A 54,839-nucleotide genomic window follows, 5' to 3' on the forward strand; every position below is an offset into this window, starting at 1 on the left:
CGCAAACACCGGGCGGTGTCGCCGCCGATCGACAACCGGTGTCAGGACTCACCGATAAAGCCATACACGGGCATCCCGGAATCCTGCGAGGTCATCGTCCGAGCGGGCCTCCTGCACGTGGGAGCCGTCTACCGGCGGGGGGAATCCGAGCCCCGGTTCTCGGCCGACGCCTCCGAACTCGCCCGCACTCCCCTCGCGCTGCGCCAGGCAGTGGAGAGGGAGCGCAACCGGCCCCTGACGCGGGAGGAGTCCGAGGACTTCCTCGCCGTCCAGGCGAAGCTGCGCACCGTCCTGCCCGCAGACTTCAGTCCCCAGCTCGACCGCGCACTAGCCGCCCCGCTCCTAACGGCGTCGCGACCCGGCGGGCCACGCGTCTCGTCCGCGGCCGCCCGCTCACTCAGCACCGGCACCGTCAAGCGACCGGCCCAGCCGGAACGCGGCACCACGCCGCCCACCGATACACAGAACGCAGCACGCCAGCACCGTCCAGACAACGGGCCAGATCAGCGGCGCGGACGCGGCAAGTAGCAGACGCCGGCGCGAGGGGGCCCGCCGAACGGCGGGCCCCCTCGCGCCGGCGCGGTCAGTCCTGCGGTCTGCACACCCCGCATGGCCACAGGGGGCGCCCGATGGAGATGGGGCGCGCGGCGTAGATGGTGCCGGTCAGCTCGCCGGGCTCGAAGATCCGCAGCTCCAGACGCACGCCACGCTCTGCGGTCTCTTGACCCGGCAGGGGGTCAGGGTCGACAAAATAAAGGTCACTGACGACTACACCGAGCTGCTCGAACCCGAACGCGTACAACATCTCGACCTCCTGATGGAGTGGAAGATGCGTCTCGTCGCAGGCAGAGCCTATGGCGGTCCCTCCGCGCTTGGCGCCTACCTGAATCGGCCAGCGCGTTGCGACTCCAAGGCCGGGCAAGCAGGCTCGTCCTTGGTCGGTGCCGAGTGGGTGGGCGCAGCGTCTCGTCCGCCTTCTGGCGCCAGGCGTGTCTCAGAAATGCGGTGAGGGCCGTGCAGGCGCAAGCTCGGTGGTGAAGTCGCGGACAGCGCGGTGGGACGGGTTCGGGACCCAAGGCGTTGGTCGGAATCATTCTCGCGAACCGCGCTGTGGACTGGGTGTGCTGGTGTGGGCTTTGTTCGGTGGACTAGATTGCGGGGATGACTACCGGGACGGCATTGCGCCACACACGGATCGGTGACCCGGTGCCCTTCTGAGCGCCGTGCGGGCCAGTGCGCGCCCGCTGTTCGATCGAGGAATCTACGCTGCTGCGCGGGCGCCACCTCCGTCGTGTTGATCACAGGACACATCAACCACGACAGGAGAGTTCATGCCCACCAAGATGCTGCAGATTCCCACTGCGGACGGCCAGGCCGATGCGTTCGCCGCTTTCCCCGACGATGGCGTGCGGCACCCCGGGGTGCTGATGTACGCGGACGGTTTCGGTATCCGGCCCGTGGTGCGGGAGATGGCCCGCGAACTGGCCGGGCACGGTTACTACGTGCTCGTCCCCAACTTCTTCTACCGGCACGGCCCGGCACCTGTGGTCGAACTTCCCAAGCACATCGGAGAAGAGGCCCGGACCGCGGTCATGGCTCGGCTGATGCCTCTGATTGAGGCGCACACCATCGAACGGACCCTGCGCGACGCCGACGCCTACCTCAGGTTCCTCACCGCTCAGCCCGGGGTCGACGCCGGTCCGGTCGCGGTGACCGGCTACTGCATAGGCGGCCTCCTGGCGGTGCGCACCGCCGTGGCCCACCCCGGCCAGGTGGCCGCCCTCGCCGGATTCCATGCCCCCGTGGGCGCCGTCGGGCCCGACAACATCTCGCAGCTCACCGCTCAGGTCCACTTCGGCCACGCCGAAACCGACCTGACGCCCGAGGCCCTCGCCGAACTCAACGAGGCCCTGGACGCCGCAGGTGTCGACTACACCTCTGAGATCTACCCCGACACCGTCCACGGCTTCACCATGGCCGACACCGACGCCTTCAACCCCGCCGCACTGCAGCTGCACTGGGACCACCTGCTCCGCCTCCTCGGCCGCGCCCTGGGCAGCTGTTGAGGCCCCGGCCCGGAATCCGAACCTGAAGTGCACAGCTCCGCAGCCCTTGAGGCGTGTTGCGAGAGTGCTGGTCACAGCCACTCATTGACGGCCGCGACCAGCACTGTCGCTTCGTAGCGGACGGCAAGCTTGTCGTATCCCGTGGCGATTGCGCGCCCGGGCGGGACGTCGGTCAGGGCCGCCAGTGCGTCACGGCGGGGATCGGCGTGAGCAGGCGCCGGGCGGAGTTGAGCACACCGAGAGTAGGCCGGGGACGAGCGGGCGGGGTCTGTGTGTCCCGGCCCTTGGCTGGGGCGGGGGTGGTCAGGCTCGGGCTGAAGGCGGCCAGGAGGTCGCTCAGGCGTCGGCCGGGGTGGTCCTGGCCGGGCGTCCGCACGGCCGGGGGGCTGAGCCGGCGGGGCTGAGCACGAGCCGTCGGGATCGTCGCCGTGGCGTGTGGCAGCGGTTTTCCAGAGGGGCTGGAAGAAGCTCGGTTCGCCGTCCAGGAGCTGGACGAGGTGGCGAATGCTGTCCCAGTCGGGGACAAGGGTGCCCTCAAGGATCTGCGCGATGTGGTCCTCGCTCAGCGTGCAGCTGTCCTTGAGAGGCTCCAACACGTGACCTATCAGGGCCGTCTCCGGGCCCTTGCCGAGCGAGCGATCAGCTCGATTGACAGCGGCCACGCGGAAATCGCTCTGACCGTAGCTTCGTGAAAGGCCGGATCAGGACGCTGCCCTGGCGCTTCGGCGTTGTCATTCGCGCTCGCCGGCTCTCGCGAGCGTGGAGACCATGATCTGGGCTTCGGTGGGCCGATCCGCGAGCCGCCCTGCTTCGAGGATCGCCTCGTCCGTCATCCGCGCGCCGACCTGGTGGGCTCGGTGAACGGCGTCGACGTTCAATTGTGCGGTCAGTACGAGGAGCCAGCGCATGGCCTGCACGGGGTCGGCTTCCGTACCGACGCCGTCCCGGTACCAGTCGGCCGCGACATCCGCCGCGCCAGCGTGGCCGTTCTCAGCTGCCCGCACGTACCAGCTCAAGGCTTCCTCGTTGCGTCTGTCGGCTGCCAACTGGTCTCCCAGCACCGCGGCAGCCTGCGTGATGCCCCCGTCGGCGGCCTGGGTCAGCAGTCGGAGGTACTCGTCTCGGTCAGCGCGACATTTGCCTTCCCCCTGGGTGACCGCAGCGTTGAAGGCCCCGTAGGCGTCCCCTTTCGCGGCTGCCGCACGAAACAGCTCCAGAGCCTCGTCACGGTCCTCCTCCACTCCTTTGCCACGCACCAACATGAAACCGAAGGTGCGAAGGCCGGCGGCGTGACCAGCGGCGGCCGCGGCCCTGGCATAGCCGACCGCCATCGGAAGGGCGTCTTCGGTGAAGTAGTCCATCAAGACTCCCGCCATCAGAGCTTGCGCGGCGGGTTCTCCCGCATCAGCGAGCGGTCTGATGTGAGGGGCTGCGAATGTGCTGGCGGCGTTCGCGCCGTCCAGACTGCCCAGCTTGGCAGCCTCGATCCAGGCAAGCCCGGCATCTACCCAGCGTCCATCCTCAGCCGCCTCCTGCCCAGCGACGAGGAGCTCTTGTATCTGCGCCGACTCAGGTTGGGGCTGGACGGACGTCACGGAGGCTCCTGGAAAGAGTGCGGGTGGCGACCGGCCGATTGAAGCAGAAGCGCCTCTTCCGTACGGCATCGGCCCCGGCAGGACTGATGCAGCTTGATCTCCCAGGCCCTCAAGATCCTTCACGGAACTCAGGTCAGACCTGTTTTCAGGGAGCCCCATCAGTGCACGGCCACAGTGGAGCGGGCCCGCACCGTGATGGACGCTGCGTCCGTGATGGTGCGGGCCCCCGTGCAGGGCAGCGCTCAGTCGGACAGGTCGAGGGAGAGTCGGATTGACCGGGAGACGGCCTCCATCTCCTCGGGCGGCACGATCCCCAGGTAGGTCCCGGACGACAGGAATGAGGCAGTGACCGTGTGGAGCTGGGTGCCGATGACGGTGGCGGGCACCGGCTGCTCGATCGGGGCGGAGAGCAGGGTGTCGGGGGCGGTGCCGGAGGTGTCGCACACGGCGGTGACCACGGTGTGCGGGTAGGTCGACATCGCCGCATCCGCCTCGATCACCACGAAGGTGTGCTTGAGGCCGCGGGGCGTGGTCGCCCTCCACACCTGGCCGCGACGGACCGGCGGATTCGAGGTCACCGCCCGCCGCCGGCCGCCGCGTCGAGGGAGTCGAGCGCGAGCTCCTGGAGGTCGTCGGACTCGGCGGCACGCGAGCGCTGCCAGGCAGAGAGGCGGTCGGCGGCGTCGCGTACGGCCTGGGTCTGGAGGGCCTTTGCGGTGTAGGCGGAGACGTTCCCGTCTGCCTCGGTGCGGATCGCGGCCAGTATGTCGGCGGGCAGGGTCACGGTGATTCGCTCAGTAGCGGCCATACTCACCAGCATACCGAGCCGCACACTGAGTAGCACACCCGCCAGCACTGCGCTTATGGGGTAGAGCGGGGTGGTCGGGCGAGCCGGTGCAGGGTGCGGCACGAGATGTCTTCCTCCACGCTGATGCCCAGGGCGACGAAGAGCCCCGTGTCCTTCTTCTGCACCGCGACGGCGGCCCTCGCGGCGTCTTCCTTGTCCGGGTAGATCCAGAGACTGACCCGTCCGGTGTCCGCGAAGACGGCCATGTCCAGGAAGCCCTGTCGCTGGCGGGCGGTCTTCAGCTCGAAGCGGACTGTCAGCTCGAACCTCTGGGGCGCCTGCCCATACAGACGGAGGAGAACATGCTGGTGGTCGGGCGTGACGTTCCACCGGGCGTCGATGGTCGTGCCCGTGCTCTGGATACCAGTGCAGTCGAGGGAGGCCTCCGTGTACGCCTCGTCGAGGCCGTCCACAGCGTCTCGGGCCACCGGCACCATCACCATCAGGTGGGGCCCGCCCACGACGTGCAGGGGAAACGCCTCGGCGTCAATCGTCGCTATCGGAACGCTCATCGTGCGAGTTTATGCAGCTCACGCCCTGGCACGGAGACAACTTCGGTGAGGGGCTGGCGCCAGGGTGGTGAGCCAGGGCTGGTTCACCACCCCCACATGTTCCTCGGCCTGGCCATCACACGGACCAGCAGCCCCGGCGCCTTCCAGGCGCGGCGCGAGCTGCGCGGTCCGCCCGTCCTCGGGCGGGACCGATACCCGAAGCAAGCGTCTTACAGCCCCTAACGAAATGGGATGGCGGATGCGCCCCTGTCAAGGCGAGGATCGCTCGGTACTCGCCGATGAAGGGGCAGCTGTGAACGACATTGTTCCGAGAGAGCTGATCTCTCTTGCGGATGACGAGGGGAACTGTGTCGCCGTCAACATTCTGGGCTGGCTTCGTTGATCTCAAGGAACAGCGATTGTCGACCGGTTTCGGAGGCAGGTGGCGATTGCTGGGCTGATGGCTGTCGATGAGAAATGACGGCATGGTCGCGTCTGGGACGTGTCACGGCCTGCACTCATCACCGGGATGGGGTTGGTCGTGAGGGCGGACATGTCCGCGCTGTGGCCGGGAGGGGGGCGAATCTCTATGGCGTCATGTCACGTAGGTCAGGGCGGTTTCTGGGCAGTCCGAAGCCCGCCATCTGCTTCTCCTCGTAGGACAGGAAGCCCAGGCTCCGGTAGAACGCGTGGTTGCGCTTGCCTTCCGGTGACGACTCGTGGTCTGTGGAGAGAAGGAAGAAGCGGCAGTGCGAGTAGCGTCGCATCAGGTGGTCGACCAGGGCCCGGCCGACGCCCTGCCGGTGATGCGCTGGGTTGACCACGACGTCCTGGACGTAGCAGATGTGTTCATCGTCGGAGACGGTCCGGGCCAGTCCCAGGAGCATTCCTGAACCGTCTCGTGCGGTGATGACCAGGTGAGAGTTCCGCAGGCCGCGGCAGAGCTTGTCGACGTCGGCGGTGTAACCCTCCCAGCCGACCGAGTCGTAGAGGCTCAGCATCTCATCAGGATCGAAAACGCTCTCTTCCGTGATGAACACGCCAAACCCCCTGCGGCTGTGCGGCTTCTCGATGCCGACTTCTCACTGCATCTGACTTCACGCTCGTCGGCCACGTCAAGATCGGCAGTCGGCCTCAGCCAGCCTGGGCGGGTTGTTCGGTTCGGGCTCGGGTGCTGGCGAGGCGGTAGGAGTCGGTGCCGGTCTCGATGATGGTGCCGTTGAAGGTGAGGCGGTCGACGATGGCCACGCAGAGGCGGGGGTCGGTGAAGGTCTTGGTCCAGCCGCCGAAGGATTCGTTGGAGGCGATGGCGACGCTGTTCTTCTCCTCGCGTTCGGTCAGGACCTGGAAGAGGAGTTCGGCGCCGTGGCGGTCGAGTTCCATGTAGCCGAGTTCGTCGATGCAGAGAAGATCGACGCGGCCGTAGCGGGCGATCGTCTTGTTCAGCTGGATCTTCATGGCCTGGGTCCACCAGGCGTCGTGGACCGGGGTGAACTTGCCGGCCGAACGGGCCTGTTCGAGAGCGGTCGAGCCGGGGAAGGCGCCGGGCTTGCGGACCAGCACCTCCAGGTAGTGGTCCAGCTCCAGGCGGACGGCTCCCTTGGCAATCAACCGCTCATGGCGGGCCACTTCCACGTTCTGGTCGTAAACCACCAGGTGAGAGGCGTGAAGGATGACCCGCACCCGCTTGCCGATCAGCCGGATGGGGACCGAGTAGCGGTTCGTGCGGACCGGGATCTGGCCGTAGCGGTCGACCCGCGGGGTGAACAGCCGCCCGGTCTCGAACGGCTCCTGGGGCAGCGGCATCAGCAACGGCCGTTCGACCGCGAAGTCCTCGGAGATGGTCCGGGACCTGGAGCCGATCCGGCGGGCGTCGTCCTGCCGGTCCCACTGCTCGACCATCTCGTTCAGCTCGGCGAGCGACGACACCTCGGGGACCGGGACGAAGTGGTTGCGGCGGAAGTAGCCGATCTGCCCCTCAACGCCGCCCTTCTCGTGGGCGCCTTCGATGCCGGGGCGGCAGTAGAAGCTCTCGATGCCGTAGTGCGACTTGAACGCGAGCCACCGGTCAGCTTCCACCCTTGCCCGGCTCAGCCCGAGCACGCGGGCGACGGCAGCCTTGAGGTTGTCATAGCGGACCTTGCTCCGCGGGACCCCGCCCAGCGTCCGCAGTGCGTGGACGTGGCCTTCGAAGAACGCCTCCTGGCCGCAGGACGCGAACACGCGGTGGACGGCCTTGCCCGAATACGACAGGCGAAAGGAGAACAGGTAGCAGGTCACCAGCTCGCCGGCGAGGCGGATCGTCACGTCACCGAAGTCGACCTCCGCCTCGTGACCGGGCTGATGGGTCTGCGGGACGAACGCCTCCAGCGGAGCCTTGCCCGACTCGACCAGGATCTCGGGCTTCCGGGCCGCGACGTAATAGCGGACCATCCCGTAAGAGACGTCGGCGCCGTGTTCCTCGACCAGCCGGTGGAAGATCCGCGTGACCGTGTGCCGCTGCTTGCGCGGCGCGTCCAGGTCCGCCCGCAGGATGTCGTCGATCAGCGGCTTGTAGCGGTCCAGTCCGGTAGCCCGCGGCGGCAGCTTCTTGCGCAGCTCCGGCCAGGAGGAGTCCAATGCCTTCCGAACCGTCCGCCATGTCACGCCGTGTTTGCGCTCAAGCTCTCGCATCGACATGCCGCCACGGTGGTCACGCCGGATCGCCGCGTACAGCTCGACCTTCGACATCCGCGGCATGACCAGCACCTTTCACCAGGAGCATCCCGATGCTGCCCTGGCAAGAATCCCAGTGCCTCCCAAACTCGTCGACATCACCCATCCGTGGAACAGGGCGCCTCCCAAACTCATCGACAAGCGACGTCACTACTGCTCGATAAAGCCACACCCCCCAACCGTGGGAGACCGGGCAGCTCCTGGGTTACTGCGCAGGACCTGTCAGCCAGGACATCGAACGGCCCCAGGACGGCCAGTGGGGGATGCGCTGTGATCTGAAGGCCGGCTCCAGCGGCGGACCCCACCTGCTCGACTTCGACCACAACACCAAAACGGGAACCGTGGTCGGCGTCAACTCCAGCACCCGCACCACGGACGCAGGACCCGTCGAAGACGCGGCACCCCTGGACAGCACCGCCATGCTCCTCTACGCGCGTGCCCAGGTGGGCTGACCAGCTGGAGAAGGGCAGAGACGACAGGTTCCTCCGTATCCGAGGTTGACGCGGCCAGTGGGACGGTTGGACCGTCCACGCGCCGGGCCCAGCTCCGTGTTGGGATGGCCGCAGCGCCGCCGGAACGGCTCGCGGGGAATGCGAACGCGTGGTGCCGAAATTCGGTGCATGGCGAGGGCGTGCCAGAGAGGCAGCCGGTTCCCTGCGGTGAGCGGAACTGCTGGCAAGGGCATCTGCGTGTGGCCGTGTTCCCGGACGGGCTGGTGCGGACAATCGCTGCGTCCGCGTGCTCGATGTCGAGGTCACAGTGCGCTGGGGTCGGTAGCTGGTGCCACCTTGTGCACAAATGCACAAGGTGGCATGCCGGGTTCCTTTCACGCCCTCAGCGCGCCTTACGCCTACAGCCCCGTCGGGTGTCCACTGAGAGGAGATGGTCTCCAGGGGGCTCCTCGCCCGGACATGCCACACCGGAAGTCCGTGGGGCGCAGCCCCATGGTCCGCAGGTAGCCGGGGCGGGTCCCGCACGCCAGCGGCTTCTGGCAGGGGCCTCGGGCAGAGGAGATCGAGCACCCGATGTCCCGGTGTCTGGCGTCCGGTTGGGAGGACCAGGATCGTCGCCCGAGGTCGTTCCGCATCAGGTGGGGTAAGCGGGCTGCCGGCCATCTGCCCACCTCTTCGCCTACGACTGAGGACGGTTCTGGCATGAAGACTGCCCGTAACTTGCCTACTCCGCCATTGGATCTTGCTCTGTTGCGCCAGCAGGTCGAGACGGCGCTGGACGCTTTCCTGACTGCCAGGGCATCTCAGGGAAGCACCTCCATGCTGGCCGAGCTGGCAACTCCCTCGCTGCAAAGCCTTCTCCGTACTGGAGGCAAACGCATTCGTCCCACGCTGTGCGTGGTGGGCTGGCATGCGGCCGGGGGCTGCCTTCCCGCCCCGCAGCAGGTCATCCAGGTCGCAGCGTCCTTGGAGCTCTTCCACATCTATGCCTTCATCCATGACGACGTCATGGATGAGTCGGACACCCGGCGCGGCAGTCCCACGCTGCATTGCACGCTCATCGCCCAGCAACGTCAGCAGGGGCGCTCACAGGCCGAGGCTGAACGCATTGGTCAGGCGCTGGCCATCATGCTCGGCGATCTCTGTCTGGTCTGGGCCGACGAAATGATCCACACGGCAGGTCTCACGCACCAGCAGCTCCGCGCGACTCTGACACTGCTCGACGCCTCGCGCACCCAGACGATCGAGGGACAGCTCCTCGATCTGTCCTCAACCGGTCGGCCGACCGCAGACATTGACAAGGCTCTGGCGGTCTGCCGCCTCAAGACAGCCGTCTACACCATCCAGCATCCCCTGCAGACAGGGGCGACACTCGCCGGCGCCGGGCCGGCTTTGCGCGACTACCTCACACAGATCGCGTTCCCTCTGGGGGAGGCATTCCAGCTCCGCGACGACCTTCTCGGAGTGTTCGGCGATCCGGATGTCACCGGCAAGTCACGTCTGGATGATCTGCGGGAGGGCAAGCACACCGCTCTGTTCGCCCTGGCTCTGCGCAACGGCACAGCCGGCCAGACACGGGAACTCGAAAGCTGCGTTGGCCGGGCCGACCTGACAGAGGACCAGGGCGCACGGCTTCGGGAAGTCCTGACGGACTGTGGAGCGCGCAAGCAGGTCGAGCAGATGATCGAGCAGCGGTACCAGCGGGTGATGAGCCTCCTCGAAGCGCCCTCCGCGATCAATCCCGAAGCGCTGCCCCATCTGCTGAGTCTCACTTCCTCGCTCACGAGGCGATGGGCCTGACACGACACCGAGGCGCGACGAGAGAACGGAGAGTCCGTTGATGCACGAGCAGGCCCCGAGCGGCAGCGCACTGGCAGGCGGCCCTTCCACTCCAGCGGACGTCCTCGATGCGACAGCAGGGGCGAGGGGTGAGATACCGGGCCTCCTGCAGCGGGCGGTGCAGGAACTGCATCCGGGTCTGCGTCGCGTGAGTGCCTACCACTTCGGCTGGGCCGACGCCCAGGGACAGCCGATCACCGCCGCCAGCCCGGGAAAGCTGCTGCGCGCGAGGCTCACCCTTTTGTGCGCGGCGGCGGCCGGAGCTCCTTCCCGCATGGCGCTTGCGGGAGCGGTTGCCATGGAACTCGTGCACAACTACACCCTCTTGCACGACGACATCGTTGACGCCGACGAGTTGCGACGCGACCGTCCCGCCGCCTGGATCACCTTCGGCACCCCGATGGCCATCGTGACCGGAGATGCCATCATCGCGCTCGCACTGCGTCAGCTCCCGATGGCCGAGCCTGGCGGCCGACAGGCTCTGGTTGTGCTTCTGGACTCGCTGGCGGGCCTGGGCGATGGTGAATCTGCCGAGCTGGCCCTGGAAACCATCGCCAGCTCTGACGTCACCTACGACCACTACGCCGAAGTGGCTCAGAAGACCACGGCGCTCCTGAGTGCCTGCGCCGGAGTCGGGGCGTGCCTGGGCGGAGCCGACCAGATGCTCACGGCAGCCCTGCAGAGCGCGGCGGTGAACGTCGGCCTTGCCTGGCAGGCCGCCAACGATGTGGAAGACATCTGGGGAGACTCACGCGTCACGGGCAAGATGTCGTGCAACGACCTGCGCAGCGGCAAGAAGACGCTGCCCGTGATTGCTGCCCTGCGCAGTGGAACCGAAGCCGGCAACCGCCTGGCCATGCTGCTGGACCAGGGCGAGCGCCTGGGGGAGGTCCAGGTGGAGGAAGCCGTCCGGCTGGTTGAGGCGGCGGGTGGCCGGCGGTATGCCGAGCGGTTGTCCGCCCGGTACTTGCAGACGGCCCTCGACACCCTCCGCGGCCACGCAATGGTCCCTGCGGTGAAAGAGGAGCTGGCGCAACTGTTCAATGTCATCGTCCTGCGCTCGGAGTGAGACCCAACGCTGTTTTTGCCCAGGCTCCCGCCAGGAGATGACAGCATTTCGCAGCCTCGTGGCGGCCCGCATGCGTATGCATCTGCGCGAGCAGACGTATCAGCTGAATGGTCACGGTGATCAGTTCGTGGCGCAGTGTTTCTGTCGGTGCCTGGTGGAGGAGCGGGAGAACGTCCTGTTGAAGGAACCGCGACAGGACCTCCGCCAGATCGGAACTGTTCCTGTCGCCGGTGAGGCGCTGAAACACACCGGCCAGTGCGTGAAGGCACCCCACGTCCCTGTGCTGAACTTCCGCGGCGCCCACCCGTTGCCGCGCGGCTCCGCCCTGTGGGTGCCGGTCCGCATCCTCCCCGGTAACCGATGGCAGAGGGCCACATCCTCGTTGCGCTTCTGACCGTGAGCAGACGCGACGGGCGGCCACGTGCTGCCCGCTGACCAGGGGGTACAGGAGGCTCTCCATGACAGCCGTGGCCTCCATCGCGGATTCGGGTGTCTGGGTGCTCAGGCCGGCCGACAGCGACGACAGCCCGGCTTCGTGCACCACCACCGGGCGGCCCAGTTGGTGTGAGAAGTACTCCAGGAGCAACTGCGGGGATGGAGGCCGGGGACGGGTGCCCATGAGCCACCGCCGGACGGCGCCTGCCGAGCAGGAGTAGGCATACCCCTTCTCGGTAGCCAGCGCCTCCAAGGCGGCTGCTACGCCAGCCGGGCTGTCCCCAGTCTGCGTCAGCAGATGCTGAAGACGGACGTTGCATCCGCGGGTCATGCGCGCCTCCTCGCAACCTCGTGTTCAGGGTGGCTTCGTGGCCGAAGAGCCGTGCCCGGGGCTCGGAGCCCCGGGCCACGCCCCATGCCTGGAGCTCGGCTCAGACGCACAGCGAACCCGCCGACCAGAGCAGCCCTGCCGGTGTACGCGGCAGGGCTGGAGGGCTCAGGCAGCGCGGTTGGTGATGATGGCCCGTCACTGTGTAGTTGCACGGGGGCTTGTGCGGCAAGTCCTGTCAGCGGTCAACGACCGCTGCCGGTGCGGTGATTGCGAGGTTGCGCTGGGTGTTCCGTACAGCCACGAGGTAGACGCCGCTGGCGACGACCGATGCGAAGACCGTGTAGAGGACGAAGTCCATGTGGGCCAGACCCACGCGGAGTCCGACGACGAGCTGCCAGGCACCGGTCGTGAGGGACTGGATGAACCACACGGTGGCGATGGCGACGGACTGCCCGGTCAGGTTGCCTCGCGTGTAGAGCATGGCCGGATAGAGGAATGAGATGGAGAGTTCCGTCAGCGCCGCCGTGTAGAGGCCGTAGGTGTCGTGCAACGGACCCACGAGCAGGGGCAGGACAGGCGCGAGGACTGCCAGGGCGATGATCAGGAGCAGGTAGAACGTACGGGGCTTGACACGCCTGAAGTGAGCGGGGCCGTACAGCACGATCTGCAGCAGGGGGGCAAGGTCGAGCAGAGCGAAGAAGCCCAGTGTCTGCAGCGGGACTCCGGGTAGCCACGATGTGAAGCCTCCCGAGATGACAGTGAGATCGTAGGAGAAGTAGAAGAGGACGGAGACCGGCGGTACGGCCAGCACGCGCTCGCGGAAGCCGCGGTGGATGACCATGACGTACCAGAGCACGTTCAGGACCAGGGCCACGGCTGTGACCGCGTAGAGCACCGGGGCACTGGGGTGCCAGTCGGTGGCAAGAATGGCCATGTATACCTCCCTGGGACACAGCAAGTGGGGAATTCGGGGGCCTTTGGGCAACCAGCTGGACTGGGCGGGCCGCGGGACCGGCCGCAGAGGGTATAGACGTTGCCGACTGCTGCGTATCTGTCCTGGCAGCCGGATTCGGCGCGGGCCGGCCGGATCTGTCGGTTGCAGTGCCGCAAGCCAGGGGACGAAGACAGCAGCTCAAGAGGGCACCTTTTGCGTCCGCTTGGAGTCAAAGGGGGCTTGTACCGTCCTGCGACCACCACCAGGCGATGGACGCAGGTGCGGCGATGCCGTTGACCGTCGGTCCGGGTGCCCAGCGGACCGGTTGGGGGGCGCCGGTGCCGACATAGCGTGGGGCCGTTGCGGACCAATCGATGTTGGCCCGGATCGCGTGCCCCAGGTCGTCGAGGAACCGGGCAAGAGCGGGCTCGGCATGGTCCAGCAGGCTGCGGCGCAGACGGAGAAAGAGCTCCATCGCTTGGTCCCGCAGGGCTACGACGTGATCGACGGCGCGCGGGATGTCGCAGCGGTAATGGCGGGCCATCACGGTGACGGCATCCTGAGCGGCCTCATGCGCGACGTGATGTTCTTTCGCGTAGGAGTACAGGTCATTGTCGAGGGACGTCACCAGGGTGACCGCCTCGACCGCGGTCCGGACGCGGGGTGAGTCGACTACATGGCCATCGAGCTCCATGCCGTTGACGATTTCGGTCAGGGCGAAGACCGGCGCGCCCCCGCTGGTGCTCAGACGTTGAACCAGGAACTCATCCAGCGTCGGAATGATCTTCCGCTCGCGGTTGGCTGTTTCCCAGAGCACTCCCAACAGCCAGCGTCGCAGGCCGTTCTCGAACCGGTGGACCTGTGTGACCGGGCATGCCTGCGCGATCCGCCGAACGATGTCTTCCAGGGCATAGGCGTGTGGGTTATCACCCAGCAGCCGCGAACCGGGGGCCTCCAGACAGCCCATCAGGCGTGCGGCGAGATCGATCAGATCGACGCTGCGCAGCGTCCCTTCGTGCTGCTCGTCGATGGAAAATCCCCAGTAGTGCCAGAGCACCGAGATCAGCAGAAGATCTTCGTTCTCGGCGTGGGGCGAGATGCGGCAGACCGCTTCAGCGGCGTTGGAGCCGAGCATACGGTCGCGCTCCTCGGGGCCGGCGCACAGCCCCATCGAGTCGATCCATGTCAGGGCTTGCGCTTCCAGCGCAGCGGCGCGCGGATGGATGGCAGGCTCGACGGGGCAGTAGAACGCCGGCAGCTCGAACGCTGCCTCGTTACCAGCGGGCTCCTTGAGTGAGCTCTCGTGCATGACAGGTCCGTTCTCTCGCGGGCGGCGGGTATGCGCTGGTGGACCGAAACGTCCCGGCCACGGGCCGTTGAACCGTCCTGCCGGGAAGGCCACTTGAGCCCGCGTCACTTCAGCTTTCGAGGAAGCGGGAGACTGGGGCTTGTGGCTTGCCGGGGACGGTGGTGTGCACCGGTTTGAAAGCCGTGGCGGAGCTCGCAGCGGGGTGAAAGCCTGCCGGGCTCATTCCGTGAGGGCTGGGGCACGACCTCAGTGCGGTGGACCCCCCGTGGGCGGAGCCGGAGATGGCTGCCGGGTGACGATGTGGCTGAAGAGCCGGACGAGCTCGTCGCGGACCGGGCAGGGCCTGATGGCGGTGGTCAGGGTTTCGGTGGCAGAGCACAAGTACTGGCCGGAGAGCTGTTCTGCATAGGTGCGTCCGCCGGCCGCGGCCACGAGGTCGGCGGCGGCCTGAAGGTTGTGGTCGTCCAGGGGGCTGTGCTGGTCCAGGAGGACGGCGAGTTGACGTCCTTCCGGTGTCCTGCTGCGCAGCGCGGCGATGATCGGCAGTGTCTTCTTGGCTGCCCGCAGATCATTGCGCGTCTTCTTGCCCGTCACGGCGGGGTCGCCCCAGATGTCCTCCACGTCGTTGGCGATCTGCCACGCCATACCAAGGTCAGCGGCAGCACGGTGCAACGTCGTGACCAGCTGTTGATCGGCCCCGCCGAGCAGGGCACCGATGGCCGCACAAGCCCCGAGCAGAGCTGTGGTCTTCTGTGAGGCGTCGGCGTAGTGGGTGAACGCGACATGGGCCGCAGAGAGGCGTTCCAGCGCCAAGTCCGCGGCCTGTCCGTTGGCCACCCCCGCCAGGGCACCGAGGAGCATGGGCAGCGGCCCAGACCTCGTCTGATCCGTGCGGGCCAGCTGCTGGACGGCGAGCGCGGTCAGCGCGTCGCCCGCGAGCAGGGCCGCAGGGGCGCCGAAGACGACCCAGGCGGTGGGGCGGTCGCGGCGCTGCTCGTCGGTGTCGATGATGTCGTCATGCAGGAGCGAGTAGTTGTGCACCAGCTCGACTGCCACCGCCCCCGCAAGAGCCTGTTCGGGCGCACCGCCGGCGGCGAGTGCGCACAGGAGGGTCAGGCGGGAGCGCAGCAGCTTGCCCTCCCCTCCTGTACCGGTCGGCTTGCCGGCGGAGTCCGTCCAGCCGAAGTGGTAGTGCGCGACCCGCCGCAGGTCGGGATGCAGGTCCTCCAGAGCGGTCCTGAGCAGGCCGGGTATGCGGCTCTTGACGAGAGCTGTCGCGGCGCCGGCAGCGGCCCACGCGGCGGTGCTGCCGGGGGTGAGGAGATCAGTCCTGGGCTCAGGCATCACGGCTCTTCTCCGCCGCGATGACGAGGTAGTTGAGGTGGTTCTTGCGGTAGGCGTCCAGGAAGGGCACCTCGACTCCGGTCTTGAGACGGGAGTGGGAGCGCAGCTCCCAGTAGGGGATGGCTTCTTCGGTGAGGTCGGTGACCTGGGACGGCACCATGCCGGCGTGGAGGAGTTCGCGCAGGTAGGCGCTGCGGGCGTGGATGTGGCATACGTAGTGTTCGTCGATGGCTGAGACGGCCTGCGAGAACTGGGTTTCGGCATCGTTGCGGCACCAGGTCACCAGCACGAACCGCCCGCCGGGCCGCAGAACCCGCGCGAACTCCGTGAACGCCTCGCGCAGGTTGATGTACATGGTGGTCTCGTTGGTGTAGACGGCGTCGAACGTCTCGTCCGCAAAGGGTGTCTCGACCATGTTGCCGTCGTGGAAGAACACCTTGTCGGCGCACTGGCGACGCACCGCGAGGTCGCGAGCGAAGTGGTTGTGGTGGGCGCAGAAGTTCATTCCGTCGACGCGGCAGCCGAGCTGCTCGTGGACGAGGAAGGCCGTGCCGCCGCGCCCCGAGCCGCCGTCCATGACCCGGGCGTTGGGGGAGAGGCCGGCGAGCGCGCCGGTCACGAGGGAGACCTGTTCGGTTTCCATCCGGTGCATCTCGCGCAGGATGAGCCGTTCCCGGTCGTCCCCGGCCGCGTCCAGGATGTGGTGGTTGTAGTCGCCGACGGCGTAGTGGTGGTGGTAGAGGCCGTCGGTGGCGCCGAGGAGGAGGTTGATGTCGTCGCTCTGTTTGTCCTCCCAGTGCTGATGGAGCTTTTCCTCGTAACCGTTTCGAACGGCCGCTACCGGCTGGGGGACGCTGTCGATGCTCATGCTGAATCACCTTTCGTGCGGGCAGAGTTGGCCGACGGGACACAGTGCTGTGCGCGGCGTGCTGGGGGAGAGAATCAGGGGCTTAGACAGACCAGCCGGATGCGGTTGCCACCGGAGCGCAGGCACCGCTGCACCGCCGGCACCCGGGATTCCGCGAGAGCCGGGGTGGCTTCGCGCGCCGCTTGGTCCAGTAGAAAGCCGTCGAGGACACGCTCGATCTGGTTGCGCAGCGGCTCGATGTCAGGGGACGGAGCTGGTGATGGTGGCGTGATCGGCATGTCGGTTCCGCCAATCTGAGGCTGCTGGTCGAGAAAGCCCCCGGTCAGGACTCAGCGGGACTTCGCTCGGAAGCGTTGTCCATCGTGTAGCCGCCGTGGCACCGACCACACGGGAGCATTGACCTCTTGGCAAGCACGCCCCTCGGCGCGAAACGTTTCAGCATTCCTCTGGCGCACGCCTCCTGAGGTCGCCAGTGCCTCACGCCCCCGGGTACCGGTCACCCGTCAGTACTGCACGGGGCACTCGCGCCACGCTGAGGATCATCCGCCGCGGAACTCTGTCTCTCCGCCGTGGAGACGATGATCTGCGTCCGTTTCTGCACTCCGGCACGCAGACATGCCATTTCGGAGGGGGGCACACGGATGGATGACACCAACTCCAGCCATCCCGTTGGATTCGGCCACCTGGGCGGGATGGATGCGCCCCCGTAGGCCGCGTGCAGACGCTGCGGTGTGTTCATCCGGCGAGGTTTGAGCACGAAGCCGACGAAGAGTGCGGGGGGCTACAGGCACTGCCTCGGGAGCGGAGGAGCCGCGCAGGGACAACAGGATCCCGGTGCCACGATCGACGGCCCTGTCGCGTTGGGCGTCGCGTCGCAGGCAGGGGGACGTAGGCCGTCGGCGTTCCTCGGCGGGCACGGTGTGGTGTCGACAGGAGAGGGCGGGGGAGGCGACGCCGGCGAGCCGATCGCGGTTGGGGCCACCTGGGGAGGGACCGACGGACTGCTGGCGGGGGGCGACATGGTCATAGCGCCGGGAAGGGACATGGCTGGGGACGGAGCGGAGGCTGACGGGCAGGGAGCCGGTACAGCCGGGGTGGGAATCATGCTCGGAGCGGGACGCGGAGCAGGCGAGGCACCGCCGGCTTCCGGCGCTGCCGTCGTACCGACGGCAGCTGTCGGGAGAGCTTTTGGCTGTCGCGGCACCGCCGCTTTCCCCACTGGAACCTCAGGTTGCGGCGCAGATGTCTGCCCCTGGCCGGGGAAAGGCCACGGCCACGGTGGTGCGGCCGGTGGCGGGGCGTTCAACGCGGGCGGCGTGCCTCCCACGGTGATGTCGGGGAACTTGCCGCTGCATCCCACCACCCCCAGCGCGCTCAAAGCACACAGGGCCAGCATTGCCATCACCGCACGCATCAGTACGTCCTATCGGTTGGCGGCAGAAGGTCCGCGACCGGAGGCTGTATCCAGCCCCGGAGGGTCAGGGTCACGTGGTGCCGAGGGCGCTGAGGAAGTCGCCCAGGCCGCTGAAGAAGGCATTCACGTCGTGAAAGACAGTGGTGATGACGTGGGCGAACTCGACTGGCTTGATGGCCACGGTGAACAGAACGATGACCAGACAGAGCCAGAAGAACAGCCCACGCGGCCTTGCCCACATGTTGTGCCTCTCGCTGGATGGCAACCGGCGCGCATCGCGCCGGCGACGTACCGGTTGCCGACACGATCACTGGTGCCGGTAACCAGACCGATCACGTCCGGCGCTTCTTGCGGGTGAGGAACCACCCCAGCGCCGCGGCACCGGCCACGCTCTGCGTCAGAGTGCCGGCCGTGGGCAGGCGGTGACGCTTGCCGGAGCTGACGGGGTCGCCGAGGTTCGTGCGGGCCCGCACCACGAGATGCCCGTCGACCGCGTCGGCCAGCAGGCCCTGCAGCTGTCCGGGGACTGTTGCAATGGCGTGCACCGCCTCCAGGAACGTCTGGGCGACCTGCTCCTTGGAAAGGACCTCACCGAGCAGATGCGTGACCACATCCTTCAGGGACCGCTGGGTCGCCTCGGCGAACTTGAACGCCGGATAGATGCAGCGCACCGTTCCTTCGATGTTGGCAACGGATTTACCGATCACGCTGATGACCGGGCTGATCTGGATGCCACGCCGGGTGGCGCAGCGGCCGAGCTCCATCAGCGCGACACCGAAGTAGAGCTCCTCCAGTGAGGCATCCGACCAGCGCGGCACCAGCCGTGCCACATCCGCGGTGAAGCCGGCGGTGTTGCTCCACGGCGTGGGCGTGCCGAGCCGGATCCAGCTACGGGCCAGGGCGGCGCCGTCGTTGCGGGCCATGCCGAGCAGCGCCCCGATCATGCCGGCACTGGTGCCGCGGTCGATGCGGCCGGTCATTCCCCAGTCGATGACGTGCGCGGTCCCGTCGGCGCTGACCAGAATGTTTCCCGGGTGGGGGTCGGCGTGGAAGTGCCGGTCGATGAAGTAGCCGTGGAACATGAAATCCATCAGCTGATAGGCGATGTCCTTGCGCTGGTCGTCGGTGAGCTGGTCGTCCTTGAGCTCGTTGGCCGGGACACCGCCGGCGAACGTCTGCACCAGGACCCGCCGGGTGGCGAGCAGCACCCCGGGCACCTGCACCCGGGGATAGGCGCGGGCGAGCTTGCGCGCCTTCTCCATGGTGCGGGCCTCGCGGGTGAAGTCCAGCTCGTCCTTCATCACCGCGAACAGCATCGACGCCATCGCGTCGATGTCGACGACTTCGCTGAAGTGCGGGGCGCACCGGGCGATCAGACCGGTGACCCGCCGCAGCACGGCGATGTCGCCATTCACCGCGTCCTGGCTGCCCGGCCGTTGTACTTTCACCACGCAGTCGCGGCCAGAGATCGTCACGGCCCGGTAGACCTGGGCCAAGGATGCCGACCCCAGCGGAACGGCGGTGTGGATCTCCCGGAACAGGTCCCGCCACTTCTCCCCGAGCTCGGCGACCAGCACCTGATCGAACTCGGCGAACGGACGTGCCGACACCTGACCGTTGAGCAGCGTGAGTTCCGCGCGTATGTGATCGGGAAGCATGTCGGGGCGAGTCGCCAGGATCTGGCCGACCTTCACATAGAGCGGCCCCAGCTCCTCCAGCAGCATCCGCAGCGCGCGTCCCCGGAAGTCGCCCGCAAGGGGACCCGTAGTCGGTGAATCGTTCCTGTTCCAGCGTCTTCTGAAGGTGCGAGCTGCCTCGGCAGCCGCAGCCCGGGTGACAAGCTGCACGGTACGGCGACCACGACCACCAGACATACGAGTTCGGCCCCTCCAAACGGACACAGCCGCCCAAGCTCGTCAGCCACCGACAGGCACGAAGTGGCACGACGTCGTTGATCAGAGTGACAGCGCCCCAAGGCAGCGTGCAGAGCGCGAGTTGGGGCGTGAGAGGTGCGGCCAACCCCCACACATGCTCCTGGACAGCGCCCTACTGGCCGCACGATGTTTGTGGTAGCAGCTGTCGTGTGTGGCCCGTGGCGAATCAGAGACTCCTCTGGAGACGGAAGAGGTTGTGTCCACGATCCGCCGGTATTGGCGGTGTGGACGAGCGGCAGGTACAGGCGTGCGCCGTTGTGGAAAATGACGCCGAGACCCGAGTGCTGGGCGGTCTGGCCGGGGCGGGTGTTGTAGGCGTATACCTCGTCGATCTCGGTGCTGTCGGTGCGGGTGAGCGCGGCGGTGAGGTAGGCATCGGCTCGCAGCGAGCTGACCGTGCCCGTTTCGTCGAACAGGTCCGGCAGCGGCTCGGGTTCGAGGGTCGGGTCGCCTGCGGGTGTGCCGGTCTGGCTGCACGGGCTTCCGGGTGCCAGGCCTCCGGTGATCTGAAGCCAGAGCCGGCTGCCGGACCTTCCGCCACCACCCAGATCCGCCCCGCGCGGCGGATCACGCCCGTCCACCCCCGAACGCGATCCGCTGGACCAGCGCCTGGAGGCCGAAGGCCACGCCGAGCAGGCCAAGGGCGACGCCCGCGAAGCCAAGGAGAAGGTGAAGGACGTCCTCAAGGACTGACCCGCACCGCTCCGATTCACCCGGTGGCCGGGGTCGTACCAGACGGTACGACCCCGGCCACCGGCATGCGGTACCTATTCGCCGAGTTCTGCCCAGTCTGCCTTCGAGCGCCCGCAGTACTGAGCGAGGCAGCCCGGTTCCGTGCTCTTGGCGGAACTCCGGATGCCGGGTGGCCCGGGATCGCTGAGGCTGTCAGCGACGGCGCACGCGTCCGCTGCGCCGTGGGGCGGCCAAGGAGCACGTCATAATGAAGAAGATGCAGGGCAAGGCGCAGGAAGCGGTCGGCAGAGTCAGGGAGACCGCCGGCAATGCGTCGGGTAGGGACGGCCTCCGGGCGAAGGGCAAGGCCGAGCGGGGCGAGGCCAGGGCGAAGCTGGCGGCCCAGTACACGAAGGATGCGCCCGCGCAGAGACTCAAGGGAAAGCAGACCGGCCGCCCCTTCATCGCCGCATCCAGGAGCGAAGCGTGAGTATCGAAGACGAATACCGTGTCCTGGTCCGCGAGTTGCAGGTCAGGGCACGGGAGTTGCGGGAGGCGGCCGAGCGGGCCACCGACCCGGAGCAGCGCCGACGCTTGAGGGCCAAAGCCCGCAGGGCGGAGGAGCAGAGCCAGCGGGCAGGCCACATGAACTTTCAGGACGGCAGCCCCAGCCCGCAGTAGCCAGGAGAACTCGTCCCACGGTGCGGTCGGCATCTCAGGCGCCTCCCCATCTGGGGCGCGGCGCAGCAGGCTGCGCCGCGCCCCAGGGGGCATTGCGTCAGTAGGTGAGGGCCTGTTCGAGGGTGGCGCTGGTGCCGATGACGGAGTCGATGCCGACGATGTGGAGGGCGCGCGTCACAGCTTCGGTGGGGGCTGCCAGACGCAGCCATCCGCCTGCTTCGGTGAGGGCGTTGTGAGCCGTGACGAGAATGTTGATCCCGCTGGAGTCCATGAAGGAGACCTGGCGCAGATCAACGGCAATGCGCGCGGTGGGCGCGCTTGCCGGATCCAGTGCCGCGCTCAGGATGCTGCCGGTCTGGTGGTCGATCTCTCCGGCCAGAGCGACGACGCGGATGCCGTCCGTCTCCGAGACCACAGCCGACAGGGGCTCGGTGTGTTCCATCCTCGTTGCACCTTGCGATTCAGCCATGCGGACGATCCTGGCACACTCAGTGTCCGGTCGGTACCGCCGCTGACAGGGGGAAGCATCAGCGGTGAGGCGGGTGTGTTCTGTGCGCGCGGCGGTAGCCGCTTGGAGTTGCGAGGGGGTGTTAGGGGTCCTAACAGAAGCTGTTGATCATGTGACTTTCGGTTCGGGTGTTCGTTGGTCTGGTCGTGGGGAAACGTCAGTCGCGGCCGTGGATCGTGTCGGATTGAAACGACGCCGCTGCGTGCTGTCGCGCTCGTGTGCACCTTGTCCCCGTCTCCCAAGCCGTCCAGCTCCCAGCCGCTGGCTGAGCAGACGATGGAAGCCCTCTCGAAGCACGGAGTGAGCGGGAAGGTGTTCCGCATCGCGGATCACGATGTTCGTCCGGGGGTGGAAACCAACATGGGCGAAGGGGACTTCTGGCCAGAGATCCGGGAGACGATCCTCGGGACGGACATCTTGATCCTTTCCACCCCGATCTGGCTCGGGCATCCCTCCAGCATCGCCCAACGCATCCTGGAACGCCTCAACGCAGAGATCAGCGAGAGCGATGACGCAGGCCGGATGCTCACCTACGGCAAGACGGCCGCCGTGTGCGTGGTGGGGAACGAGGACGGTGCGCATCATGTGAGTGCCGAACTCTTCCAGGGCCTCAACGACTGCGGCTTCACCTTGCCGGCGAACGCCGTCACTACTGGGTCGGTGAGGCCATGCAGGGCACCGACTACCAGGATCTCGGACAGACCCCCGACAAGACAAAGGCCACGACCGCGACACTCGCCGCCAATGTCGCCCACCTTGCCCGGCGCCTCAAGTACGCGAATTATCCGCCCTCCTGATAACCGCCCTTGAGGAGACGGCTGCCCCATACGGCCCCTCCTCGGAACCCTGCGGCGAGACCTGCCCAAGGGCCCTGCCCATACGGCAAGCAGCGACGGACTGCTGGCAGATAGCGGGCTCGGACGGTCGCGTAGCACCACACCCGCACACTGGGGGGACAAGGCGCAGAGCCTGCGATGATGGCGCTGCCTGAATTCGGCCACTCCCTGCTCCGGGGTGACCGCGCGCCTACTCTCTGAGGCTCCCGGCCTGCAGGCCACTTGACCGGCGGCCGGTACTGATGGGTGAGCGAGTCGGCTCGGTACTCAGGGCATGCCGGAGGCGCGTCCCCTCCCGGGCAACGTGGGCCCACCGATCACGGTGTGTACACCGAGGAGCAGATGTGCCGTCGGCTGGCACGACCTGTTGGCCTCGGCTGCGGAGTGCCCGAGGGGGAGCCGATGCACGTCACGCCCCCGACCCGAGCCCCGGCGTCGCCGGATGCGTGCCGGGGCCGGGGCTCGTCGGTGGCGTCCTGGCGTATCAGGTGCGGTCGTGGAGGGTGATGTGGTAGCCGTCGGGGTCGGCGAAGGTGAAGGTCCGGCCGAAGGGGCCGTCGATGGGTGCGGAGACGATGGTGTGGCCGTCGCCGGCGAGAGCGTCGTGGATGGCCTGGACATCGGTGGCGTGCAGCCAGATGGCGGCTCCGATGCCGGGCTGCGGAACGGATGTGAGATCGGTGCCGGGCACGATGTCGCGGAGTGCGAACGCGATGGGCTTCGTCTCGAAGACGACGGCGTGCGGGGGGCCGGCCTGTGAGCGGACGAGGCCGAGGTACTGCTCGTAGAACACACGCGACGCGTCGAGGTTGCGCGCCTGGAGCGAGATGAAGTCGGGGCCGGTGACGGGCATGGTGACACTCTCCTTACCTCTGTGTCAGATTTCTGACACGAACTACGGTATGTCAGAATGCTGACATGAGTCAAAAGGGTGCCGGCGTCGACCTGGACAAATCACTGGGCTACCTGCTGAAAGAGGCTTCGAGCGCTCTGCGCGTGGCCATGGAGGAGGTGCTGCGGCCGCTCGGTATGAGCGTGACGCACTACTCCTGTCTGGAGCTGCTGGCGCAACGGCCGGGTTTGTCGAACTCCGAGCTCGCGCGTGGCGCCTTCGTGACCCGCCAGTCGATGAACGTACTGCTCCAGACCCTGGAGCGTGACGGCTACGTGACCAGACCCGCGGCGGCGCCGGTAGGCAAGGCGCTTCCCGCGCGGCTCACGCCGCGCGGGAAGCGGAGCCTGGAGAAGGCGACGGTCGCGGTGAGGTCCGTCGAGGTCAGAATGCTGTCGGGCATGACCGGAGCCGAGCAGTCGGCGGCGTTCCGGATCTTGCAGAGCATGATCGATTCTCTGCGCGCCGGCGACGACGCCACGTGGCCGGTCCCTCGGCGCGGGCTGCGCAGCAGCTGATCGAGTCGTCCCGGCGATGCCGGTCAAGTCCCTTGGCCTGCGTGGCTACTTACTCGCCTCGTACTCCAGTCACCCGGCGCAACCCGCAGTCCTCACCGTGGTGGAGGCTGCAGCTCTCCGTACTGCATCGGGGTGTGGGCTCCGCAGACTGACGGCGTCCGTCAGTCGACGGGGAGCGTCTGCGCGTTTGTCGGGGGACGCCGCCGAGCGCGCTGGGTGACTGCCCGAGCGGTCCAGCCGGTGGTCACGAACACGGTGCCGGGGACCAGCCAGCCCGGACTGCCCCAGCTGATGATCAGGGTTGTCATGAGGATCGGGCCGAGCGCCTGGGCTGTGGCGGTGCCTGCGGCCATGGCCCCCTGGTACTCCCCATGGGCGCCGGGGGGCGTGAGCGCCATCGAGATGCCCCAGGAGCCGCCCGGAACAGACAAGGCCTGACAGAGGACACGGCCGGTACCCAGGAATCCGCATCGTGCTCGCTCCCCTGAGGCGCCGGCATCCTTGCCGCCCCCTATGCGGCCCCCACCGCGGGCGGGTACCGCTGTAGAGGAATATCCATGCGCAGCCCGTACCGAGGGCTTGGCGCCGCCGGGGGAACCGGCTTGCTTGTGGCCCCGGGTGGCTGAGGGTGATCAAGGTGGCCGCGCCGTCCGGGTCGGACAGGTCAGGTGCGGTCGACGTGAACGGTGGTCGACTTCACCCGGGCGGTCGCCCGCATGCCGACCTGAAGGCCCAGCTCCTCGACCGCTTCCCGGGTCAGTAGCGACACGAGCCGGTGCGGGCCGGACTGGATCTCCACCTGGGCGTCGACCCCGCCGAGCTTTACCGCGGTCACGATGCCGGGGAAGGCGTTGCGCGTGGAGGTGGTGGACGGCTCGTCGTCGCGGGCGGCGTTTTCCTGGGCCAGTTGCACGCAGAACGCGGCCAGGCCGACCTTGTCGACCACCCGCCGGGTCCCGTCGTGATGTGTGGGGAAGCGTCCGGCATCCGCCCATCGGCGTGCGGTATCGGTGCTGACGCCGAGAAGGACCGCGGCCTGGCCGATCGTGTACGAGGTACTCACAGCAGACACCGTAGTCTCCCCGGCCTCATCGCCTGGGCCTGCACCGACACGGTGAACAGTCTGTCTTTCCTCGGTAAGTGCCGGCCTTCTTGCCCTGAGGGTCTGGGGAGGCCTGCCGTTATTCGAGGGCGGTCTGGCCGTGAGTGCGCAGGGCCAGGCTGGTCAGGTGGTCCGCGAATCCGCCGTGCGCGCGGCCTTTCAGGCGCGGAGAGGTGCGAACCGGGCAGGCGTCGGTGGCGAGAACGCGGTGGCCTGCCTGTCGCAGTGCGGCGATCAGGGCGTGGTCCTCGCCGACGCCGAGGGGTGGGAAGCCGCCGGCAGCGAGGTAGGCGGCTGCGGTGAGGCCGAGGTTGGCGCCGTGGACGTGCGGGTGGTCCCATGTGCCGCGGTGCGGCTTGCTGGTCTCGTACCCGATCTGGTGGACGGGTGTGAGGGGTGAGGCGGGTGGCAGTGCGACGGTGCCGACCACGGCTTCCCAGCCTTCCCGGGCGCGGGCCAGTTGGTGGGCGAGCCAGTTCGCCGGGACCTCGCTGTCGGCGTCGGTGGTGGCGATCCACACCTGGCCGGGGGGCGTGTCCAGTTCGCGCAGGGCGTGGGTCACTCCGGCGGCACGGGCGCGTCCTGGGTTGCGGCCGGACAGGGTGACCACTTCGGCGCGGGCTTCGCGTGCGAGGCGGGCGGTGCGGTCGGTGCACGAATCGGCGACGACGACGGTGAGGACGCGGACCTGGTGCAGGCCCGGGTGCCGGCCCGCGGTGCGGACTGCCTTGAGAGCGGCCGGCAGCAGGGTTTCCTCGTTGCAGGCGGGGATGATGACGGCGACGGCCCGGATGCTCATGCCAGGCCCTCCCGCTCGGCGGGTGTGGGCGGCCTGCTGCCATCCGGCCGCAGGCGCTGATGGATCTGTAGGACGAAGTCGTTCTCGCGGTGATCGGCGAGCAGATGCATCCCCGGCAACCGGGCCAGGGTTTCGGCGATGCCGCTCCCGGTGGAGAGGTGCTCGTCGACAGGGTGGTTCCAGTGCACGGTGGCCAGGGTGCCGCCGGGCTCCAGGGCTGTGACCGTGTGTTCCAGCACGCTGTTCAGTGTGGCGGCGTCGAGGTAGTAGAGCAGTTCGGAGAGCACGATCAGGTCGAAGGTGCCCTCGGGCCACTGTTCGGGAATGGTCATCTGCTGGACGGTCACCTGGGGAAACTCGCTGGTGCGCTGCTGCGCGGTGCTGACGGCGTCGGCGACGCGGTCGCAGGCGAGCACCGTGTCGCAGCGGGTCGCCAGCCTTCGGGTGAGTTCCCCTACGGAGCAGGCGGGTTCGAAGGCTCTGCGGTAGTGCTCCTGCGGCAGGGCCGCGACGGTCAGGTCGTACTTGCGCCGCTCGTACCAGCGCTCCGCGAGATGCCAGGGGTCGGCTGTATGGCGGTACATGTCGTCGAAGTACGCCGCGGGCGTCGAGTCTGCGGTCACGTGAAGAACACCTCGATGTCGCGCAGATGGTGGGCGAGTTCGTCGGGAGGCAGGATCGCGGCATCGGCCTCGCCCGGGCCCAGCGGATGGATCTGGGAGACGAAGCAGCCCACTGACTTCCGTTTGAGCTCCGGGATACGGTCCGCCAGAGCGACCGCCACGGCACGGTCCCATGGCACGCGGGCATCGTCCGGCCGGGCCCAGTGCCACATCCACACCGGGTACATCCAGCAGTCCACGGCCGCGGTTCGGGCCGCGGCCAGTGCGGCCCGGCCGGCTGCGTCGTGATCGCTGTGCACGTCACCGGTCCAGGGCGCCAGACACAGCCGCGCCCCCTTGAGGAGCGGCTCGATCGCTGCCGCGACCTCGTCCTCGTGGGCACCGACCCGGGTGTCGGCGACCTGGAGGCGGACCACGTCCGCGTCGGGTGCGCCGAGGATGGTCAGCGCCTCGCGCAGTTCCTTGGCCCGGATGGCGGCCAGCTGGGCGGGGGTGACGCGGCTGCTGTGAGGGTGGGACGCTTCGCCGTCGGTGACGGACACCACGGTGAGCCGGGCACCGGCGGCTGCCAGGCGGGCGATGGTGCCGCCCGCGCCGAGGACCTCGTCGTCCGGGTGGGCGGCCACGATCACGATCGGCCCGTCGTGCGGCAGGGCCGCTGCCGGCAGCCGCTCCAGTCCGCTCCAGGCACGCCATACCCGCTCCGGCGTGCCAGGGGCCTGGATAGGGTCCGCGGGCGAGCCGGGCGTCGATCCGGTCACTGCCACTCCCCCGATTCCGCGGCGAGCCGTCCGAGTTCCGCGAGGTTGCGTTCACCGTGGTGCTGGCGGATGTAGACGGCGAGGTCGGTTGCGTGACGGGTATGGGCCGGGTTGTGGCACAGCGGTTCGGCGCCGGTGGCGCGGCCGACGTGGGTGAGGACATCGGCGCAGACGGATTCGACGAAACCGCGCACCCGCAGGCTCCGCATGCGGCCCGCGCCTACCGTGTCGTCCGGGTCCTTGTCGATCTCGTCCGCGGCCTGGGCCAGGACGGCGCCGGCCGCGTGCAGGCGCATGTCGACCGCGCCCAGATGGGCATCGGTCAACGGGTTCGCGCCGCGTTGAGCCGCCATGGTGGCCAGGGTGCGCGCCACGGCCCGGGCCCCGCCGTACCAGCAGGCCGCGACGCCGATGCCACCGTGCTGGAACCCGGGCCGCTCCACATAGGCCTCCACGCCGCCGACCTGGATCGCGGGCACGTCGGTGAAGATCACGTCGGCGCTGTCGCTGGCCGCCATGCCCAGCGCCTGCCAGCTCCCCTCCACCGGCCGGCAGCCTGCCGATCCGGAGCCGAGGCCGGTGCTGACGGCGAAGAGCCGGCGGCCGTCGTCGGCCAGCGCGGTGACCAGCGCGTTGGTGCAGCTGTGCGCTCCCGAGCAGTAGCGCTTGCGCCCGCTGATCACCCAGCCGTCCGCGCCGAGCGAGGCAGTGAGCCCGGGCCCGGGCGGCTCGGCAGCCCACACCCCCCACCGCTCGCCGGGGGCAGCTACCGGCCCGCCCAGCTCGGCCAGGATTGCGACCGCGTCGACATGCCCCTCCACCAGGCGCACCAGCGAGAGATCCTCCTCGGCCACCTGGGCCAGCGCCAGGAACCTCTGTACGGTCCGGCCCGTCCCAGGCAGCGGGAAGTCCAGCCTCCCACTCGCGATCTCATCCACGCAGCGGGTGAACGCGGCCGCCACCTCCCGGCAATGGCCGGCCGACGTAGCGGCAGCTCCTGCATCCGGCAGCGCTGGCCCTGCACATTCGGTGTCTTGCATCGCGGTCCTTCCTGCCCAGGCACGCTGCGGGTGCGGGCTCGCATACGGCTCTCGTGGCGTACCCCTGGGACGGCAGAGGATGCGTGTGCCCTACGGGGCATCCCGGGAGTGAGGCCGCCTTTCATCCTCGCCAGCGGTCCGGCTGTCCGCATCGCGGCGCGGCAGGCCACACACCGACCAGACCGCGCGGGCGCCAACCAGCGCGCAGGGCGCGGATCTCCTCCTTCTGACAGGGCAGCTGCACATACCAGCGCCCGACGCTGGCCCAGAGCAGCGACCGACCCGCTCACCAGGCGCTACCACGCTGCGGTCCCGGGCGTCTTCGCGCTCCGGACGGATCGCAGTGGGCAGGTCCGGATGTTCTGATGAGGGTAGGGGCGGTATCCGGGGGAACTGGAAGCACGCCGTGCAGACCGCGCTCTACCCGGGAGACGTTGATGTCGCGTTCCAATCGATTCGCCGGCCGTACCGCCCTTGTGACAGGGAGCTCGCGCGGCCTGGGCCTCCTCCTCGCTCGCGAACTCGCCGACCACGGCTGCCGCATCATGCTCTGTGCCCGGGGAACTGACGGCCTCGCGGCGGCGGAGGAAAAGTTGCGACGCCGCGGCGCAGACGTCGCCACGCAGGCCTGTGACATCACCAGTCCCGACACACCCCAGCTCCTTCTGGATGCCGTCCACGACCGGTTCGGACGCCTGGACATCCTCGTCAACAACGCGGGCATCATCCAGGTCGGCCCCATGACCACCTTCGAGGAACAGGATTTCCGCGAGGCGATGGAAGCGATGTTCTTCGCCCCCTTGCGTCTCGCGAAGGCGGCTCTGCCCGATCTGCGGGCCGGCGCAGGAACGCTGGTGAGCATCTCCTCGATCGGCGGCAGGATCGCCGCACCCCATCTACTCCCCTACGCCGCGGCCAAGTTCGCCCACGCAGGGTTCTCCGAGGGCCTACGAGCGGAGATCACCCAATCGGGCGTGAGCGTGACGACCGTCTTCCCGGGACTCATGCGCACCGGCTCACACACCGCGGCCCGCTTCTCCGGACGCCCGGGCGCCGAGTACAGCTGGTTCGCGGTGGCGGCCTCCCTGCCCCTGCTGTCCATGGACGCCCAGCGGGCGGCCCGGGCCATCGTCCGCGCTGCCGAACGCCGACGTCCCGAACTCGTCCTGACACCGGCCGCGAAAGCCGCCGTGCGCTTCAAGGGCCTGGCACCCGCCACAACAGCACGCCTGCTGAGCACCGCAGGACGCCTGCTGCCCACACCCGGCAAGCAGCCCTTGCACAACACCACCGGCACCCAGGCCTCACACCACTCCAACCTGCCCGGATGGATCACCGCCCTCGGAGACAAGGCCGGTCGCCGATTCGGCGAGCCCAGGACTGAAAGCTAGCGAGTGCAGGAAACCCTGATCGTTGAGGGGTTGCAACCGCGCACTGGCATCCACAGGGACGGACACTGTCCGGGGGGGCGCCTGGGCGCCCGCGGCATTGCTCAGCACCGGGGCGCCGAGGTGGATGCTGCTGGCCGCCGTCTGTTCCCCGGCGGCCGGGGTCGGGGCGGTGTAGATGCCGTCCAGGGTGGTCGGCCCGGTGGCGGGCAGGGTGGCCCACTCCTTCTGCCCGAAGAAGCCCATGCCGGTGGTGGGCAGGGAGAAGATGTCCCGTGCCGGCTTGCTGTCGATCAGCTTCATGGCACGGCCGCCGCGCTGTTCCAGCCAGTCGGCGACGATCTGACGGTCCGCCGACCAGCTCGTCAGCGGGCGGTGCCGCGCCATGAAGCTGTCGCCGACGCTCAAGCCGGCCCACTCCGGCTGCGGAGCCGCTCCGGCCAGGTCAACGCCCGGTAAGAGAGGAGTTCGGTGATGCCGCGGGCGGCCCAGGACCTCTTGGCCCATCTCGTACTGGGTGCGCAGGAACTCCTGAAGCGCGCCGCGGTTGTAGTCGGGTTCCAGGCCCTCGGCGGCCTGCGTCGCGGGATCCAGCTGCACGTTGGTGAGGCCGAACTCCGTCCGGGCGGCCTCTTGCAGGGCCAGCCCCCGCACATTGTTGGAGCCGTAGGCCCAGGACGCCACCAGCTCGCTGACCGCGATCTGCCGGACCAGGCCTGTGGTCGTACGGCAGCAAGACAGAGAGATGGTCCAAGCGGCACTCGCATCCCCTTGGTGGCCGTATTTTCACTACTATCTGCACATGGTCGATCACGAGACGGTGTTTCAGTCCCTGGACGGTACCCCGCTGGTCGGCACGGTGTGCGGCGCGGGAACGCGAGGCCCCGTGGCGGTGCTCGTGCACGGCTCAGGGGTGACCCGAGAGGAGGGCGGCTTCTTCACACGCCTTGCCGCCGGGCTGGCTGGCTCGGGGGTGACCAATCTGCGGTTCGACCTGCGCGCGCACGGGGCAAGCGGCGGACGCGAGTCTGAACTGACGATCGCCGCCGTGGCCAACGACATCCGCGCGGCCTGCGACCACATACGCGAACAGACCGGCCAGTCTGGGCCGGTGCATGTGATCGCCGCGTCTTTCGGGGGCGGCGCTTCCGCGATGCATGCCGCTCATCGGCCTGACAATGTCGGCAAGTTGGTACTGCTCAACCCGCGGCTGGACTACAAGGAGCGGTACGTCACCTCCCGGCCGGGCTGGTCGGGCGACTACCTGTCCGGGGACATGGCGGTGCGGCTGGAAGAGCAGGGCTTCACGGAGAAGTCGCCGTTCGAGTTGAACCGGGCCCTGCTGAATGAGGTGTTCTACCTGGACACTCCGGCGATCCTGGCCGCGGTGCGGGCGCCGGTGCTGATGGTGCACGGCACGGCGGACACCTTTGTGCCCATTGAGTCCTCCCGCCGGTTCCGGGCGATGTTCGGCGGGCCGGTGGAGCTGGTGGAGCTGGAGGGCGCCCAGCACGGCTTCGCCGTCCACGACGACCCGCAATACCTGCACCCGCAGTCCCAGGCGTGGCAGCGCGAGGTGATCGAGAAGGTGAGCGCCTTCCTCGCCGGTTAGACCACGGCAAGCTCGCCGAGTCGCCGACGGAACTCGCGGACCGCCGGTCGGCGGGCGTAGGGCGCGAGGTCGTCACGGGTGCGGCGGAGTTCGGCGAGGGCTTGCCCGAAGCGGGCACCGGCGGCGAGGGTCAGCGCCTGGAGCGCGGCAGCGGCTGCCGCGTCAGGCTCGCCGGCCGCGGCCAGGGCGCCGGAGTAGTGGGCGGTGAAGAACGCACGGTCGCGGCGCGCGAACACCCGGGTGGTGAGCTGTTCTCCGAAGATGCTGACGGCCCGTTCGTTCTGGTCGGCTTCGCGGTAGCAGATCGCGCTCTGCACCAGCAGCCGTTCGCGGGTGTAGCCGTCGCCTAGCGGGCCGGTGCAGGTGACGGGCCCGTGTGACGGGGCGGCCTCATCGAGGGCCACATGGGCCTGGTCGAGGACGCGAGCGACCTGTTCAGCGCCGGCGCCTGTCAGGGCCAGCGCTCGGGCCTGCTGCTGGAGCGCCTCCGCGCGGGGCCTCGGCGGCAGCGTCCAGGGGCCTTCGGTGGCGGCGCGGGAGAGATCGAGCATCCGGGCCGCCTCGGTGCGCTCGGTGGCCTGGGCCTGGCGGAGCAGTACGTAGGCATGCATCGCGCCGTCACCGGTGAACGTCGCCCACTCCTTGGCCTGGTGGTGCCAGTAGGCGACAACCTGGGCCGGGGCATGGGTGTCCCGGTGGAGCCAGGCCGCGAGCTCGGCGCCCCGGGCGCCGAGAACCAGCAGCTCGCGCCGCACCTCGGGGGCTGCGGTGCGGGCGGCGGAGTCGATCGCGGTGAGAAGACCGAGCGCGGTGGGCAGCGCCTCGTGAGGGCCGGCCTGCCCGTCCCTGCGAGCCGTCTCGTCCAGCGCTGCCCTCAGGTGGTCAAGAAGTTCGGGGCCGCTGTGGCGTTGGGCGTTGTGGGCGGCGGCGGTGAGACGGCCGAGGTCCGCGAGGTTGAGCACGGGTGCCATGCCCGCCAGGCCCAGGAACGTGCGTCGGTACACGTCGTGCTCCTCCACCTGCCGTCCACTCTCGCCGGGACGCCGACCGGTTGGCCGGGCGGGCCTGCGAAAGCCGAGGTTGTCCATCGGGCAGTCGAACATCGCCTCCAGCACGCGCCTGGCGTCCCGGTTGGGCCAGGTCGAGCGGCCAGACTCCCATCGCCGGACCTGCCGCACCGAGATCCGGGCCTGTTCGCGCAGTTCGCGGGCCCTGTCCTCGTAGGCGACGGCGAAGTCCTGCTGGGTGTGCCAGCCGCGCTTGGTGCGGGCGGCGACGAACCGCCAGTTAGCGGCGGCTTGTTCGGGCATGGGCACCCCCAGGATTTCAGGACCACCACGGTAGCCATCCTGGCCACCGTGAGCGAGTGAGCAGAAGCGGCCCCCGTCACGGTGTCCGGTGATGCGTCCGGTGATCCGGCCTCGACCCGCACCGCGCACGGCGGTGAACTGTGGTCACCGGAGCGGCCCGACGGGCCGCATCCCCAACATCCCGCCCATGCAAGGAGGACCGCGCCATGAAGACCACCACCATCGCGAAGGCCCCGGCCGTCAGGCTCGACCCTAAGAAGGTCGCCGAGCTCCAGGCCAAGGTCAGCCGGTTCGTCGGGACCGGCGCGCTGACCGCAGCCCCGCACACCTACCACCACTGAAAAACTCCGGGGCGGTCGGGACGGCTGGGGCCGTCCCGACCGCCCCGGTCCATCCCCGCTGGTCGAGAACATGAAGGAGGCAACCCGCGTGGACAACCGCCTGGAGCTGACGTTCCTGGGCCACCAGACCTGGCTGGTCCAGGGTGGCGGCCACCGCGTCCTGATCGACCCCGTCCTCAAGAGCACGTTCGGCCTGCCCGGCCGCGCCGAATGCCGGGTGTGGCCGCCGCGCGCCGTCGATACCGGCCTGATGCCCCGGCCCGACGCGGTCGTGCTCACCCATGAGCACCTCGACCACTTCCACCTGCCCTCCCTGGACCTGCTGGACCGGCAGGTGCCCCTCTACACGGGCCCCCTGCTGCCCGCCGCGGTCGAGGAAGCGGTCACAAGGCTCGGGTTCACGGTGCACCGGATCGACCACACCACGCCGATCGAGCTGGGCGACCTGCGCATCATGCTCTATCCGGCCGGCGCACGGACGCTGTTCTGGGAGGACCGCGTGGTCCAGCCGTGCCTGCGCGTCGGCGACGGCCCCGCCGTGTTCATCGCCGTGGACGCCGATCCTTCCGACTTGTACGTGCAGCAGGTCGCCGAGGGGGCGCAGCCCGTGCCCCGCGTCGCGGTGGTCTCCAACAACTCCCAGATCGTGCCGCCGGGGATGCCCGCCTCCTCCGTCAATCTGCTGCCAGGTATGGACGGCACCGGGCACAAGACTGGCCTGAGCGTGCTCAACCAGCTGCTCCTGGAGGTCCTCGCCCCGTTCGACGGTGTCCAGGACGTGGCGCTGTGCGGCAACGGCTTCCTGCCCCCGGCCTCCCCCCACGGGCCGTTCCTGTACTCCGACCATCCGAGGATGGCCGCGGCGGCCAACGAACTGCAGAGCCTCTTCCGTGTCCACGGCCCCCGACCCGGTGAGCGGTTGACCGTCCCGGCCTCGTCCGCACGCAAGGTGACGGCTGATCAGGTCGGCTGGGTGAGGATCGACGACGACTGCGAGTACGAGGCGCTGGTCGCGCACGCCGCGTTCCTCGCCGACCCCGGCACGGTCGAACTGGCCGCGCTCGCCGACGAGCCCGCCGACCAGGACCAGGCCCTCAAGGTTGTGACGGCAGAACTGCCCCGGCTGGGACGCGAACTGCTGGCCACCGCCACCGGCATGCTGGCCTGCAGCATCCACGAATACCTATCCGGCACGCTCGGCCCCCGACGCGCGGTGCTCCGGCTCAAGGACAGCCCCAGCGGCGAGCTCCTGCAGTTCGCTTGGGACGTCACCACCGCCGACTTCGTCCAGGTCGAGGCGACAGGCCGCGAAGAGGCCATGGCCACCTACCCGTTCGGCGCCGAGATGTTCTTCCAGGACTACCTCGCCCTGCTCCAAGGCCGCCTGCAGGTGTGGGACGTGGCCGGCGGCGCGATGGAGTGCTGGCACATCGGACGCCCGCTGGACAGCCTCGTCTACGCCTTCTTCGGCATCTACGGCGAGCACCAGCGCCCCGACCTCGCCGCCCGCTCCTACGCCACAATGGCCGCCGCCATCACCGCCCCGGTGAGCACCCGGTGACGTCGGCGCCGTCCACGGCCGCCGAAGCCCTGACAGGACTGGCCCGTATCCGCCCGCCCGGATGGCTGGCCGCCCCCATGCCCTCGGACCCGGCCGCCCTGCTCGGGCGCGCCCACCAGGCACTCGCCGAAGACCACCTCGGTGCGACGGGCAGGATCAGCGTGCTCAGCACCCGCTACACCGCCGCGGTATTCGTGGTGCACCAAGTCCCGCCGGACAGCTCGCTGATCCTCAAACTCCACGCCGATCCGGCCGCCTACGCCGGGGAGACACTGGCGTACGCGCTGCTCACCGGCACCGCCCCCATCCCCCGGCTATACGGGGAGGGCGAGGCGTCGATGTCGCTGCTGCTGGAGCACCTGCCCGAGGCCGCCGACTGGAGCGGGCCGCAGATGCCCGCGGTGCTGGCCGATCGCGTCGCCGCCGTGCACACCGCCTCGCAGCGGCTGCCTGTCGAAGCTGCCGAGGCCATGGCCGGCTTCACCCTCGCAGCCCTCCAAGGCGCTCCGGCGCCGGATTGGATCGCCGACCCAGGAGCGTACGGCGAGGTCCTGGCCGCCCACGCGGACGCCTACGACCTCGACCTGGTGCCCCTGGGCCACCTCGACCTCAAGCCCGAGCACCTGCGCCGGCGAGGGGACGGCGAGGTGGTGCTGCTCGACGTGGAGAGCGTGCGCCCGGACGTCACCGGGCTGATCGACGTGGTCACCCTGCCCGCCGTCCTACGCCAAGCCGGGCACGAGCTGAGTGCCGACCGGGTCCTGGGTCTGTATCTCGACGCCACGGCGGCACGCGGCGCCAACTGGACGGCGGGAACGTTGAAGTCCGCCCTGCGCGCGTACGCGGCGGCCACTGGGCTGGAGAGCCTGCACGGCCTGGACCAGTAGACGCCGAAGGCCCGGCGCGCGTTGACCACCAGCTTCAACGGGCGCCGGGCCTTCGCACGTCCTACGGGCCCTCGATGCCGACGATGGTGCCGAACGGGTCCCGCAGCTGGGCAATCCGTCGGCCCGGCTCGATGGTCAGCGGCCCGCGGTGATGCTCGCAGCCAGCCCCCAGCAACCGCTCCCGCACCTGGTCGACATCGTCGACGCCCCAATAGACGACTGGGCTGCCGCCGCCCCGGGGGTTGCGCTCGTCGTCGGCAGGATGGAAGCCGACCTCGACCCCGCCGATCTCCACCCACGCGTAGACCACCCCGCTGTCACTGACGTCGAGCTTCACCGGAGTGTCGAGAAGCTCGCCCCACCACCGAGCCGACGCCTCCGGGGCCTCAGCGAAAGTCATCACGGTACGTACAGCATTGAACACAGCACACCTCCGGGGAGAGTCTGCCCCAGGCTGGCGTCAGCCCGCACGGGGCGCCCTTCGCCTGCTCAGCATCGGTTGGCCCCGTTGGGCCCATCGGGGCCAACCAGACCAGCCCCTCCGTCTCCTCCTCCGCCAGGTCCTCCATGACGTCCTCCAGCCCGTGGCGGACAACAGGCGTTGCCGGAGGTGTCCGCTTTGCAGGTCAGCCTGCCTCCAGCACCGTCACGACCCCCGTGGCCGTGCGCCACCTACAGGGAGAGGAAAGGGCAGTGGAGGCAAAGAAGACGGCGGCAGCGGCGGAGACGTACCGGGAGCGGGCGGAGCGCCGGCGGCGGACGCGGGGAACGGGCGAGGCCCGGGGCGGGTGGCAGCGCACCGAGGAGAACGAACACCTGCTCCGACTGGCGACCCGGTACAGCACGCTGACACTCCACCAGGCCGCCTACGCGTGCCGGGGCGGACGGATCGAGGCCGCGCGGCGGCGGGTGCGGCTGATGACCGAGGCCGGGCTGCTGCTCCGCAGTGCGGACGTCCGGTGGGGCGCGGACGGTTCTGTGGCCCACCGAGCGCGGGGCCGGATCGCGGGCACCGGGCTGAGCGCCCCGCGGCCGCCGGGCGAGCGGCTGCTGCACCGCCTGGCCGTCGCGGAGGCCGGGATCACGCTGAAGGCGCACGGGTACACCGTGCTCTCCGAGCGGGAGGTGCACGCCGCCGAAGCAGTGCCCGGCCGCGCGGCCGAACTCCTGGAAGCCCTTGGGGTACCCCGGGTACCCGGGGTACCCACCGGCGCTCGCCGCGGAGAGACACTGGCCGTGCCCGTGGGCGCCCACGCCGTGCACTGGCCGGACCTGCTCGTCGTCGAGCCCGACCCGAGATTCCCGATCGCCGTCGAGGTCGAGCTCACCGCGAAGTCCCCGGCGGCGATCCGGGCGATTCTGCGGGCCTATCGGCAAGCGGGGCGCCGGGTCCTCTACCTGACCACCGAGCCGGTCATCCGCCGGCTGAAGGGCAGCCCGGGCGGGGATGGGTGGTGGGTCGACGGCGTTGCTCAGGAGCTCGGGTTGCTACCGCGGGGCGAGCCCCGTCCGGACGTCGGAAGGCTCAGCGTGCGGCCGTTCACCTCCGTGGACCCCGCCGTGGCCCGCCGGGCGTCTGCCGCCCTCATCTGTTCGCCGCAAAAGGCCGGTTGACCTGCGGCTTAACGAGAGCACAACCGGGGACACAGAAGAGGACACGAGGACGCAGGCGTCGCCGGCGGGGATGGCCCGGGGTGGATAACGCGCAGCTCCCGCTCGACGCCACCCCGGTATCCACGCGGTTGCCGCTGTCAGCGCACGTCGCCGTACGCGGTCTCCTCGATCGCGCGCAGGATCAGCCGGAACTCGGGCGCAGCCTTGATGACGATGGCGTCGAACTGGGCGAGGACGCTGCCGCCGGCGGCCGTTCAAAGTCACAGGTGGCCGTGCTGCCCGGAAAGAAGCACAGGCGCTCATGCGGAAGGATCTCGCCGCCGCCGAAGGCTCGGCCCGCACCATAACTGACCTCCGCGTCCAGGCCGAGGCGTTGGCGCAGATCACCAAATTGATAACCGGGCGGGACCCAGCCACAGCCGAGGTACTGTTCGCCGACGCCTTACATTGGCCAACTCCGAACTTCTACCGCTACAGCTATGAGAAGGCTGTGCGTTGAGCAGGATCGCCAATGCGATGGCCGCGTGGAACCCTGTCGCCGCGGAATGCTTGGCCCGCACCATCACCGACCCCTTCGAGCGGGCCGGAGCATCGACGGAGATCGCCAAGATACTCATGCGATAAGGCCCTGGCCTCGTGCGTCAGGAAACGCGGCCCGCGAGGTCAGGAGTTCGAGCAGTCGTCCTTCCATACGCCGCCCTCACGCACCCAATCCCTTCGCTTCTGTCCCGTCTCCTTGTCATAGTCGTAGGACACCACCGCGTGGGTCCCCGACAGCTCGTCTATGTGGACGGTCTTGACGGGTATCGCGCCCCACCGCTTGTGCGTCACGTCCGCTACTGCAGCAACCGTCTTGAGTGACGACATCGACTGACACCGCTTCGACATGAGCCGCCAAGCGGCCGGAGCGTCCGGGGCCGTAAGCGCCTGCCCGTAACTCCGCACGGAGTTCTCCAGGACCGCATCGTGGTACTGGGGGCTCTCCTCGTTGGAGCAGGCAGATGCGCCGAGAGCCAGGAGCACAAGGCCAGCGGCCGGGACGGTCGTGCAGACACGCAAGAGATCTCTCCTCGGTGATACGGGACGGCCGAGTCACGACTTCCACCACGGTGAGGCCGTCGGCACGGAGCATCTCATTGTCGGTGTGGCTGGACCTGGAGACGGACAGACGCCCCGGTACCACCTGGTTGTACCGCAACCGGGGTAAGGAGGAGACGCTCGCCCGGTGGTGACGCCAGACAGTTGCCACCACATGAAGATCACGATCTGCAGCTGCAGTACTAGGGCACGTATCGCGTTGTGATCACCAGAGCCGTCAACGGCTCGATCTACGAGCGGAGCACGGCCAAGGAATGGTGTTGCCCTCGCCTGCGGTGATCACTAGGGTCGGTCAGGTGACTGCCGGGTCGGCCTTGGGCCATGTACGAGTGAGTTTTCCGGCCTCGGCGTGAGCCCGAGGTGGGCCAGAGGCCCGCCCCCTTCTCCGAGTCTTTGCGCCTGACGCCCGCATGCGGCGCCCTTTCCAGCGGATCCCAAGACCGGAGACACACCACTGATGCCCTATGGTCAGCCATACCCATATGAATTCGAACTGCCGACGGTCGGCGTGCAGTTGAACCACACTGCCGTCTACGCCAGCGACCGGTACCTGTCCGCGGAGTTTCTCGCCGCGGTCCTGGGCCTGAAGGTCGGCGCCCCGTTTGGGCCGTTCCTGCCCGTTGACCTCGGCAACGGCGTGACGCTCGACTACTACGAGAAGAGGAACGAGGCGATCCAGTCACAGCACTACGCCTTCCTCGTGCCTGACGAGCAGTTCGACGCCGCGATCGCCCGTCTGGAGGCGGTCGGGGTTACCTACTACGCCGACCCCGGCCACACCGACCCGGGCAAGATCAATGGCCTATTCGGTGGCCGCGGCGCTTACTTCGACGACCCGGACGGCCACAACATGGAGATCATGACTCGGCCCTACGTCCGCCCCTAGAGGTTGCGACCGAGCTCTGATCAGGTGGCGGCCCGAGTGAGGTCGTTGATCCAGATCATCGAGGCGCGTAAGTGGAGGCCTGCGAGGTAGCTGTCCGGGTCTTGTCGTACCTGGTGGCGATGCCTCGCCAGGCCTTGAGCTTGTTGATCAGGCGCTCGACGGTGTTCCTCTCCTTGTAGAGGTCAGCGTCGTGGCCGACGGGCCGGCCGCCCCTGGAGCCCTTCTTCTTCCGGTTGGCGGCCTGGTCGACCTTCTCCGGGATGACGGCCTTGATGTGGCGTTTGCGCAGGTGGGCACGGTTTCCGCGGGACGAGTAGGCCTTGTCCCCGGCGATGGCGTCGGGTCTGGTGCGGGGGCGGCCGACGGGCCCACGGACCCGGATCTTCTTCAAGACGGGGATGAACTGCGGGCTGTCGGCTGCCTGCCCGGCGGTCAGGACGAACGCCAGCGGGCGGCACTTGCGGTCGGCGGCGAGGTGAACCTTGCTGGTCTGCCCGCCCCGCGAGCGTCCCAGGAGAGCGGCCTTCAGCCGGAGCTTTCGGCGGCGCCGGACGCGTCGCCGCTCCTCCCGCTCGGGATCCGCTTCGACAGCCTGTCCGTTTTGTTCTTCGGCGCCGCCCCCTTTGACCTGGCCTTCTCCTCCTCGGCGGCAGCCTTCTCCAGGGCGGTGAGCACGTCCTCGCTCAGGTGCATCCCGGCAGCGTCGTGGTGAGCACGTGCGGTGGTGGAGTCGATGCTGACCAGGGACAGGTCCACCTCGCCCCGCTTCGCGGCCTCCGCGATCAGGCCCTCCAGCAGGGCCTCGAACACGCCGGCGTCCCGCCACTGCCGGAAGCGGTTGGAGACGGTCGACCAGGCGCCGAGCTCCTGCGGCATCTCGCGCCACTGCCCGCCAGTCTTGAACCGCCAAATCACACCCTCGAACTGCTGCCGCAGTCGCTCGGGGTACGGGCCGTACTCGCCGATCGGCAAGTACGGCCCGATGAACTCCCACTCTGCATCCTTCAGTTGCACTCGCGTCACGCAAAATGATCTACCGGATCAGAGACCCAGGCGGGGTCGAATCTACGGATTGATCACGACTCGATACGCGCCCTAGGTCTTACGTCGCCGCAGTCATGCGCTACGTGGCTGGTGCGGGTGGCCCGCAAACTGCCGCGAACCCGCAGGCCCGCTTTGCAGGCAAGATGGGCCACGCGCCGCAAGGCACGCGCACCGAGCACAGCCGCGAGGGACGCGTGCCCCGACGGCCGCGCACCAAGCGTCAGCAGGCAGGTTGGCGGCGCCCTCGCACGGGTGACACGCACAGCTTCAGCTCAGCAGGCGCTATCTCTTGACGCATGATCACCTCCAGCCGCTGGCTGCACGCTGCCACCGCTCTCGCCGGCCTGACCGTCGCCCTGCTCCCCGCCACAACCGCCTCGGCCGGCCCCGCCACCGCCGCGCACACCGTGCCGGTCCTGCGGCGGGCGCTGCCGGAGCCGCCTCCCGCCGACGTCGCCCGCAGCGAACTCCGCGACCTGAACGTGGACGCCCCGCACGCGATGGCCGGCTACAGCCGCACGAAGTTCCCCCACTGGGCAATGCAGGGCAACCAGTGCGACACCCGCGAGATCGTCTTGCAGCGCGACGGCCAGAACGTCGTCCAGGACGACAAATGCCGCGCCGTCTCGGGGACCTGGCACAGCGAATACGACGGCAAGAACCTGACCGCCGCAAGCCAGGTCGACGTCGACCACATGGTGCCGCTCGCCGCCGCCTGGCGGGCCGGCGCCGACCAGTGGGACACCCCGCGCCGCAAAACCTTCGCCAACGACCTCGAACACTCCCAGCTCATCGCCGTCTCCGCCGCCTCCAACCGGTCCAAGGGCGACCAGACCCCCGACCTGTGGAAGCCCCCGCTCCAGTCCTACTGGTGCACCTACTCCCGCGCCTGGATCGACGTGAAGCACCTCTACCAACTCAACGTCACCGAGGCGGAGAAGACCGCACTCGGCGAGATGCTCGACACCTGCGTCCACTGATGCAGACCCCCGAACCCGCCGTCTGCGACGACCAGGTCGTCGCAGGCCCCGGCGGCGCCATGACCGACGAAGTAGGAGTCATCACAGGCGACCTCACCATCCGCACCACCCGCCAGGCCGACCACCACGTCGTCGTCACCATCCAGTACACCGGCGCGGACGAGTGGTACACCCTCACCGGCAGCCCCGTAGCTGTTCCCGACGGCCAGATCGAGGACTACCACCACCGCGTCCTCGACGCCGTCGAGGCCGGCGCGCAGGCCGTAGCCCCGCAATAGCCGTGCTCTGACGCATTTCCGCATCGTCGTTGCCCGGGGACGGCTGGTTCAAAGGACGTAACCCCGCCCACGGGAGCGGAGTTGACCGGTCATGGACGACCTCGCCTCCCCCGTGACCGGCACCTACTCCGATGCTTCGCGTGAACCGCTGATCACTCTCATCGAGGCACGCGATGTGGTGCGACTGCTGCTGCACTTCGCGGAAACCCACACCCACGACTCTGTCGAGGAACGAGACGCCTACGCCCTGGCTACCGAGCTGGCGGGCCGGCTCACGTCGGAGTGAGCGGATCAGAAGTCGTGGAGCACAACCACTTCGAACTCTGCGGACATTGACCACGTCATGAGGATGTACACCGGGCCGTACTGGGTGTTCGTCCGCAGCGCCTCGAACTGAACCAGTTCACGGCTGCAGAAACGGTGAAACAGCACGTTCATCTGCTGAAACTCGGCATCGGTCAGCGCACCGCCATCAGACTGTTGGACCCAGTGAGAGTGCGTTCTTGGCGCGCGTGACGGATTCCTCCGAGGCAGGTCCGCCGGGATTCTCGATGGCCAGGGCCTGGTTGAGGGTGACGAAGGGGCGCATCCGCTGCTCGTAGCGGGCATACGCGGTGCGGTGGTCGCCGTTGGCTTGGGCAAGGCAGTCGGCCAGCACGTGGGCGCCTACGAGGGCCAGGCTGGTGCCCTGCCCCGAGAGGGGAGAAGGGCAGTAGCCGGCGTCTCCGAGCAGGGTCACCCGGCCCAACGACCACTGGCCCATGCGGATCTGGGCCATGGCGTCGCAGTAGAAGTCGGGCGCCTTCTGGGCGGCCTCGGCCAGGCGAGTCCCTTCCCACCGCATCAAGGCGAGCTTGTCCACGACGAGCTGCCGCAGGGCGCCGCCGCCGCGGAGGTCGGGGGCGAGGGGGGCGGACTCGAAACCGAAGGCGATCCTGAGTTCGGTGTTGCCGCGTACGGGCATGATGCCGAAGCCCGTGTCGCCGTCCCGCAGCCACATCTGCCAGTCTTCCAGGGCGAGGAAGTTGTCCGCGCTGAATACCGAGAGATAGCTGCCCAGGTGATGGGCGTAACGCTCCTCCGGACCGAAGGCCAGGCGCCGTACGGTGGAATGGAGGCCGTCGGCTCCGACCACCAGGTCGAAGGCGCGGGATGGCCCGTGCGCGAATTCGACGCGCACGCCGGTCTCGTCCTCGTCGAGCTCGGTGATGCTGTCGCCGAAGAGGTACTCGACGCCTGCGCGCGTGTGCTCATACACCATCCGGACCAGGTCCTCGCGCAGCACCTCGATGTCTTCGCTGTCGAGCCGGCCGCTGCTGAAGGTCGCCTCGGTGGAGCGATCGACCTCGTGGCCGTCGGGGTCGAGGATCGACATGCCGCGCATCCGGGTCCGTACACGGCTTGCCCGCTCCAGCAGGCCCATTCGCTCCACGACTTCGAGCGCGACGCCACGGATGTCCACGGCCTGGCCGCCGGGGCGTTGGCCCGGAGCGCGCTCGACGACAGTGGGCGCGAAGCCGTGGCGGCGCAGCCAGTAGGCCAGGACGGGCCCGGCGATGCCGCCGCCGGAGATGAGTACGGTCTGCATGAGAAGCTCCTCCAGTGCTTTGTACGGCGTAAGCGATCTGAACGTACGTCGTACGCGCAACCCCTTCAACTGGCCGAAATGGAGCCTTGTACTAGGGCAGATGCCCTCCGCACGGCGTCGCCACTGCTACCCTCTGTACTAGTACAGGGCAGGAAGGCGGCAGTACGTGACGAAGACCACGGGCGCAGTTGGCGATCCGCCCTATCTGCGCATCGTCGCCGTGATCCGGCGGCGCATCGCGGACGGTGAACTCGCCCCCGGGGACCGGGTTCCCTCGACCCGGCAGATCGCCGGGGAATGGGGCGTCGCGCTCGCCACCGCCACCAAAGCCCTGGCCACTCTGCGTCTGGAGGGACTGGTCGAGGCCCGGCCCCGGATCGGCACGGTCGTCGCCGGAACCGCCCTCCCCGCGCCGGCCCGCAGGCGCCCGTCACCTGCCCCGGACCCCGAGCTGGAGCTGAGCCTCGACCGGATCGTCCGTACCGCCATCGAGATCGCCGACGCCGAAGGGCTCTCGGCGCTCTCCATGCGTGGCGTCGCGGCCCGGCTCGGCGTCGCGGCAATGTCAACCTACCGGTACGTCCCGAGCAAGGAAGACCTCGTCCTGCACATGGCCGACGCCGCGTTCGGCGAGGGGTCCTACAACGCGGACGCCCCCGAGGGCTGGCGCACCCGCGTCGAGCTGGGTGCCCGGACCTTGTGGAGCCTGTACCGCAAGCACCCGTGGCTGGCCCAGCTCGGCTCTCTCACCCGCCCTCTGCTCGTGCCCAATCTCATGGTCCACGGCGAGTGGATACTCGGCGCCCTCGACGGCCACGGCCTCGACCCCACGACGCTGTTCGACATCCACGTCCTGCTCTACAGCCATGTCCAGGGCCTGGCAGTGCACCTGGAGATGGAAGCTCATGCCGAAGCCGCCACGGGCCAGTCGGAGGACCAGTGGATGGACAGCCGCGCCCCCGCTCTCCGAGAACTGGTGGAATCCGGCCGCTTCCCGACCTTCACCAAGGTGGTCGGATCCTTCGAGGGCGGCTACGACCTGCGTCTCGATGCTGTCTTCGAATTCGGCCTCACAGCACTCCTCGACGGTCTGACTTCCATCGTCGAAGGTCAGGAAGCCGGCACGTAGAAACATGAACGAGTTACTTTAGGGATCGCACGGACCGGAAGAAAGACGACGCCCCCGCCGGAGGAGCGAGCGGGGGCGTCGGGGCCAGGTGGACGGGTCAGAACTGAAGGACCCAGCCGTTGAGCGTTCCGGTGGAGCCAGGATCGGTGTCCTCCACCTGAAGCTGCCACTCTCCACTGATGGGCTGCGCGGGAATGTCAACGGTGAAGAGCTTCTGCATGTGGCCGCCGGGCTGGATACCCACCGCCTTGAGCGGGTAGAGCTTGCCGCCCGGGCCGAGCAGGCTGATGTTCAGGTCGCCCTGCCATTCGTGGTCCAGGTCCACCCATACCTTCGCCTTGGTGGGCGTGGTTCCGGACGAACGCCAGATGTCCGTGCCGGTGGCAACGGTGGCCTGATCCGGGATTGCCACGCTGGTGCGGTTCTCGTACGTCGGGAACGCGACCGACCACGACTTGAGGGTCCCGATGCTGCCGGTGACGGAGTCGGTGACCTTGAGATTCCATGTGCCGTCGGCGGGAGAGTCGGAAGCATTGATGATGTACGTCTTGTTGACCGAGGTGGTGGTGTCGGTGGTGGAAACGGTCTTCAGGACGTAGGTCTTGGAGCTGGGGCTGATGAGCTCCAGCTTGAGGTCGCCGATCTTCTGATGGGTGAGGTTGACCGAGACCTGCGTAGCGGAGGAGGCGTTGCCGCCGACGTTCGCCGCTGACACGCTGGCGGAGATGTTGCCGTTGTCGGGGATGGAGACGTTGCCGAGCTTGCTGAAGGGGAACTCCAGCGACCAGTTGAGTAGGGTGCCGACACTGGTGGAGTAGCCGTTCGCCAGCTTCAGCTTCCACGTGCCGGATGCCGGGGAGGAGGAGGCGTCCACGTAGTAGGCGGAGCCGATGGGACCACCGACGGACGGCGCTTCGATGCCCGAGGGTGTGGCTGCGGCCGGGGTGGCCGAGTCGTCCAGGTGGTAGGTCTTGCCATTGGGATCGATGAGGTCGACGTTCAGGTTGTTCAAGCCCAGTCCGTCCACGTCGAATTCCAGGCGCAGCCGGGACGGTGCGTTGCCGGGAACAGTGGAAGTGAGCTGACGGGTGAGGGAGCCGGAGCCTTTGCCGGGGATGGCGGAGTCCTTCTCGTCCCAGACCATCGTCGGCCGGGGCTTGGGGTCGGGCTTGGCCGCCAGTGTGTCTGCGGCGGCACCCACCTGGATGCGGGGTGTGGTGGCCTCGGTGTAGCTGATGGCCTTGCCCGTGCTGGCGAGTGTCTTGACCAGGTTGCTGAGGGAGGCGTCAGGAGCGGCTTGGCGGAGAACGGCGAGGGCCCCTGTGACGTGCGGTGTGGCCATGGAGGTGCCGTTCTTGGAGCCGTAGGTGCTGCCCGGAAGGGAGCTGATGACGCCCTGGCCCGGAGCGAACACGTCGACGAGCGGGCCACGGTTCGTGTAGCTGGTGAGCTGGTCGTCGTCGGTGACGGCACCGACGGTGACGGCGTTGGGGACGCAGGCGGGCGAGTTGACGGCGTTGGTGTAAGCCTGGTTTCCGGCGGCGGCGACGGTTGCGACGCCTTCGTTGTAGAGGGTGTTGATGATGGCGGCACGTGGGTCGGCGTCGCAGGCTGCGGTATAGCGACCTCCGCCCAGGCTCAGGTTGACGGCGATGACGGGCTTGCCGGCCTGCTTGTATGCGTCGACCTTCTCCAGGGCGGCGAGCTGGTCGGAGGTGAAGCTCAGGGCGCAGGGGGTGACGGATCCGCAGTAGTCGGGCGAATCGAACCGGGAGAAGACCTGGATGGCGATGATCTTCGCACCGGGGGCTACCCCTTGCTTGGGGGCGCCGGCCAGGCCGGTGCCGTTGCCCGCGGCGATGCCTGCGACGTGGGTGCCGTGGGAGCAGGCGTCGCCCATTTCGGCGCAGTGGCCACTGTCGGCGTCGGCGGACCCGGGTCCTTCTTGGACGTCAGTGCCGCCGGGGCACAGGCTGGCGGAGCCGTATGTTTCGTCGGTGGTGGAGAAGCAGGCTTCGTCGGTGACGCGCCCGCCGAGGAAGGGGTGTTTGACGGCCACTCCGGTGTCGAGGATGGCGACGGTGGAGCCGGAGCCGTCCAGACCTTTGGCCGTGGTCTTGTCCGCGCCGACGAGGGGGACGGTCTGGTCCAGGGAGGGCGGGACAGGTACGTCTTCGGTGACGGAGAGGACACCGGGATCGGCGGACAGCTTCTTCAGTCCGGTGGTGTCGACGCGGAGCGTGGTGACGGGCACCTTTTTGAAAGTGCGCACGACTTGACCGGCTTCGGCGGCGGCGGAGAGGTCGCTGCGGTTAACGGCGACAACGTTCACGCGGATCTTCTTGCCGCCTTCGGCCGCTTTATAGGTGGCGGAGGAGACGGGATCGACGGTGCCGACGGGGTCAAGGTCACCGGCTTGCGCAGTGGTGGGCAGGACGGCGAAACCGATGGTTATCGCTCCCGCGATGACGGCAGCCCACAGGGGTCTTTTCATCAGTGCTCCAGCTTTCAGGGCGTACAGGGCAGCGGGAGGGGCGACGGGGACGCCCCTCCCGCTGGTGATACCGGGGGTGGCTCAGGTGGCGTTGGCGCCGTTCTTCGGGTTGCCGCCGCGCTTCACGGCCTGGAGGTAGGTGTAGGCGATGGAGCGGCAGGGGGACTTGAAGCGGTACGCGGAGCAGGTGTAGTCGCGCAGCGTGGTGTGGAAGGCGTTGTCGACGTTGGACTTCTTGTCGCGGTCGAGGTAGTAGCGGTAACCCTTGTAGGTGTTGCCGATGAGGCCGTAGCCGTAGTCGTGCATGTCGCACGCGGAGATGAAGTTGTAGCCGGACGGCTTGTCAGGCGCGGAGGTGCAGTGGTCATGGAGGATGCCGATGACCCAGTAACCGGACGGGAGTTGGCGCCAGTAGGGCTGGTGCCAGCCGTAGTGGGCGGCCCATGCGGCGCAGCCGTTCTTCAGGTACCACAGCCAGTCGGTGGCGCGGCTGCAGTGGCCGGGGTAGGAAGCGGCGCTGGAGAGGTCAGCCTTGGTGATGTCGCCGGCCGGGGGCTGGGTGGCGGCGGTGTTAGTGATGTCTGCTGCGCCGTTGAGCGTGGATTCGCCGGCTGGGCGTGCGGGGCCGACGGGTTCGACGTTGGGACTTCCGTCGGTGGAGGTGGTGAAGTCGAGGTCCCAGCCGCCATTGGACGGGGAGACGATGTCGGCGACGCGGCCGGTGGAGTCGTAGCTGTAGGTGGCGAGCGGTTCGGTGGATTCCACCGGGTTGGTCACCGCTTTGAGCAGGCCGGTGGAGTCGTAGCTGTAGCGGGCTACGGTCTGGGTGGTGGTGCCGGTGGTGAGGTCGATCGCTTTGGCCCGGCCGGTGTATTCGCCGTCCGCGGTCGAGGTGGCGGTGGTGGCCGTGGAGTAGGTGACCTTGAGAGTCTGGGCCGGGGATTCGCCGCCGGCGGCCATGCTCACGGTGGAAACGCGGCCCTTGGAATCGTAGGAGACAGTGTCGGTGCCGGTGGATCCGGTGCCAACGGCGGTGACCCGCCAGGTGTCTGAGCCGGGGGCCTTCTGTGCCCAGGTGTAGGTGGGCTTAACGTCGGCGGCTGCGCCGCTGAAGGTGTCGTCACTGTCGGCGGCGGACTTCAGGTCCGCGTTCACGACTTCCTTGATGGTGGTGGTCATGACACCGAGGTTGCTGTCCCACTTGGACGTCTCGGTGAGGGTGGAGCCGTCGGTGGCGGTGTACTTGTTGATGCTTCTGCCGTCGGGGGTGGAGAGGGTGTCGGTGAGGTTGTAGCGGGTGCTTTCCCCGACTTCGAGATCGGTGACGGTGTAGGCACCGGAGGCAGCTGCGAGCTTGCGGTTGAGCTGGCCGCCGAGGAATTCGGCTTCCCAGCCCTGACCGAAGACGCCGAGGTCGGCGCGGGAGGGATCGGCGGACTGGGGCTTGGCAACGCCGTTGACTTCGGTGACGGCGTGCTTACGGCCCATGAGTCCGGCGGGGGCGTCGGTTTCGTTGATTTCGAAGGTGTTGGTAGCGGTGAAGTAAAGGCCGGGGCCGACTTGTTGGACGGCCCCGTCGGCGAGTGGCTGGTCGGGGTTGGCGGCGGCGCCGGCCGGGGGCTGCGGGAGCAGCATGGTCATGCCTAAAGCGGCGGCCAGCGGCAGCATGATTTTGCGCATGGATGTCCCCTCGTTGGTGATCCCTTTGCGAGATCGAGAGCGGACACTAGTGCGACCGAGAGAACTTCCACAAGATGTTTAAAAAGGGAGTCAAGTAATCCGCTTTTTTTCTTGACCGACACGAGGGAGCTACTGGGTTGACCACCGGGAGCACATGAGTATCTGTACTCATGTGCTGGGCCCTAGCAGTCCCTGAAAATGTGAACATGACACGTTCACGGGTTCTTACAGGGGCGGGCGCAGCAGTGCTTACGATGCTGGCGCTGGCGGCTTGCGGCACACAGAGGGGTCAAGACGGAGCGCGCAGCAGCGCCGACGCCGTAGGCGCGCAGCCGGTGGCATCCGAGCCGAGCCCGGACGCGGAGGTGGCATTCATGCAGATGCTGGAGCGGGTAGGTAGGCCGTGCGTGCCGGACGCTCCGGCGGAAGAGACCGGCTCGGATGATCCCTTGCCGGGCGAGCACCCGCCCACCCGCCCCAGCGAGCTGCTCCCGGTGGGCGAGAAGCCGCCCACCGCCAACGCGAGCCCTACCGCTACGGCTGAACAGCCCAAGCTGAACGGTGTGGAGAAGTGCGAAGGCCGCGAGCATTCCACCCGCATCACCAAGGCGCTCACGGACCTGAAGAACCCTCAGGCCGCCCAGGTCAGGGCTGCCCTCAACCGGCTCGGCTACATCAACAGCCGCATCCACGACCTCACCGAGGCGGCCGGCACCGTGCGCTTCTACCTGGACTTGCGCGTGATGGGCGGACAGCTAGCAGTCAAGGGCGCGGCCGGTGGAGGGACCGTAAGCGCGCAGGCATTCGCTTACCCAGAGCAAGGCAAATTCGCGCCGGAAAAGCGGAATTAGGCTGATCGCTTTACAACCTCACGGCATCTGGCCGCGATTTGAACGCGTCCGTGAAAATGAAGCTCCCGGTGGCCGTGGTCTCGGCCCAGACCACCGAGTTCGGGCGTGTGCCGCGGTCCGTTATAGACGCCACGAGCGAGCAGGTCTGATCTGCGGAATCTGTGACATGGCACGTCACAGATTCCGCGCACGTCAGAGTCCGGAACCGGCAGCCATCACTCACAGTGTCACGGTCACGGAACTACCAGTGGCACAGGCCATGGGCGGGGACGGCACTGGGCGTCCTTGAATTCTTCCGCCGGCGCACCCCAGCGCGTCTTCGGTCTCGGGCCATGGGGCCCCCTACGGTGGACTCACCTCGTGCCAGTCGTCGTAGGGCCACAGGTGCGGCAGTCGGGGACATGGCGTTGGAGGACGGGATGGTGCAGGTCTCGCCGGGCGAGCTGGATGACCGGGTGCTGGGGCGTACCTGGACGGTGCGCCTTGATGCCGCCGGCCGGAGTAGCGCGGCGGTGCGTGTCTCGTGCAGCCGCCCCGCATGCGTCCCGGAGCGCCTGGCGACCACGGCGGCCGGCCGTACCGCGGCGGTGGCCCATCTCAAGGCGCACCTCAAGGCGATGGCCGGCCCGCGGGCTCAGGCGTTCTGCGTCTGCAAGGCCGAGCACTGCCACCTCCACACACCTGCTGCTCGCTTCGACGAGCGCCCGGAGCGCGGCGTGCCGTGGCGGTGCGGCGGGCCGGTGGTCCTGTCCGTCGTCACCGACCGGGAGGGCCGCTGGTGGCGGGCGATGGAATGCTGCTCACGGTGCGCGGCCGCCACCCCCGGAGCCACGACCGTCGCCACCGCACCACTTCCGCCCCGGACTGTGAGTACCGTCGCCGACGCCGCCCGGCCCGTTGCCGCGCCTGTGGGCGGTCCGCAGTTCTCCGACCGCTCCTGCGCCGGTGGTCCGCAGACGGTGCCCGCTGCCCGGTCCACTCGCCAGCGTCCCGCGCGGGACGGCCGGATCGCCGGGCACGTCGTCCCGCACGGTCTGCGGCCGCTTGAACTGCGCGATGAACTGACGGAACTGGGCGACCGGTTCCGTTCATACCAGCAGCGGACCGAACCGGACCTGGCGCTGCTGGCCGACCTCCACACACGGAAAGCGGCCGCGTTCACCCGGTGGGCCGACGTCACCGGCGACAGGCACCTGCGACGGGAGTCTCAACGTGCCGAACAAGCCGCCCAGACCACCCGCCTCCAGCACCAGCAGCGGGCCACCCGGCCCACGGACGATCCTGATAACGACGGCCCCTCGGCCGTGGCCCGGCTGGCGCGCGCTAAAGGGGCACTGCTCAGGTTGGAGCCGAGGCACAGCAGCGTGGCCACGAGGAGGCACACCGCCCGCCGAAGGGAGCGGGACACCATCTCAGTCGGCATGGCGCACCTGCACCCATCCGTCCTTGGACGCATACGGTGAGTCGGGGAAGTAGGAGGCCTTTGGGCTGTCCCGCTTGGACCAATACCGGGGTTCGTTGGTCAGCTTCCACATGCCGTCCTGCCACTTCAGGATGAGCATGTCGGCCTGGTCCTTGAGCGGGTTGTCGTCCGGTCCGCCGTCGGGCTTAGTGGCGAAGCGGTCGTAGGTCATCCAGATCTCGACAACCTTGCCGTCGTCCGACAGCGACCGCATCCGCACCGCTTTGACCGCCGTAGTAAAGGTGATTCCAGCAGGAACGCCGCCGGACGGTGGAAGGTTGAGGGCCTCGCGGAACTTGCGGACATCGCTGATCTGCTCGTCGATGTAGCCCGGCGCATCCTTGGAGACGATGGCCTGCAACTGCTGCCGGGCCTTCTGATCGTCCAACCAGGCGTATTCCTCCCAGAAGTAGACGGCTGCCGAGATCTGTCCGTTGGGGGTGTTAGGGAACCCGGTGGAGATGCCGTCCTTCTGTCCGGTCGGCGCCTTCAACGTGATCTTCCGCCCCTTGTCCGGGGTCATCGGGCCACTACTTCCCGGGGCGGATGACGAGGCTGAGGGTGCCGATACCGACGGGCTTGCCGTGGCCTTCGACGATTTGCTGTCGTCATCGCCGAGTAGCGAGAAGGCGGTGATGCCGCCGGCGACCAGGGCGCTCGCGATGAGGACGCCGATGCCGGCGAGGGTCAGTTTGGCGCGGCGGGCCTTGCGGTCGTGATGCTCCATCAGCCCGCCCCTACTTCGCCATGTTGTAGAAGGCGAGCACCAGCGAGGAGGTCACGCCGATACCGCCGGCGCCCACCAGGCTCCACAGGACGCCCTGCTTGCCGCGGGCGGCCAAGGAGGCCCGCTCGGTGTTGTGGCCGACGGCGACGAGCATCCAGGCGACCAGCGAGCCGAGGACCGCCGCGGACAGGCCGATGCCCGCCGTCCAGCCCAGGATCGTCTTCGTCGGGTTGCTGACCTCCTTGGGCAGCTGGGGGGTGTAGTCGGGGACGACGCCCCCTTGCCGCCGGTGTCATCGGCCAGGACGTGCCAGTGCGGGTCGGTGACGACGCTGTGCAGGGTGCTCAGGAACTGACTCATGGCCGATACCTCGTCAAAGTGCAGGAACAGGAACGGAAAGCGGCGCGGGGCGCGGGGCGTGGGGCAGCGGGTCGCCCCAGGCGGCGCGGGCCGCGGCGTGGACGGCGGCGGCGAGTTGCCCGGCAGCCTGCCGGGTGCGTGGCCGCAGCCGGGAGGGGATGCCCAGGCCGTGGGCCCGGATCCCGGGGTCGTAGGGCAGGTGCACGACGGCGGCCGTGCGCGGGCCAAGCATGGTGGCGCCGGCCCGGACGACGGCCGGGGTACGGCCGTCGGTGGGGGCCACGAGCGCCACCACGGCGCGTTGCAGCGGCAGGCCCTCGGCGTGCAGGGCCATCACGGCCTGTTGGAGGGCCTGGATGCCTTGGGCGGTCGCAGCCGCACACAGCACCGGGATCGCATAGGGCAGTTCGCACCACCCGCGGGTCTGCCCCTGACGCCCTGCGCAGCGGGCCGCCAGGACGTCGTGGGCCATGGGGTGGGCGGTGTCGGCAACCACGGCCTGCCAGCCATCGATGGCCGAAAGCTGATGCCAGGCGGCGGGTTCGTCCGGCAGGGCGAGCGGCCGGGTGTGCCAGTCGCGGCCGTCGGTCAGTACTTGCCACTGACTGCCGTCGAGTCCGGGGCGACAGGACGCGGCCTGTCGCACCTGGGCCGGGGACAGCGGCTGGTCGGCGGGCAGGGCGGCCAGCCCGGCCGCCGGGCCGCCGGATGTCCAGGCGGGCCAGGGCGACGACAGCCGGGGGGCGGTGTCGAGCACCACCGTGGCCCCGGTCGGCGCCAGGGCGCAGGCAAGGAGGTTGGCCACAATTGACCGCCCGCTGCCGCCCACGGCGGACAGCACCGGGGCTACCAGGCGCGTCCCTTGCGCCATCACCGCCGACGGCGCCGGCTGCTTCCTCACCCTTACCCCCGAAGAATGTGCAAATGTTCGCTCTTGCTAATTTCTGATGACTAATTAGGTAGATGCAGGGGGCATCACACCCTACACTCGCGAGTCACGCGGGCACGAGAGTGATTCCCAACTGCCCGACTGGTGACCTGTGACGGCATAGTGTCACGCACACTCACGCATATGCCAGGGCTTTGGTTCCCCGGCACATCAGGACGCGTGCAGCTTTGGGAGAGCAAAGTAGCGGTACGGGCCAGAGGGGGGCTGCGTGCGAATCAAGCGGTGGGTGGCAGCGGGCGCGGTGGGCGCGGTGATGACCCCTTTTGCCCTCGGCCTGGGTGTCGTGCTGCTGATCTCGACGTTCGATGACCGCAACGGTGGGAACATCCCGCTGCCGACCGCCAACGCGCTGCGGATCGGCCGAGGCGGCGTGCCCGCTGAGTACGCGCAGCTGATCATCAACGCGGCCGCCGCGTGCAGCGAGGGGCTCGCCCCCTCGATCCTGGCCGCGCAGCTTGAGGCCGAGTCCAACTTTGATCCCACGGCGATATCCCGCAGGCCGGACCGCACTCCGATCGCGTTCGGGATAGCGCAGTTCATTCCGGAGACGTGGGCGACCCGTGGCGTCGACGGCAACGGCGACGGGGTTAAAAACGTGATGGACCCAGCCGACGCGATCCCCGCCCAGGGGCAGATGATGTGCTCTCTGCTGCACACCGCCAAGCAGCACCCGGACTACAACGGCTCCCCCATCGAACTCGCCCTGGCCGGTTACAACGCCGGGTGGGGCCGTGTCGATCAGTTCCGCGGCGTGCCGCCGAGCTCCTTCGCCGGCGGCGAGACGTACGACTACGTCCGCAAGATCATGGCGGGCGCCGCCAAGTTCGCCGCCCCGGTCTCCAGCACCAACGTCGACCTCCCCGCGGGCTACTCGCTGCCCTCCGACGCCCCGGCCGCAGTACGCACCGCGGTGGCCTGGGCCTTGCAGCAGCGGGGCGGCTGGTATCAGTGGGGTGGCGACTGCACGCAGCCCCTCGGCAACACGCCCTCCCGCCGATGCGGCTGCTCCTCGCTGATGCAGCAGGCCTACAAGGCCGCCGGCATCGACCTCCCGCGCACCACGTTCGAGCAGGTCGATGTGGGCCGTCAGGTCAGCATGGACGCCGTGAAGCCGGGCGACCTGGTGTTCAATCCGGGCTCCGACGGCAGCGATGCCCGCCCCGGACATGTGGGCATGTTCATCGGCAACAACATGATCATCGAGGCGCCGCGCACCGGGGTCCAGACCCGCATCGTGTCCTACAGCAGCTGGCGCAACTCGACGAGCGCCATCACACGGATCACCGAAGTCCGCCGGGTGGTGAACTGGTGATCCTCCATACCCTCACCGGGAGTTCGACCATGGACGACGCCACCCTTTACCGCCCCTGGGGGACCGTCACCCCCACCCTCTGGGGCTCGGCTGCCGTCGCCGAGCTCATCCCCGGCACGGGCCCGGACCCCCTGAGCGGCACGGTCCAGGAGCGGCTCGCCGCGGTCGCCCATGCCTACACTGCCGACCGCCCCGACCAGGCGGCCGACCTGGCCCGGCAGCTCGATGCCGAGGTCACCGCCCAGTACGGCGATGCCCACCTGCGCACGGCCGAGGTCCGCGAAGTCCGCGGCTACCTGGCCCACCTGATGGGGGATCACCGCAGCGCGGTGGGCTGGTACCTGCATGTCGTCCGGCTCCGCGCCGGTCTGCAAGGCCCGCAGCACCCGGACACCGTCGGCGCCTCGCGCCGGGCCTACAGTCTGTGGCGCAACGTTCCCGCCGCTGACGCTGTGCCGCTCGGCAGTGAGCTGCTGTCCACTGTTACCGCCGTCCACGGCCCCGAATCCGCCGTCGCCCAGCACACCCGCGACGGTCTGAAGGCCTTGACCGAGCAAGCCCTGCTCTGACCGGGCGGTCGCGGCCCCGGACACGCCATGCGTCCCGAGGGCCACGCCGCCCGCTTCCTACCCGGTCGCGACCCTGGCGCCAGCGAGTATGTCCCGGACCCGAGCTGCGCGGAGCTGCCGTTGCCGACTGACTCGGTACCGGTGTGTCACGGCGTGATCCAGCACCTCCTCCAGGGTTCGCTCCATCGGGGAAAATGCGGAGGAGCTCCGCACTTGGCTATCGCCCCGGAGCACGCGCACGTGGGAGGCGTTCACCGTCACCTTGGGGGAAAATGCGAAGACGTGCTGCACATGGCCATCGCTCCCGAGCACGCGCACGTGGGAGGCGTCCACCGTCAGCTTGTCGGCGAGACACTCCTGACGCTGCTGTTCGCGTTGCCGCCACAGGCGGAGCCACGCTTTCACCCACGCCTCGTGCTCCTGGTCGGGCACCTCGCAGACCTGGAGAAAGGCACGCAGCTGGTCGAGCTGCAGCACGGTGGCACCGTGCAGCATGCGGTGCACGGTGGTGTGCGGCAGCCGTCCGATGCCCGCGCGGCGCTCTATCTCGTCCAGCGGCATGCCGCCCGACTTGTAGTAGAGCTCGCGCAGGGCCGCCAGGAGTTCAGCGGATTCGGTCACCAGTTCCGGGCGGGGGGCCTGGA

The 54,839-nt window shown here is 68.5% G+C and carries 57 protein-coding genes and 6 pseudogenes (1 of these 63 running past the window's edge); 27 read left to right on the forward strand and 36 right to left on the reverse strand.

Annotation, left to right across the window (positions count from 1 at the left end):
* Window positions 1–528: pseudogene (locus CG740_RS38055) on the forward strand (hypothetical protein); the annotation flags it as partial.
* A 55-nt stretch (window positions 529–583) separates the two neighbouring features.
* Here the strand turns inward: CG740_RS38055 and CG740_RS38060 are convergent.
* Entirely contained in the window at window positions 584–805 is a 222-nt protein-coding gene (locus tag CG740_RS38060; RefSeq protein ID WP_199846701.1) for a hypothetical protein, read from the reverse strand.
* 526 nt (window positions 806–1,331) lie between these two features.
* Here CG740_RS38060 and CG740_RS38065 point away from each other — a divergent pair.
* The gene (locus CG740_RS38065; protein ID WP_100579905.1) at window positions 1,332–2,066 is read left to right on the forward strand and encodes a dienelactone hydrolase family protein; all 735 of its coding nucleotides are present in this window, start codon (window positions 1,332–1,334) and stop codon (window positions 2,064–2,066) included.
* Window positions 2,067–2,797: 731 nt separating this feature from the next.
* On the opposite strand, the gene CG740_RS38075 is transcribed toward CG740_RS38065, so the two are convergent.
* The 7 genes and pseudogenes from CG740_RS38075 to istA all read right to left on the reverse strand — a co-directional run.
* Window positions 2,798–3,661, reverse strand: a complete 864-nt coding sequence (locus CG740_RS38075; protein ID WP_100579906.1) for a tetratricopeptide repeat protein — start codon at window positions 3,659–3,661, stop codon at window positions 2,798–2,800.
* A gap of 242 nt (window positions 3,662–3,903) precedes the next feature.
* Window positions 3,904–4,239: a hypothetical protein gene (locus CG740_RS38080; RefSeq protein WP_100579907.1), complete on the reverse strand. Its 336-nt coding sequence runs from the start codon at window positions 4,237–4,239 to the stop codon at window positions 3,904–3,906.
* Window positions 4,236–4,469 (reverse strand): hypothetical protein, encoded by a 234-nt coding sequence (locus tag CG740_RS38085; RefSeq protein ID WP_159030544.1) that lies wholly within the window; start codon window positions 4,467–4,469, stop codon window positions 4,236–4,238. Before CG740_RS38085 ends, CG740_RS38080 begins: the two co-directional genes overlap by 4 nt.
* 53 nt (window positions 4,470–4,522) lie before the next feature.
* Window positions 4,523–5,020 carry a hypothetical protein gene (locus tag CG740_RS38090; protein WP_100579909.1) on the reverse strand — a complete coding sequence of 166 codons (498 nt, stop codon included), beginning with the start codon at window positions 5,018–5,020 and terminating at the stop codon, window positions 4,523–4,525.
* A gap of 566 nt (window positions 5,021–5,586) precedes the next feature.
* On the reverse strand, window positions 5,587–6,039 hold the full coding sequence (locus CG740_RS38095) for a GNAT family N-acetyltransferase (RefSeq protein ID WP_199846702.1): 453 nt from the start codon (window positions 6,037–6,039) through the stop codon (window positions 5,587–5,589).
* A gap of 94 nt (window positions 6,040–6,133) precedes the next feature.
* A pseudogene (locus CG740_RS40615) lies at window positions 6,134–6,448 on the reverse strand (ATP-binding protein); the annotation flags it as partial.
* A gap of 201 nt (window positions 6,449–6,649) precedes the next feature.
* A pseudogene (istA, locus tag CG740_RS41395) lies at window positions 6,650–7,738 on the reverse strand (IS21 family transposase); the annotation flags it as partial.
* Window positions 7,739–7,977: 239 nt separating this feature from the next.
* On the opposite strand from istA, the gene CG740_RS38105 reads away from it, so the two are divergent.
* The 4 genes from CG740_RS38105 to CG740_RS38120 all read left to right on the forward strand — a co-directional run bounded on the left by CG740_RS38105 (window position 7,978) and on the right by CG740_RS38120 (window position 11,468).
* Window positions 7,978–8,166, forward strand: a complete 189-nt coding sequence (locus CG740_RS38105) for a hypothetical protein (protein WP_100579912.1) — start codon at window positions 7,978–7,980, stop codon at window positions 8,164–8,166.
* A 702-nt stretch (window positions 8,167–8,868) separates the two neighbouring features.
* A complete protein-coding gene (locus CG740_RS38110) occupies window positions 8,869–9,966 on the forward strand; it encodes a polyprenyl synthetase family protein (RefSeq protein WP_100579913.1) in 1,098 nt (365 codons plus the stop codon).
* A gap of 40 nt (window positions 9,967–10,006) precedes the next feature.
* Window positions 10,007–11,074 carry a polyprenyl synthetase family protein gene (locus CG740_RS38115; protein WP_100579914.1) on the forward strand — a complete coding sequence of 356 codons (1,068 nt, stop codon included), beginning with the start codon at window positions 10,007–10,009 and terminating at the stop codon, window positions 11,072–11,074.
* A gap of 70 nt (window positions 11,075–11,144) precedes the next feature.
* Window positions 11,145–11,468, forward strand: coding sequence for a hypothetical protein (locus tag CG740_RS38120; RefSeq protein WP_159030546.1), 324 nt, complete (start codon window positions 11,145–11,147; stop codon window positions 11,466–11,468).
* Window positions 11,469–12,075: 607 nt separating this feature from the next.
* Here CG740_RS38120 and CG740_RS38125 read toward each other — a convergent pair.
* The 7 genes from CG740_RS38125 to CG740_RS38145 form a co-directional block, all read right to left on the reverse strand.
* Entirely contained in the window at window positions 12,076–12,774 is a 699-nt protein-coding gene (locus CG740_RS38125) for a hypothetical protein (protein WP_100579916.1), read from the reverse strand.
* 229 nt (window positions 12,775–13,003) lie between these two features.
* A complete protein-coding gene (locus tag CG740_RS38130) occupies window positions 13,004–14,083 on the reverse strand; it encodes a terpene synthase family protein (protein ID WP_100579917.1) in 1,080 nt (359 codons plus the stop codon).
* Window positions 14,084–14,329: 246 nt separating this feature from the next.
* The gene (locus CG740_RS38135) at window positions 14,330–15,427 is read right to left on the reverse strand and encodes a polyprenyl synthetase family protein (protein ID WP_100579918.1); all 1,098 of its coding nucleotides are present in this window, start codon (window positions 15,425–15,427) and stop codon (window positions 14,330–14,332) included.
* Window positions 15,420–16,295, reverse strand: a complete 876-nt coding sequence (locus CG740_RS38140) for an SAM-dependent methyltransferase (RefSeq protein ID WP_100579919.1) — start codon at window positions 16,293–16,295, stop codon at window positions 15,420–15,422. The genes CG740_RS38135 and CG740_RS38140 overlap by 8 nt, the downstream gene beginning before the upstream one ends.
* Window positions 16,296–16,369: 74 nt before the next feature.
* Window positions 16,370–16,573, reverse strand: coding sequence for a hypothetical protein (locus CG740_RS40115; RefSeq protein ID WP_159030547.1), 204 nt, complete (start codon window positions 16,571–16,573; stop codon window positions 16,370–16,372).
* A gap of 1,206 nt (window positions 16,574–17,779) precedes the next feature.
* Complete coding sequence (locus CG740_RS40620; protein WP_199846703.1) at window positions 17,780–17,950, reverse strand: hypothetical protein; 171 nt, start codon at window positions 17,948–17,950, stop codon at window positions 17,780–17,782.
* Window positions 17,951–18,041: 91 nt separating this feature from the next.
* Window positions 18,042–19,433 (reverse strand): ABC1 kinase family protein, encoded by a 1,392-nt coding sequence (locus CG740_RS38145; RefSeq protein WP_234376739.1) that lies wholly within the window; start codon window positions 19,431–19,433, stop codon window positions 18,042–18,044.
* 810 nt (window positions 19,434–20,243) lie between these two features.
* On the opposite strand from CG740_RS38145, the pseudogene CG740_RS41400 reads away from it, so the two are divergent.
* The 3 genes and pseudogenes from CG740_RS41400 to CG740_RS38160 form a co-directional block, all read left to right on the forward strand.
* A pseudogene (locus CG740_RS41400) lies at window positions 20,244–20,336 on the forward strand (CsbD family protein); the annotation flags it as partial.
* 247 nt (window positions 20,337–20,583) lie between these two features.
* Window positions 20,584–20,805: a CsbD family protein gene (locus tag CG740_RS38155; protein ID WP_100579921.1), complete on the forward strand. Its 222-nt coding sequence runs from the start codon at window positions 20,584–20,586 to the stop codon at window positions 20,803–20,805.
* A complete protein-coding gene (locus CG740_RS38160; protein ID WP_100579922.1) occupies window positions 20,802–20,996 on the forward strand; it encodes a DUF6381 family protein in 195 nt (64 codons plus the stop codon). Before CG740_RS38155 ends, CG740_RS38160 begins: the two co-directional genes overlap by 4 nt.
* Before the next feature lie 97 nt (window positions 20,997–21,093).
* Here the strand turns inward: CG740_RS38160 and CG740_RS38165 are convergent, their stop codons facing one another.
* On the reverse strand, window positions 21,094–21,438 hold the full coding sequence (locus tag CG740_RS38165; protein ID WP_100579923.1) for an STAS domain-containing protein: 345 nt from the start codon (window positions 21,436–21,438) through the stop codon (window positions 21,094–21,096).
* A 264-nt stretch (window positions 21,439–21,702) separates the two neighbouring features.
* Between CG740_RS38165 and CG740_RS38170 the strand changes: the two are divergent.
* A pseudogene (locus CG740_RS38170) lies at window positions 21,703–22,301 on the forward strand (flavodoxin family protein).
* A gap of 523 nt (window positions 22,302–22,824) precedes the next feature.
* On the opposite strand, the gene CG740_RS38175 reads toward CG740_RS38170, so the two are convergent.
* Entirely contained in the window at window positions 22,825–23,193 is a 369-nt protein-coding gene (locus tag CG740_RS38175; RefSeq protein ID WP_100579924.1) for a VOC family protein, read from the reverse strand.
* Between the two features lie 65 nt (window positions 23,194–23,258).
* Here CG740_RS38175 and CG740_RS38180 point away from each other — a divergent pair, with 65 nt between their 5' ends.
* Window positions 23,259–23,750: a MarR family winged helix-turn-helix transcriptional regulator gene (locus CG740_RS38180; protein WP_100579925.1), complete on the forward strand. Its 492-nt coding sequence runs from the start codon at window positions 23,259–23,261 to the stop codon at window positions 23,748–23,750.
* Between the two features lie 161 nt (window positions 23,751–23,911).
* On the opposite strand, the gene CG740_RS38185 is transcribed toward CG740_RS38180, so the two are convergent.
* From CG740_RS38185 to CG740_RS38210, 6 genes are all read right to left on the reverse strand, one after another.
* Window positions 23,912–24,148, reverse strand: a complete 237-nt coding sequence (locus CG740_RS38185; protein ID WP_100579926.1) for a hypothetical protein — start codon at window positions 24,146–24,148, stop codon at window positions 23,912–23,914.
* Between the two features lie 266 nt (window positions 24,149–24,414).
* A complete protein-coding gene (locus CG740_RS38190) occupies window positions 24,415–24,813 on the reverse strand; it encodes a TOBE domain-containing protein (protein WP_100579927.1) in 399 nt (132 codons plus the stop codon).
* A 118-nt stretch (window positions 24,814–24,931) separates the two neighbouring features.
* Entirely contained in the window at window positions 24,932–25,651 is a 720-nt protein-coding gene (locus CG740_RS38195) for a glycosyltransferase (RefSeq protein ID WP_100579928.1), read from the reverse strand.
* Window positions 25,648–26,235, reverse strand: coding sequence for a class I SAM-dependent methyltransferase (locus CG740_RS38200; protein WP_100579952.1), 588 nt, complete (start codon window positions 26,233–26,235; stop codon window positions 25,648–25,650). The genes CG740_RS38195 and CG740_RS38200 overlap by 4 nt, the downstream gene beginning before the upstream one ends.
* A 35-nt stretch (window positions 26,236–26,270) precedes the next feature.
* Window positions 26,271–27,035: a PIG-L deacetylase family protein gene (locus CG740_RS38205; RefSeq protein WP_100579929.1), complete on the reverse strand. Its 765-nt coding sequence runs from the start codon at window positions 27,033–27,035 to the stop codon at window positions 26,271–26,273.
* Complete coding sequence (locus CG740_RS38210) at window positions 27,032–28,075, reverse strand: acyl-CoA dehydrogenase (RefSeq protein WP_234376740.1); 1,044 nt, start codon at window positions 28,073–28,075, stop codon at window positions 27,032–27,034. The genes CG740_RS38205 and CG740_RS38210 overlap by 4 nt, the downstream gene beginning before the upstream one ends.
* Window positions 28,076–28,512: 437 nt before the next feature.
* On the opposite strand from CG740_RS38210, the gene CG740_RS38215 reads away from it, so the two are divergent.
* Window positions 28,513–29,466, forward strand: coding sequence for an SDR family NAD(P)-dependent oxidoreductase (locus CG740_RS38215; RefSeq protein WP_100579930.1), 954 nt, complete (start codon window positions 28,513–28,515; stop codon window positions 29,464–29,466).
* Here CG740_RS38215 and CG740_RS38220 read toward each other — a convergent pair.
* Window positions 29,380–30,147 (reverse strand): hypothetical protein, encoded by a 768-nt coding sequence (locus CG740_RS38220; protein WP_199846705.1) that lies wholly within the window; start codon window positions 30,145–30,147, stop codon window positions 29,380–29,382. The two genes, CG740_RS38215 and CG740_RS38220, sit on opposite strands and share 87 nt — an antisense overlap.
* 118 nt (window positions 30,148–30,265) lie before the next feature.
* Here CG740_RS38220 and CG740_RS38225 point away from each other — a divergent pair, with 118 nt between their 5' ends.
* Window positions 30,266–31,075 carry an alpha/beta hydrolase gene (locus CG740_RS38225; RefSeq protein ID WP_100579931.1) on the forward strand — a complete coding sequence of 270 codons (810 nt, stop codon included), beginning with the start codon at window positions 30,266–30,268 and terminating at the stop codon, window positions 31,073–31,075.
* Here CG740_RS38225 and CG740_RS38230 read toward each other — a convergent pair.
* Complete coding sequence (locus CG740_RS38230; RefSeq protein WP_100579932.1) at window positions 31,072–32,385, reverse strand: hypothetical protein; 1,314 nt, start codon at window positions 32,383–32,385, stop codon at window positions 31,072–31,074. The two genes, CG740_RS38225 and CG740_RS38230, sit on opposite strands and share 4 nt — an antisense overlap.
* A gap of 206 nt (window positions 32,386–32,591) precedes the next feature.
* On the opposite strand from CG740_RS38230, the gene CG740_RS41700 reads away from it, so the two are divergent.
* The 3 genes from CG740_RS41700 (at window position 32,592) to CG740_RS38240 (ending at window position 35,174) form a co-directional block, all read left to right on the forward strand.
* Window positions 32,592–32,726: a hypothetical protein gene (locus tag CG740_RS41700; protein WP_267895448.1), complete on the forward strand. Its 135-nt coding sequence runs from the start codon at window positions 32,592–32,594 to the stop codon at window positions 32,724–32,726.
* A gap of 88 nt (window positions 32,727–32,814) precedes the next feature.
* The gene (locus CG740_RS38235) at window positions 32,815–34,287 is read left to right on the forward strand and encodes an MBL fold metallo-hydrolase (protein WP_159030548.1); all 1,473 of its coding nucleotides are present in this window, start codon (window positions 32,815–32,817) and stop codon (window positions 34,285–34,287) included.
* Complete coding sequence (locus CG740_RS38240; RefSeq protein WP_100579934.1) at window positions 34,284–35,174, forward strand: hypothetical protein; 891 nt, start codon at window positions 34,284–34,286, stop codon at window positions 35,172–35,174. The genes CG740_RS38235 and CG740_RS38240 overlap by 4 nt, the downstream gene beginning before the upstream one ends.
* Before the next feature lie 61 nt (window positions 35,175–35,235).
* Here the strand turns inward: CG740_RS38240 and CG740_RS38245 are convergent, their stop codons facing one another.
* On the reverse strand, window positions 35,236–35,574 hold the full coding sequence (locus CG740_RS38245) for a VOC family protein (protein WP_234376741.1): 339 nt from the start codon (window positions 35,572–35,574) through the stop codon (window positions 35,236–35,238).
* A 293-nt stretch (window positions 35,575–35,867) separates the two neighbouring features.
* On the opposite strand from CG740_RS38245, the gene CG740_RS38250 reads away from it, so the two are divergent.
* Together CG740_RS38250 and CG740_RS38255 are read left to right on the forward strand one after the other, a co-directional pair.
* Complete coding sequence (locus tag CG740_RS38250; protein ID WP_100579936.1) at window positions 35,868–36,788, forward strand: hypothetical protein; 921 nt, start codon at window positions 35,868–35,870, stop codon at window positions 36,786–36,788.
* Between the two features lie 301 nt (window positions 36,789–37,089).
* Window positions 37,090–37,287, forward strand: coding sequence for a hypothetical protein (locus CG740_RS38255; RefSeq protein WP_100579937.1), 198 nt, complete (start codon window positions 37,090–37,092; stop codon window positions 37,285–37,287).
* 164 nt (window positions 37,288–37,451) lie between these two features.
* Here CG740_RS38255 and CG740_RS40120 read toward each other — a convergent pair whose 3' ends face one another.
* On the reverse strand, window positions 37,452–37,619 hold the full coding sequence (locus tag CG740_RS40120) for a hypothetical protein (protein WP_159030549.1): 168 nt from the start codon (window positions 37,617–37,619) through the stop codon (window positions 37,452–37,454).
* A 724-nt stretch (window positions 37,620–38,343) separates the two neighbouring features.
* On the opposite strand from CG740_RS40120, the gene CG740_RS38265 reads away from it, so the two are divergent.
* Complete coding sequence (locus tag CG740_RS38265; protein ID WP_100579939.1) at window positions 38,344–38,772, forward strand: VOC family protein; 429 nt, start codon at window positions 38,344–38,346, stop codon at window positions 38,770–38,772.
* 20 nt (window positions 38,773–38,792) lie between these two features.
* Here the strand turns inward: CG740_RS38265 and CG740_RS38270 are convergent.
* Window positions 38,793–39,795: pseudogene (locus CG740_RS38270) on the reverse strand (IS5 family transposase).
* 317 nt (window positions 39,796–40,112) lie between these two features.
* Between CG740_RS38270 and CG740_RS38275 the strand changes: the two are divergent.
* From CG740_RS38275 to CG740_RS38285, 3 genes are all read left to right on the forward strand, one after another.
* Entirely contained in the window at window positions 40,113–40,796 is a 684-nt protein-coding gene (locus tag CG740_RS38275) for an HNH endonuclease family protein (RefSeq protein WP_100579940.1), read from the forward strand.
* Complete coding sequence (locus tag CG740_RS38280; RefSeq protein ID WP_100579941.1) at window positions 40,796–41,074, forward strand: hypothetical protein; 279 nt, start codon at window positions 40,796–40,798, stop codon at window positions 41,072–41,074. The genes CG740_RS38275 and CG740_RS38280 overlap by 1 nt, the downstream gene beginning before the upstream one ends.
* 91 nt (window positions 41,075–41,165) lie before the next feature.
* Complete coding sequence (locus CG740_RS38285; protein WP_100579942.1) at window positions 41,166–41,360, forward strand: hypothetical protein; 195 nt, start codon at window positions 41,166–41,168, stop codon at window positions 41,358–41,360.
* A 5-nt stretch (window positions 41,361–41,365) separates the two neighbouring features.
* Here CG740_RS38285 and CG740_RS40625 read toward each other — a convergent pair whose 3' ends face one another.
* Window positions 41,366–41,512: a hypothetical protein gene (locus tag CG740_RS40625; RefSeq protein ID WP_199846706.1), complete on the reverse strand. Its 147-nt coding sequence runs from the start codon at window positions 41,510–41,512 to the stop codon at window positions 41,366–41,368.
* Between the two features lie 34 nt (window positions 41,513–41,546).
* Window positions 41,547–42,662 carry an FAD-dependent monooxygenase gene (locus CG740_RS38290; RefSeq protein WP_100579943.1) on the reverse strand — a complete coding sequence of 372 codons (1,116 nt, stop codon included), beginning with the start codon at window positions 42,660–42,662 and terminating at the stop codon, window positions 41,547–41,549.
* Between the two features lie 166 nt (window positions 42,663–42,828).
* Here CG740_RS38290 and CG740_RS38295 point away from each other — a divergent pair, with 166 nt between their 5' ends.
* Window positions 42,829–43,791, forward strand: coding sequence for a TetR/AcrR family transcriptional regulator C-terminal domain-containing protein (locus CG740_RS38295; RefSeq protein WP_100579944.1), 963 nt, complete (start codon window positions 42,829–42,831; stop codon window positions 43,789–43,791).
* Between the two features lie 97 nt (window positions 43,792–43,888).
* On the opposite strand, the gene CG740_RS38300 is transcribed toward CG740_RS38295, so the two are convergent.
* Entirely contained in the window at window positions 43,889–46,285 is a 2,397-nt protein-coding gene (locus tag CG740_RS38300) for a proprotein convertase P-domain-containing protein (protein ID WP_100579945.1), read from the reverse strand.
* A gap of 81 nt (window positions 46,286–46,366) precedes the next feature.
* Window positions 46,367–47,965 carry a phospholipase A2 gene (locus tag CG740_RS38305; RefSeq protein WP_234376742.1) on the reverse strand — a complete coding sequence of 533 codons (1,599 nt, stop codon included), beginning with the start codon at window positions 47,963–47,965 and terminating at the stop codon, window positions 46,367–46,369.
* Window positions 47,966–48,339: 374 nt separating this feature from the next.
* Here CG740_RS38305 and CG740_RS38310 point away from each other — a divergent pair, with 374 nt between their 5' ends.
* A complete protein-coding gene (locus CG740_RS38310; protein WP_159030550.1) occupies window positions 48,340–48,816 on the forward strand; it encodes a hypothetical protein in 477 nt (158 codons plus the stop codon).
* Between the two features lie 401 nt (window positions 48,817–49,217).
* Window positions 49,218–50,279: a hypothetical protein gene (locus CG740_RS38315; RefSeq protein WP_100579947.1), complete on the forward strand. Its 1,062-nt coding sequence runs from the start codon at window positions 49,218–49,220 to the stop codon at window positions 50,277–50,279.
* On the opposite strand, the gene CG740_RS41405 is transcribed toward CG740_RS38315, so the two are convergent.
* From CG740_RS41405 to CG740_RS40630, 3 genes are all read right to left on the reverse strand, one after another.
* Window positions 50,229–51,005: a hypothetical protein gene (locus CG740_RS41405; protein WP_234376743.1), complete on the reverse strand. Its 777-nt coding sequence runs from the start codon at window positions 51,003–51,005 to the stop codon at window positions 50,229–50,231. The two genes, CG740_RS38315 and CG740_RS41405, sit on opposite strands and share 51 nt — an antisense overlap.
* Window positions 51,006–51,015: 10 nt before the next feature.
* A complete protein-coding gene (locus tag CG740_RS41410) occupies window positions 51,016–51,159 on the reverse strand; it encodes a hypothetical protein (RefSeq protein WP_234376744.1) in 144 nt (47 codons plus the stop codon).
* A 219-nt stretch (window positions 51,160–51,378) separates the two neighbouring features.
* Window positions 51,379–52,266 carry a hypothetical protein gene (locus tag CG740_RS40630; RefSeq protein WP_234376745.1) on the reverse strand — a complete coding sequence of 296 codons (888 nt, stop codon included), beginning with the start codon at window positions 52,264–52,266 and terminating at the stop codon, window positions 51,379–51,381.
* 256 nt (window positions 52,267–52,522) lie between these two features.
* On the opposite strand from CG740_RS40630, the gene CG740_RS38335 reads away from it, so the two are divergent.
* Both CG740_RS38335 and CG740_RS38340 read left to right on the forward strand, forming a co-directional pair.
* The gene (locus CG740_RS38335; RefSeq protein WP_234376746.1) at window positions 52,523–53,626 is read left to right on the forward strand and encodes a C40 family peptidase; all 1,104 of its coding nucleotides are present in this window, start codon (window positions 52,523–52,525) and stop codon (window positions 53,624–53,626) included.
* Window positions 53,623–54,195, forward strand: a complete 573-nt coding sequence (locus tag CG740_RS38340; RefSeq protein WP_159030551.1) for a tetratricopeptide repeat protein — start codon at window positions 53,623–53,625, stop codon at window positions 54,193–54,195. The genes CG740_RS38335 and CG740_RS38340 overlap by 4 nt, the downstream gene beginning before the upstream one ends.
* Window positions 54,196–54,252: 57 nt before the next feature.
* Here the strand turns inward: CG740_RS38340 and CG740_RS38345 are convergent, their stop codons facing one another.
* A protein-coding gene (locus CG740_RS38345) for a helix-turn-helix domain-containing protein (protein WP_100579949.1) crosses the window boundary here: on the reverse strand, window positions 54,253–54,839 show its 3' portion. It continues 283 nt past the right edge of the window; only the last 587 of its 870 coding nucleotides appear in the window; its start codon lies off the right edge, out of view — the gene reads right to left on this strand; it ends in the stop codon at window positions 54,253–54,255.

The sequence above is a fragment of the Streptomyces sp. CB01201 genome (assembly GCF_002803085.1).
GTDB classification, from domain to species: domain Bacteria; phylum Actinomycetota; class Actinomycetes; order Streptomycetales; family Streptomycetaceae; genus Streptomyces; species Streptomyces hundungensis.

Bases quoted from the DNA above. Each gene is read 5' to 3' on its own strand.
- CG740_RS38305 (WP_234376742.1), bottom strand. From the start codon at position 47,965: ATGCGCAAAATCATGCTGCCGCTGGCCGCCGCTTTAGGCATGACCATG.
- CG740_RS38120 (WP_159030546.1), top strand. From the start codon at position 11,145: ATGCGTATGCATCTGCGCGAGCAGACGTATCAGCTGAATGGTCACGGT.
- CG740_RS38275 (WP_100579940.1), top strand. From the start codon at position 40,113: ATGATCACCTCCAGCCGCTGGCTGCACGCTGCCACCGCTCTCGCCGGC.
- CG740_RS40625 (WP_199846706.1), bottom strand. From the start codon at position 41,512: ATGAACGTGCTGTTTCACCGTTTCTGCAGCCGTGAACTGGTTCAGTTC.
- CG740_RS38105 (WP_100579912.1), top strand. From the start codon at position 7,978: ATGCGCTGTGATCTGAAGGCCGGCTCCAGCGGCGGACCCCACCTGCTC.
- CG740_RS38310 (WP_159030550.1), top strand. From the start codon at position 48,340: ATGCAGATGCTGGAGCGGGTAGGTAGGCCGTGCGTGCCGGACGCTCCG.
- CG740_RS38245 (WP_234376741.1), bottom strand. From the start codon at position 35,574: ATGACTTTCGCTGAGGCCCCGGAGGCGTCGGCTCGGTGGTGGGGCGAG.
- CG740_RS38285 (WP_100579942.1), top strand. From the start codon at position 41,166: ATGGACGACCTCGCCTCCCCCGTGACCGGCACCTACTCCGATGCTTCG.
- CG740_RS41405 (WP_234376743.1), bottom strand. From the start codon at position 51,005: ATGGAGCATCACGACCGCAAGGCCCGCCGCGCCAAACTGACCCTCGCC.
- CG740_RS38135 (WP_100579918.1), bottom strand. From the start codon at position 15,427: ATGCCTGAGCCCAGGACTGATCTCCTCACCCCCGGCAGCACCGCCGCG.
- CG740_RS38110 (WP_100579913.1), top strand. From the start codon at position 8,869: ATGAAGACTGCCCGTAACTTGCCTACTCCGCCATTGGATCTTGCTCTG.
- CG740_RS38130 (WP_100579917.1), bottom strand. From the start codon at position 14,083: ATGCACGAGAGCTCACTCAAGGAGCCCGCTGGTAACGAGGCAGCGTTC.
- CG740_RS38315 (WP_100579947.1), top strand. From the start codon at position 49,218: ATGGCGTTGGAGGACGGGATGGTGCAGGTCTCGCCGGGCGAGCTGGAT.
- CG740_RS38185 (WP_100579926.1), bottom strand. From the start codon at position 24,148: ATGGCGCTCACGCCCCCCGGCGCCCATGGGGAGTACCAGGGGGCCATG.
- CG740_RS41410 (WP_234376744.1), bottom strand. From the start codon at position 51,159: ATGCTCGTCGCCGTCGGCCACAACACCGAGCGGGCCTCCTTGGCCGCC.
- CG740_RS38225 (WP_100579931.1), top strand. From the start codon at position 30,266: ATGGTCGATCACGAGACGGTGTTTCAGTCCCTGGACGGTACCCCGCTG.
- CG740_RS38175 (WP_100579924.1), bottom strand. From the start codon at position 23,193: ATGCCCGTCACCGGCCCCGACTTCATCTCGCTCCAGGCGCGCAACCTC.
- CG740_RS38140 (WP_100579919.1), bottom strand. From the start codon at position 16,295: ATGAGCATCGACAGCGTCCCCCAGCCGGTAGCGGCCGTTCGAAACGGT.
- CG740_RS40115 (WP_159030547.1), bottom strand. From the start codon at position 16,573: ATGCCGATCACGCCACCATCACCAGCTCCGTCCCCTGACATCGAGCCG.
- CG740_RS38180 (WP_100579925.1), top strand. From the start codon at position 23,259: ATGAGTCAAAAGGGTGCCGGCGTCGACCTGGACAAATCACTGGGCTAC.
- CG740_RS38090 (WP_100579909.1), bottom strand. From the start codon at position 5,020: ATGAGCGTTCCGATAGCGACGATTGACGCCGAGGCGTTTCCCCTGCAC.
- CG740_RS38230 (WP_100579932.1), bottom strand. From the start codon at position 32,385: ATGCCCGAACAAGCCGCCGCTAACTGGCGGTTCGTCGCCGCCCGCACC.
- CG740_RS38085 (WP_159030544.1), bottom strand. From the start codon at position 4,469: ATGGCCGCTACTGAGCGAATCACCGTGACCCTGCCCGCCGACATACTG.
- CG740_RS38145 (WP_234376739.1), bottom strand. From the start codon at position 19,433: ATGCTGCTGGAGGAGCTGGGGCCGCTCTATGTGAAGGTCGGCCAGATC.
- CG740_RS38165 (WP_100579923.1), bottom strand. From the start codon at position 21,438: ATGGAACACACCGAGCCCCTGTCGGCTGTGGTCTCGGAGACGGACGGC.
- CG740_RS38195 (WP_100579928.1), bottom strand. From the start codon at position 25,651: ATGAGCATCCGGGCCGTCGCCGTCATCATCCCCGCCTGCAACGAGGAA.
- CG740_RS40620 (WP_199846703.1), bottom strand. From the start codon at position 17,950: ATGTGGGCAAGGCCGCGTGGGCTGTTCTTCTGGCTCTGTCTGGTCATC.
- CG740_RS38115 (WP_100579914.1), top strand. From the start codon at position 10,007: ATGCACGAGCAGGCCCCGAGCGGCAGCGCACTGGCAGGCGGCCCTTCC.
- CG740_RS38215 (WP_100579930.1), top strand. From the start codon at position 28,513: ATGTCGCGTTCCAATCGATTCGCCGGCCGTACCGCCCTTGTGACAGGG.
- CG740_RS38060 (WP_199846701.1), bottom strand. From the start codon at position 805: ATGTTGTACGCGTTCGGGTTCGAGCAGCTCGGTGTAGTCGTCAGTGAC.
- CG740_RS38065 (WP_100579905.1), top strand. From the start codon at position 1,332: ATGCCCACCAAGATGCTGCAGATTCCCACTGCGGACGGCCAGGCCGAT.
- CG740_RS38125 (WP_100579916.1), bottom strand. From the start codon at position 12,774: ATGGCCATTCTTGCCACCGACTGGCACCCCAGTGCCCCGGTGCTCTAC.
- CG740_RS38290 (WP_100579943.1), bottom strand. From the start codon at position 42,662: ATGCAGACCGTACTCATCTCCGGCGGCGGCATCGCCGGGCCCGTCCTG.
- CG740_RS38210 (WP_234376740.1), bottom strand. From the start codon at position 28,075: ATGCAAGACACCGAATGTGCAGGGCCAGCGCTGCCGGATGCAGGAGCT.
- CG740_RS38300 (WP_100579945.1), bottom strand. From the start codon at position 46,285: ATGAAAAGACCCCTGTGGGCTGCCGTCATCGCGGGAGCGATAACCATC.
- CG740_RS38200 (WP_100579952.1), bottom strand. From the start codon at position 26,235: ATGTACCGCCATACAGCCGACCCCTGGCATCTCGCGGAGCGCTGGTAC.
- CG740_RS38280 (WP_100579941.1), top strand. From the start codon at position 40,796: ATGCAGACCCCCGAACCCGCCGTCTGCGACGACCAGGTCGTCGCAGGC.
- CG740_RS41700 (WP_267895448.1), top strand. From the start codon at position 32,592: ATGAAGACCACCACCATCGCGAAGGCCCCGGCCGTCAGGCTCGACCCT.
- CG740_RS38155 (WP_100579921.1), top strand. From the start codon at position 20,584: ATGAAGAAGATGCAGGGCAAGGCGCAGGAAGCGGTCGGCAGAGTCAGG.
- CG740_RS38265 (WP_100579939.1), top strand. From the start codon at position 38,344: ATGCCCTATGGTCAGCCATACCCATATGAATTCGAACTGCCGACGGTC.
- CG740_RS38255 (WP_100579937.1), top strand. From the start codon at position 37,090: ATGCGGAAGGATCTCGCCGCCGCCGAAGGCTCGGCCCGCACCATAACT.